General features: G+C 51.2%; 62 protein-coding genes, 1 pseudogene and 1 riboswitch (1 of these 64 running past the window's edge). Of the genes and pseudogenes, 14 read left to right on the top strand and 49 right to left on the bottom strand.

Annotation, left to right across the window (positions count from 1 at the left end):
• The first annotated feature begins 81 nt into the window (after positions 1-81).
• Positions 82-711, top strand: coding sequence for a uridine kinase (udk, locus tag I8U17_RS04855; protein WP_033100112.1), 630 nt, complete (start codon positions 82-84; stop codon positions 709-711).
• Between the two features lie 301 nt (positions 712-1,012).
• Positions 1,013-1,771, top strand: a complete 759-nt coding sequence (locus I8U17_RS04850) for a DUF3050 domain-containing protein (RefSeq protein WP_160173817.1) — start codon at positions 1,013-1,015, stop codon at positions 1,769-1,771.
• Positions 1,772-1,807: 36 nt separating this feature from the next.
• On the opposite strand, the gene I8U17_RS04845 is transcribed toward I8U17_RS04850, so the two are convergent.
• From I8U17_RS04845 to I8U17_RS04790, 12 genes are all read right to left on the bottom strand, one after another.
• A complete protein-coding gene (locus tag I8U17_RS04845; RefSeq protein ID WP_198055873.1) occupies positions 1,808-2,233 on the bottom strand; it encodes a hypothetical protein in 426 nt (141 codons plus the stop codon).
• A 368-nt stretch (positions 2,234-2,601) separates the two neighbouring features.
• Positions 2,602-2,985: a glycine cleavage system protein GcvH gene (gene gcvH / locus I8U17_RS04840; RefSeq protein WP_033100110.1), complete on the bottom strand. Its 384-nt coding sequence runs from the start codon at positions 2,983-2,985 to the stop codon at positions 2,602-2,604.
• A gap of 14 nt (positions 2,986-2,999) precedes the next feature.
• Entirely contained in the window at positions 3,000-3,440 is a 441-nt protein-coding gene (locus I8U17_RS04835; protein WP_033100176.1) for a TlpA family protein disulfide reductase, read from the bottom strand.
• Between the two features lie 79 nt (positions 3,441-3,519).
• Entirely contained in the window at positions 3,520-4,059 is a 540-nt protein-coding gene (locus I8U17_RS04830; RefSeq protein WP_033100109.1) for a peroxiredoxin, read from the bottom strand.
• A 191-nt stretch (positions 4,060-4,250) separates the two neighbouring features.
• Positions 4,251-5,366, bottom strand: a complete 1,116-nt coding sequence (locus tag I8U17_RS04825) for a thiamine pyrophosphate-binding protein (protein WP_198059103.1) — start codon at positions 5,364-5,366, stop codon at positions 4,251-4,253.
• Positions 5,288-5,851 carry a thiamine pyrophosphate-binding protein gene (locus tag I8U17_RS04820; protein WP_198059102.1) on the bottom strand — a complete coding sequence of 188 codons (564 nt, stop codon included), beginning with the start codon at positions 5,849-5,851 and terminating at the stop codon, positions 5,288-5,290. Before I8U17_RS04820 ends, I8U17_RS04825 begins: the two co-directional genes overlap by 79 nt.
• Before the next feature lie 268 nt (positions 5,852-6,119).
• Positions 6,120-6,563, bottom strand: a complete 444-nt coding sequence (locus tag I8U17_RS04815) for a ferritin family protein (RefSeq protein ID WP_235281618.1) — start codon at positions 6,561-6,563, stop codon at positions 6,120-6,122.
• Between the two features lie 116 nt (positions 6,564-6,679).
• Positions 6,680-7,036: an arsenate reductase family protein gene (locus tag I8U17_RS04810; protein WP_198059101.1), complete on the bottom strand. Its 357-nt coding sequence runs from the start codon at positions 7,034-7,036 to the stop codon at positions 6,680-6,682.
• Between the two features lie 40 nt (positions 7,037-7,076).
• Positions 7,077-7,670: a cob(I)yrinic acid a,c-diamide adenosyltransferase gene (locus I8U17_RS04805; protein WP_033100107.1), complete on the bottom strand. Its 594-nt coding sequence runs from the start codon at positions 7,668-7,670 to the stop codon at positions 7,077-7,079.
• Positions 7,667-8,455, bottom strand: coding sequence for a heme ABC transporter ATP-binding protein (locus tag I8U17_RS04800; RefSeq protein ID WP_052154027.1), 789 nt, complete (start codon positions 8,453-8,455; stop codon positions 7,667-7,669). Before I8U17_RS04800 ends, I8U17_RS04805 begins: the two co-directional genes overlap by 4 nt.
• A gap of 15 nt (positions 8,456-8,470) precedes the next feature.
• Positions 8,471-9,505, bottom strand: a complete 1,035-nt coding sequence (locus I8U17_RS04795; RefSeq protein ID WP_033100106.1) for a FecCD family ABC transporter permease — start codon at positions 9,503-9,505, stop codon at positions 8,471-8,473.
• Complete coding sequence (locus tag I8U17_RS04790; protein ID WP_198055870.1) at positions 9,502-10,443, bottom strand: ABC transporter substrate-binding protein; 942 nt, start codon at positions 10,441-10,443, stop codon at positions 9,502-9,504. The genes I8U17_RS04795 and I8U17_RS04790 overlap by 4 nt, the downstream gene beginning before the upstream one ends.
• 148 nt (positions 10,444-10,591) lie before the next feature.
• Positions 10,592-10,781: riboswitch (cobalamin riboswitch) on the bottom strand.
• A gap of 74 nt (positions 10,782-10,855) precedes the next feature.
• Between I8U17_RS04790 and I8U17_RS04785 the strand changes: the two genes are divergently transcribed.
• Both I8U17_RS04785 and I8U17_RS04780 read left to right on the top strand, forming a co-directional pair.
• On the top strand, positions 10,856-11,695 hold the full coding sequence (locus I8U17_RS04785; protein ID WP_033100103.1) for an alpha/beta hydrolase family protein: 840 nt from the start codon (positions 10,856-10,858) through the stop codon (positions 11,693-11,695).
• Between the two features lie 992 nt (positions 11,696-12,687).
• On the top strand, positions 12,688-13,020 hold the full coding sequence (locus I8U17_RS04780; RefSeq protein ID WP_033100101.1) for a metal-sensitive transcriptional regulator: 333 nt from the start codon (positions 12,688-12,690) through the stop codon (positions 13,018-13,020).
• Between the two features lie 165 nt (positions 13,021-13,185).
• On the opposite strand, the gene I8U17_RS04775 is transcribed toward I8U17_RS04780, so the two are convergent.
• The gene (locus I8U17_RS04775) at positions 13,186-14,067 is read right to left on the bottom strand and encodes an SDH family Clp fold serine proteinase (protein ID WP_033100100.1); all 882 of its coding nucleotides are present in this window, start codon (positions 14,065-14,067) and stop codon (positions 13,186-13,188) included.
• A gap of 22 nt (positions 14,068-14,089) precedes the next feature.
• A complete protein-coding gene (locus tag I8U17_RS04770; protein WP_160173816.1) occupies positions 14,090-14,257 on the bottom strand; it encodes a hypothetical protein in 168 nt (55 codons plus the stop codon).
• Between the two features lie 256 nt (positions 14,258-14,513).
• Here I8U17_RS04770 and I8U17_RS04765 point away from each other — a divergent pair, with 256 nt between their 5' ends.
• Positions 14,514-15,308: a DUF2797 domain-containing protein gene (locus I8U17_RS04765; RefSeq protein ID WP_198059100.1), complete on the top strand. Its 795-nt coding sequence runs from the start codon at positions 14,514-14,516 to the stop codon at positions 15,306-15,308.
• A gap of 40 nt (positions 15,309-15,348) precedes the next feature.
• Here the strand turns inward: I8U17_RS04765 and I8U17_RS04760 are convergent, their stop codons facing one another.
• From I8U17_RS04760 to I8U17_RS04750, 3 genes are all read right to left on the bottom strand, one after another.
• Complete coding sequence (locus tag I8U17_RS04760; protein ID WP_198055869.1) at positions 15,349-15,918, bottom strand: glycerol-3-phosphate acyltransferase; 570 nt, start codon at positions 15,916-15,918, stop codon at positions 15,349-15,351.
• Between the two features lie 17 nt (positions 15,919-15,935).
• A complete protein-coding gene (locus tag I8U17_RS04755) occupies positions 15,936-16,982 on the bottom strand; it encodes a YkvI family membrane protein (RefSeq protein WP_033100097.1) in 1,047 nt (348 codons plus the stop codon).
• A 100-nt stretch (positions 16,983-17,082) separates the two neighbouring features.
• A complete protein-coding gene (locus tag I8U17_RS04750) occupies positions 17,083-19,776 on the bottom strand; it encodes a transglycosylase domain-containing protein (RefSeq protein ID WP_198059099.1) in 2,694 nt (897 codons plus the stop codon).
• Positions 19,777-19,927: 151 nt separating this feature from the next.
• On the opposite strand from I8U17_RS04750, the gene I8U17_RS04745 reads away from it, so the two are divergent.
• Positions 19,928-20,107, top strand: a complete 180-nt coding sequence (locus I8U17_RS04745; RefSeq protein ID WP_198055867.1) for a hypothetical protein — start codon at positions 19,928-19,930, stop codon at positions 20,105-20,107.
• 84 nt (positions 20,108-20,191) lie between these two features.
• On the opposite strand, the gene I8U17_RS04740 is transcribed toward I8U17_RS04745, so the two are convergent.
• From I8U17_RS04740 to I8U17_RS04695, 10 genes and pseudogenes are all read right to left on the bottom strand, one after another.
• Complete coding sequence (locus tag I8U17_RS04740) at positions 20,192-20,968, bottom strand: SDR family oxidoreductase (protein WP_198059098.1); 777 nt, start codon at positions 20,966-20,968, stop codon at positions 20,192-20,194.
• 235 nt (positions 20,969-21,203) lie between these two features.
• Positions 21,204-22,853 (bottom strand): esterase/lipase family protein, encoded by a 1,650-nt coding sequence (locus tag I8U17_RS04735; RefSeq protein WP_198059097.1) that lies wholly within the window; start codon positions 22,851-22,853, stop codon positions 21,204-21,206.
• Between the two features lie 285 nt (positions 22,854-23,138).
• Positions 23,139-23,591 (bottom strand): NUDIX domain-containing protein, encoded by a 453-nt coding sequence (locus I8U17_RS04730; RefSeq protein WP_033100093.1) that lies wholly within the window; start codon positions 23,589-23,591, stop codon positions 23,139-23,141.
• 1 nt (position 23,592) lies between these two features.
• Positions 23,593-24,531: an RluA family pseudouridine synthase gene (locus I8U17_RS04725; RefSeq protein WP_198059096.1), complete on the bottom strand. Its 939-nt coding sequence runs from the start codon at positions 24,529-24,531 to the stop codon at positions 23,593-23,595.
• A gap of 235 nt (positions 24,532-24,766) precedes the next feature.
• A complete protein-coding gene (locus tag I8U17_RS04720; RefSeq protein WP_033100172.1) occupies positions 24,767-26,452 on the bottom strand; it encodes a transglutaminase domain-containing protein in 1,686 nt (561 codons plus the stop codon).
• A gap of 218 nt (positions 26,453-26,670) precedes the next feature.
• Entirely contained in the window at positions 26,671-28,707 is a 2,037-nt protein-coding gene (ligA, locus tag I8U17_RS04715; protein WP_198055864.1) for an NAD-dependent DNA ligase LigA, read from the bottom strand.
• An 18-nt stretch (positions 28,708-28,725) separates the two neighbouring features.
• Positions 28,726-30,915: a DNA helicase PcrA gene (pcrA, locus tag I8U17_RS04710; RefSeq protein ID WP_198055863.1), complete on the bottom strand. Its 2,190-nt coding sequence runs from the start codon at positions 30,913-30,915 to the stop codon at positions 28,726-28,728.
• 109 nt (positions 30,916-31,024) lie between these two features.
• Positions 31,025-31,711 (bottom strand): annotated as a pseudogene (gene pcrB, locus I8U17_RS04705) (heptaprenylglyceryl phosphate synthase); the annotation flags it as partial.
• 95 nt (positions 31,712-31,806) lie between these two features.
• Entirely contained in the window at positions 31,807-32,127 is a 321-nt protein-coding gene (locus I8U17_RS04700; RefSeq protein ID WP_033100169.1) for a YerC/YecD family TrpR-related protein, read from the bottom strand.
• Between the two features lie 82 nt (positions 32,128-32,209).
• Positions 32,210-33,187, bottom strand: a complete 978-nt coding sequence (locus I8U17_RS04695; protein ID WP_198059095.1) for a DUF3048 domain-containing protein — start codon at positions 33,185-33,187, stop codon at positions 32,210-32,212.
• 147 nt (positions 33,188-33,334) lie between these two features.
• Here I8U17_RS04695 and I8U17_RS04690 point away from each other — a divergent pair, with 147 nt between their 5' ends.
• The 3 genes from I8U17_RS04690 to I8U17_RS04680 all read left to right on the top strand — a co-directional run bounded on the left by I8U17_RS04690 (position 33,335) and on the right by I8U17_RS04680 (position 34,483).
• Positions 33,335-33,607: a hypothetical protein gene (locus I8U17_RS04690; RefSeq protein ID WP_152568490.1), complete on the top strand. Its 273-nt coding sequence runs from the start codon at positions 33,335-33,337 to the stop codon at positions 33,605-33,607.
• A 158-nt stretch (positions 33,608-33,765) separates the two neighbouring features.
• Positions 33,766-34,242 (top strand): DUF2975 domain-containing protein, encoded by a 477-nt coding sequence (locus I8U17_RS04685; protein WP_198055860.1) that lies wholly within the window; start codon positions 33,766-33,768, stop codon positions 34,240-34,242.
• A gap of 13 nt (positions 34,243-34,255) precedes the next feature.
• Positions 34,256-34,483: a helix-turn-helix domain-containing protein gene (locus tag I8U17_RS04680; protein WP_033100088.1), complete on the top strand. Its 228-nt coding sequence runs from the start codon at positions 34,256-34,258 to the stop codon at positions 34,481-34,483.
• A 917-nt stretch (positions 34,484-35,400) separates the two neighbouring features.
• Here the strand turns inward: I8U17_RS04680 and I8U17_RS04675 are convergent.
• The 4 genes from I8U17_RS04675 to I8U17_RS04660 form a co-directional block, all read right to left on the bottom strand.
• Positions 35,401-35,865, bottom strand: coding sequence for a hypothetical protein (locus I8U17_RS04675; protein ID WP_033100086.1), 465 nt, complete (start codon positions 35,863-35,865; stop codon positions 35,401-35,403).
• 145 nt (positions 35,866-36,010) lie between these two features.
• Positions 36,011-36,310, bottom strand: a complete 300-nt coding sequence (locus I8U17_RS04670) for an imm11 family protein (protein ID WP_198059094.1) — start codon at positions 36,308-36,310, stop codon at positions 36,011-36,013.
• A gap of 17 nt (positions 36,311-36,327) precedes the next feature.
• Positions 36,328-36,567 carry a hypothetical protein gene (locus I8U17_RS04665; protein WP_033100084.1) on the bottom strand — a complete coding sequence of 80 codons (240 nt, stop codon included), beginning with the start codon at positions 36,565-36,567 and terminating at the stop codon, positions 36,328-36,330.
• Positions 36,568-36,630: 63 nt separating this feature from the next.
• Complete coding sequence (locus I8U17_RS04660; protein WP_198059093.1) at positions 36,631-37,062, bottom strand: hypothetical protein; 432 nt, start codon at positions 37,060-37,062, stop codon at positions 36,631-36,633.
• A 153-nt stretch (positions 37,063-37,215) separates the two neighbouring features.
• On the opposite strand from I8U17_RS04660, the gene I8U17_RS04655 reads away from it, so the two are divergent.
• Positions 37,216-37,653, top strand: a complete 438-nt coding sequence (locus tag I8U17_RS04655; protein ID WP_033100082.1) for a peptidylprolyl isomerase — start codon at positions 37,216-37,218, stop codon at positions 37,651-37,653.
• A 126-nt stretch (positions 37,654-37,779) separates the two neighbouring features.
• Here I8U17_RS04655 and I8U17_RS04650 read toward each other — a convergent pair whose 3' ends face one another.
• From I8U17_RS04650 to I8U17_RS04615, 8 genes are all read right to left on the bottom strand, one after another.
• Entirely contained in the window at positions 37,780-38,376 is a 597-nt protein-coding gene (locus tag I8U17_RS04650; protein WP_052154022.1) for an N-acetylmuramoyl-L-alanine amidase family protein, read from the bottom strand.
• 154 nt (positions 38,377-38,530) lie between these two features.
• Positions 38,531-39,181, bottom strand: coding sequence for a nitroreductase family protein (locus tag I8U17_RS04645; RefSeq protein WP_052154021.1), 651 nt, complete (start codon positions 39,179-39,181; stop codon positions 38,531-38,533).
• 167 nt (positions 39,182-39,348) lie between these two features.
• Positions 39,349-40,725, bottom strand: a complete 1,377-nt coding sequence (gene rlmD / locus I8U17_RS04640) for a 23S rRNA (uracil(1939)-C(5))-methyltransferase RlmD (RefSeq protein ID WP_232330910.1) — start codon at positions 40,723-40,725, stop codon at positions 39,349-39,351.
• A gap of 132 nt (positions 40,726-40,857) precedes the next feature.
• The gene (locus I8U17_RS04635; protein WP_033100080.1) at positions 40,858-41,742 is read right to left on the bottom strand and encodes a YegS/Rv2252/BmrU family lipid kinase; all 885 of its coding nucleotides are present in this window, start codon (positions 41,740-41,742) and stop codon (positions 40,858-40,860) included.
• Positions 41,743-42,043: 301 nt separating this feature from the next.
• On the bottom strand, positions 42,044-43,342 hold the full coding sequence (locus I8U17_RS04630) for an NCS2 family permease (RefSeq protein ID WP_198059092.1): 1,299 nt from the start codon (positions 43,340-43,342) through the stop codon (positions 42,044-42,046).
• A gap of 246 nt (positions 43,343-43,588) precedes the next feature.
• Entirely contained in the window at positions 43,589-45,007 is a 1,419-nt protein-coding gene (gndA, locus tag I8U17_RS04625; protein WP_198059091.1) for an NADP-dependent phosphogluconate dehydrogenase, read from the bottom strand.
• A gap of 209 nt (positions 45,008-45,216) precedes the next feature.
• Complete coding sequence (locus I8U17_RS04620; RefSeq protein ID WP_033100077.1) at positions 45,217-45,900, bottom strand: YidC/Oxa1 family membrane protein insertase; 684 nt, start codon at positions 45,898-45,900, stop codon at positions 45,217-45,219.
• A gap of 20 nt (positions 45,901-45,920) precedes the next feature.
• Positions 45,921-46,166, bottom strand: coding sequence for a hypothetical protein (locus tag I8U17_RS04615; RefSeq protein ID WP_033100076.1), 246 nt, complete (start codon positions 46,164-46,166; stop codon positions 45,921-45,923).
• Positions 46,167-46,310: 144 nt separating this feature from the next.
• Between I8U17_RS04615 and I8U17_RS04610 the strand changes: the two genes are divergently transcribed.
• Complete coding sequence (locus I8U17_RS04610) at positions 46,311-46,562, top strand: YkuS family protein (protein ID WP_033100075.1); 252 nt, start codon at positions 46,311-46,313, stop codon at positions 46,560-46,562.
• A gap of 84 nt (positions 46,563-46,646) precedes the next feature.
• Here the strand turns inward: I8U17_RS04610 and I8U17_RS04605 are convergent, their stop codons facing one another.
• The 6 genes from I8U17_RS04605 to gatC all read right to left on the bottom strand — a co-directional run bounded on the left by I8U17_RS04605 (position 46,647) and on the right by gatC (position 51,462).
• Positions 46,647-46,850: a hypothetical protein gene (locus I8U17_RS04605; RefSeq protein ID WP_033100074.1), complete on the bottom strand. Its 204-nt coding sequence runs from the start codon at positions 46,848-46,850 to the stop codon at positions 46,647-46,649.
• Positions 46,851-46,950: 100 nt separating this feature from the next.
• Positions 46,951-47,730, bottom strand: coding sequence for a sirohydrochlorin chelatase (locus I8U17_RS04600; protein WP_198059090.1), 780 nt, complete (start codon positions 47,728-47,730; stop codon positions 46,951-46,953).
• A gap of 47 nt (positions 47,731-47,777) precedes the next feature.
• Positions 47,778-48,080: a hypothetical protein gene (locus I8U17_RS04595; RefSeq protein WP_033100072.1), complete on the bottom strand. Its 303-nt coding sequence runs from the start codon at positions 48,078-48,080 to the stop codon at positions 47,778-47,780.
• Between the two features lie 186 nt (positions 48,081-48,266).
• Complete coding sequence (gene gatB, locus I8U17_RS04590) at positions 48,267-49,697, bottom strand: Asp-tRNA(Asn)/Glu-tRNA(Gln) amidotransferase subunit GatB (protein ID WP_198055852.1); 1,431 nt, start codon at positions 49,695-49,697, stop codon at positions 48,267-48,269.
• On the bottom strand, positions 49,694-51,160 hold the full coding sequence (gatA, locus tag I8U17_RS04585) for an Asp-tRNA(Asn)/Glu-tRNA(Gln) amidotransferase subunit GatA (RefSeq protein WP_198059089.1): 1,467 nt from the start codon (positions 51,158-51,160) through the stop codon (positions 49,694-49,696). Before gatA ends, gatB begins: the two co-directional genes overlap by 4 nt.
• A gap of 11 nt (positions 51,161-51,171) precedes the next feature.
• Positions 51,172-51,462, bottom strand: a complete 291-nt coding sequence (gene gatC / locus I8U17_RS04580; protein ID WP_033100069.1) for an Asp-tRNA(Asn)/Glu-tRNA(Gln) amidotransferase subunit GatC — start codon at positions 51,460-51,462, stop codon at positions 51,172-51,174.
• Between the two features lie 237 nt (positions 51,463-51,699).
• Here gatC and I8U17_RS04575 point away from each other — a divergent pair, with 237 nt between their 5' ends.
• From I8U17_RS04575 to I8U17_RS04565, 3 genes are all read left to right on the top strand, one after another.
• Positions 51,700-53,781, top strand: a complete 2,082-nt coding sequence (locus tag I8U17_RS04575; protein WP_033100068.1) for a carbon starvation CstA family protein — start codon at positions 51,700-51,702, stop codon at positions 53,779-53,781.
• Positions 53,778-53,999: a YbdD/YjiX family protein gene (locus I8U17_RS04570; protein WP_232330909.1), complete on the top strand. Its 222-nt coding sequence runs from the start codon at positions 53,778-53,780 to the stop codon at positions 53,997-53,999. Before I8U17_RS04575 ends, I8U17_RS04570 begins: the two co-directional genes overlap by 4 nt.
• A gap of 70 nt (positions 54,000-54,069) precedes the next feature.
• Positions 54,070-54,426 carry a DUF2512 family protein gene (locus tag I8U17_RS04565; RefSeq protein WP_033100067.1) on the top strand — a complete coding sequence of 119 codons (357 nt, stop codon included), beginning with the start codon at positions 54,070-54,072 and terminating at the stop codon, positions 54,424-54,426.
• 42 nt (positions 54,427-54,468) lie between these two features.
• On the opposite strand, the gene I8U17_RS04560 is transcribed toward I8U17_RS04565, so the two are convergent.
• The 4 genes from I8U17_RS04560 to pruA form a co-directional block, all read right to left on the bottom strand.
• The gene (locus I8U17_RS04560) at positions 54,469-54,711 is read right to left on the bottom strand and encodes a twin-arginine translocase TatA/TatE family subunit (RefSeq protein WP_033100066.1); all 243 of its coding nucleotides are present in this window, start codon (positions 54,709-54,711) and stop codon (positions 54,469-54,471) included.
• An 83-nt stretch (positions 54,712-54,794) separates the two neighbouring features.
• A complete protein-coding gene (gene uptA, locus I8U17_RS04555; protein ID WP_033100065.1) occupies positions 54,795-55,412 on the bottom strand; it encodes an undecaprenyl phosphate transporter UptA in 618 nt (205 codons plus the stop codon).
• Positions 55,413-55,701: 289 nt separating this feature from the next.
• On the bottom strand, positions 55,702-56,040 hold the full coding sequence (locus tag I8U17_RS04550; RefSeq protein ID WP_033100064.1) for a hypothetical protein: 339 nt from the start codon (positions 56,038-56,040) through the stop codon (positions 55,702-55,704).
• A 172-nt stretch (positions 56,041-56,212) separates the two neighbouring features.
• A protein-coding gene (gene pruA, locus I8U17_RS04545; RefSeq protein ID WP_198059118.1) for an L-glutamate gamma-semialdehyde dehydrogenase crosses the window boundary here: on the bottom strand, positions 56,213-57,127 show its 3' portion. Its footprint extends 633 nt past the window's final position; 915 of the gene's 1,548 nt are visible here — the last part of the coding sequence; its start codon lies beyond the right edge, outside the window — the gene reads right to left on this strand; it ends in the stop codon at positions 56,213-56,215.

The raw sequence follows: 57,127 nt of genomic DNA, 5'->3' as shown, positions 1-57,127 counted from the left end.
AACTTGCAATAAAACTATAATATTGATATGATCTCAACAGTAAAATATAGGGTTTTATTGCTATAGGAAGGGAAGCGACTTATGACAAGACCCGTAGTAATTGGAGTGGCCGGAGGAACCGGTTCGGGAAAAACGACCGTAGCCAAAAAACTGGTTCAGCAGTTTGCTGAATCGGTGGTTTACCTGGAGCAGGATTCCTACTATAAAGATCAATCCCACCTCACCCTGGAAGAGAGAAAAAAAACGAATTACGACCATCCGCTCGCCTTTGACAATGATCTTTTGTACTCCCACATCCAGCAGCTTTTAAATTACTGTCCCATTGAAAAACCGATTTACGATTACAAGCTCCACACCCGGGCCAAGGAAACCGTCGTTCTCAATCCCAGGGATGTCATCATTCTCGAAGGGATTCTCATCCTCGATGACGAACGTTTGCGCAGCCTGATGGATATTAAGGTGTTCGTGGACACCGATGCTGATGTGCGGATTTTGCGGCGGATCGAGCGGGATATCCAGGAGCGTGGGCGAACATTTGAATCGGTGATGGAACAATACTTAAATGTTGTGCGCCCGATGCACCTGCAATTTGTCGAACCGAGCAAGCGCTACGCCGATCTCATCATCCCTGAGGGCGGTCACAACCAAGTGGCGATCAATCTGTTAATCAATCAGATCCGGACCTTTCTCCGAATTGCCGATACGATCTGAAAGCCTTCCAATCCCGACTTGGAGGGCTTTTTCTGTAAAGTGCGTCACAAGCCGGGGCATCATGCCCGCCTTTCCTTCCTCATTTCAAGATTTCATCCCGGGTTATGCCGAAAAGACCTGATTGCTTAGCGGCGCAAATTGTAACAATGTCAGGAATACGTTAAAATATCCTTTGATTTCACTGATATCATCACCTGTTGATCAATCCAATGCGAACATAAACGGAGAATCCCGTTGACCGCGAGCGAGTCGGGGGATGGGATTCGGAGCTGATCAATCGCAAAACCGGGAGGAGAAACCGTTGAAAACGTTAGAAACCCAATCACTTCAAGCCGCCCGCAAGGAAATTTTGACTCACGCTTTGCTGTCGCATCTCCATACAGAGGGAAATGTGCGAATCTTTATGAAGCACCATATTTTTGTGGTATGGGTTTATATGTCTTTGCTTAAAAAATTGCAACAGTCATTCACTTGTGTCTCCCTGCCCTGGCTGCCGCGGACAAATGCTTCATTTGCCCGCTTTCTCAATGAATTGGCCGTCTGGGAAGAAACCGACAAAGACGGAAAGGGCAACTATGCCAGCCATTTTGAAATTTATTTTCAAGCCATGGAGGAAATGAAAGCAGACACGAATCCGATTGAGACATACCTGCAAATGTTGCAGGCTGGCTACCATCCGGTCGAGTCGCTGTTTCAGAGCGAAATCCCGCCTTCTGCTGCTGATTTCACCAAGCAGTGTCTTGAACTTGCCGGCAATGGTCAGTTGCATGAAGTCGCCTCTGCCTTCTGCTACGGATACGAATATTTGGTGCCGGAACTGTATGCCCGTCTGGCCAAAAGCTTTTCCAAAATCTCCGTTTCAGAGCGGCTCATCTACTTTCTCAATCGCCATACCCAGATTAGCTCCAACAAACGGGCCCCGATCGCGGAGAATTTGCTGCTCACCCTGTGCGGGGAAGATCCGGTCAAGATCGGGCAGGCCGAAAAAGTGGCGCACGCCACACTGGCGGCCTGGCGCGGAGTGTTGGATGGAATCCTGGCCGAAATCAAGCGCCAATGAAAAAGAACCCGGGGCCAATCCGGGTTCCATTTTTGTCTATCTGCTTTCCTCTTTTTGCTCTTCCAGTTTTTTCAATTGCGTTGTAAGCACTTTCAAACGTTTTTTCAGTTCTTCTCCCCACTCTTTATCATTCAAAATCTTGGAAACTCGGAGCAGATCGAGCGAATGATCAATTTGTTCACGCAAAATCGGTTCAAAATCGGCATCTTCTTGAAAACTGATTCCGTACTCTTTCCATTCCTCGATCATTTCGGGGGTAATCGTTTCACGGAGGGTTACCTCTCTGACGCGATCTTCCTTCGCATAATCTACCACCAGCTCAAACTCTTCCTTTACGGCAGGATGAACTTGCACATCATGGCATACCGGGCAATAGAGCAATGGCACCTGATGCACCATGACGGACTGCTGCCGGTAAGACCCGATAAAACCAATCGTTGAAGCTCCACAGCAGTAACTCATGGGCGTTCCCTCCTGTTCCCACTCATGATCGGGATCATCCATTCTCCAGATCCGATCAAGAATCGATGGATGTGTATATATTTTACCACAAATCAGTAAGTTCAAAACAACCTATACCAAAGAAAATAGACTGCCATTTCCTTCCCGTGAGCCGACAAACTCACGATTGCCTCTTCCGTGCAAACCAGCAACCATATGAAACGATGTAATCTCCTTCAAAAATTCTTCTCTCATCCTTGCAATCTGCCAAACCGAGTGCGATGGTGGCAATCCGTCCACAGAAAAACAAAAACGCCCCTTCTGAAGGACCGGCAGCCGGCCAAAGCCTGGCAACAGTTCCCACAGGGGCGAAAAGTCTGTCAGCCAACTTATTCGCTGACCACTTTTTCGTAACCTTCAGCGTCAAGAAGGTTTTCGAGTTCGGAAGAATCCGCCATTTCCACAACAATCATCCAGCCGTCTTCGTAAGGAGAATCGTTTACGTTTTCCGGAGACCCTTCCAAAGCAGCATTTACCTCCAACACTTTTCCGCTGACCGGCGCATACAATTCCGAGACGGTCTTAACCGATTCAACACTGCCAAAGGGCTCCCCGGCTTTCAGCTCGGCACCTGCTTCCGGCAATTCGACAAAGACGATGTCTCCCAATTCCGATTGCGCAAAGTCGGTAATCCCGATCCGCACTTTGTTTCCTTCCAGGCGCTGTACCCACTCATGTTCTTCTGAATAACGCAGCTCTTTTGGCAAATTCATGTCGGACCCTCCGCTTACTCAAGTTCTCCCAATACGCGTTCCAACGGACGTTTCAACATCGACAGGGCTTTTTCGCCCGCAGAGCGGTGTCTGAGCAATCCGTTGGCATCAAACAGATAAAAAGCAGGAACAAATTCGTTTTCAAAAGCATCCACGACGCTGTGGCTGTTGTCGATCCCTTGCGGATGCTTCAGTTCGTATTTTACTATGGTTTCTTTGACTGCGTCCACATCTGTATCTTTTTCCGAACGCGGCATGTGAATCCCGACAAACTTGATTTGCGGATACTCTTCACGCATCTTGTTCACTTCCGGCAAGCTCTTCTTGCACATGTGGCAGCTGATGGACCAGAAGTGAACGATCACCGGTTGTCCTTTCAGATCTTCATTGGTCACTTCGCCGTTGACCCATTCCGTAATCCCTTTGATTTCGGGCATTTCCGTACGCAAACGCAACGCCATTCTCTTCAGCCTCCCCTTTTATGGAAATAGAGGACCTAACGCACTAGTTAGGCCCTCGGAATCGATGTGAAGATTAAAGGGTTTTATCCCCCGGTTTCCAGTTGGCAGGGCACAGTCCACCCATTTGCAATGCTTGCAATACGCGCAGGGTTTCATCAACGCTGCGTCCGATATCGTTGTCATGCACGACTTGATAACGAACAATGCCTTCCGGGTCGATGATGAACAACCCGCGCAACGCAACTCCTTCCTCTTCGATCAAAACGCCGTAGTCGCGGCTTACTTTATGGGTGGTGTCCGCAGCCAACGGATAATTGATTTTACCGAGACCATTGGCATCGCGCGGAGTGTTGATCCAAGCGCGGTGAGAATATTTGCTGTCGGTGCTTACACCGAGAATTTCCGCATCAAGATCGGCAAACTCTTCGTAGCGATCGGAAAGCGCAGTGATTTCCGTCGGGCATACGAAAGTGAAGTCAAGCGGATAGAAGAACAGAACGAGCCATTTTCCTTTATAGTCGGAGAGGCGCACCTTTTCGTCAAGCGTTTCAAGATTTTTGGTGCTCTCCAATTCAAAATCGGGAGCTGGCAATCCTACAAGACGATGTGCCACGAGAATAACCTCCTCAGATTAAGTATACTTTTGATCCAAACTTACCTTTCCCAATTTGGATTAGCATTAAACAGCGGGTAAGGCCTGTTTGGTACAAATTAAAAATAACACGCCCCCAGATTAAAGTCAATACTAATTTATATTAATTATAAATTGAGATCTTTTGTCATTTACTACGCCAAAGTCTTTCCCTAAATCCGCGTATGAGGAAGCATCCCATCTGCGCAGATCACTTCGGCCAGTGCCGGTTGGTCAATCGCGATCATTTCTTTTAGCAGCGGCAAGTCTTGCTCCTTCTGAATGCGATATCCGCTAAACCCGAACGCTTCGGCCAGACGCACGAAATCCGGATTGTCCAAATCAGCTCCAAGCGTGTGCAAACCGGCGCTTTTCATGCGGTTTTTCTCCATCGCGTAACATCCGTTATTCAGCAAAACCAGCTTGATCGGGAGACGGCGGGCAGCTGCCGTGGCCAACTCAGCCATCGTCACCGGAAAACCCCCGTCACCGACGATGGCAATCACCTGACGCCCGGGATGATTGAGAGCAGCGGCAATTGCTGCCGGCAGGGCAAATCCGAGCGTCCTCCACTTCCCGGAGATCAGAATTTCCTGTTGCTTTAAGGGAAAGGTTCGTTCAAACCAAAGAGTATGGTCTCCGACATCAAGGACAATGACTGCCCGCGGATCAACAAGCGTGCCCAAAGCAGACATCAGCCTGGCAGGGGTAAGCATGCCGGCCGAAGGCGAGGTTTCCTCCTCGATCCGTTTCTGCCAGCTCTGTTTGCGCTTTTGAATCAGTTCCATCCACTCCGCCTGATCCTTCTGCGGCATCTCCTGCAAACAAACCTCCACCACATACGACACATCGCCAACCACCGAGGTGACACAGGGACGCGTTCGCCCGATATTCTCCGGGATCCGGTCCACCTGGATCACCGGAATCTTTTGCGGCACAAACGCTTGCGGCCACCAGGTTGCTCCCAGGATCACACATAAATCCGCCATCTGCAGGAGATCCGTTGCCGACTGGCTGCCCGCCTGTCCCAATCCGCCGGCAAACAGAGGGTGATCATTTGGTATGAGCGACTTCGCCGGCATCGTCGCAATGATCGCCGCCTGAACCGTTTCTGCGAGGCGAATCACCTTTTCTTCTGCTCCGGCAATCCCCCGCCCCACCAAAAATACAGGCCGCGTCGACTGCCCCAGCCGGGAGAGCAATTCTGCCATCACCTCAGGTTGCGGCTGGAGCGGCGGCATAAGCGGCGGATTCGGGTAAAAGATTTCATCCGTCGCTTCCCGCCACATCTCTTGGGAATCGACAAATGGGCAACACCGCCCCGGTTTACCGCCGCTTTGAAGGCCAGATTCAACTGTGTGGAAAATCCTTTCCCGTCAGCGACCAGTGCGGAAAAGAGGGCGATGGGCTCGATTAACCGCTGCTGGTCGATTTCCTGTTTACTGCCCGTTCCCAACTTGCTTCGCTCCACCTGACCGGTGATGGCCAGTACCGGAACACCGTCAGCCGCGGCATCCGCCAATCCATTCAAAAGCGAAACGATCCCCGGACCGCTTGTCGCCAGAACAACGCCAGGCCTTCCTGTCAATTTCGCTTCTGCCGAGGCCATCAGCGCAGCTCCCATTTCCGTACGACATGCGATATAGTTCACCCCGGACTGTTTCGCCAGTTCGCCAAGCAAATCAAGATTGGCATCCCCGATCACACCGTAAATTCGCTGACATCCCCAAATATCCAGCTGTTTGAGCAAATGCCCGGCGACATGAATCCCCATTTCACACCTCCCTTTCTATTGTGCCTATTTCCGTTTTATCTTACACAACCGATCACGAAAAACATCTGCTTCGCTTGATCATGCTCCGGAATTTTCAACGCTGCCATCGCATTAAACAGGCAACGGGATCACTTTCACTCCTAAAAAATACAAAGCCCCACTATAACAGGAGGCTTCGTTTTTCCGGTATGAGTCTTGGACTCTTGTCGCCTTGACGGAATTTAATACCGTACCGTATTTAATCAATCAACACACCGGTTTCTATAAATTATCCGCAACATTGCAATGTGTAATAATATAAAAACCAGACCGCGTGATTCTGTTCGTCTGCTGCGGCGCGCTGAAACGCTCTTTTTATATTCCGGTTTCTTGTCCGGTCAGCCAGATCCAGGTAAAAGTCAACCGTTTTCTGTTCATCCTTGATTGCAAACTTTAATCCTTCTTTAAAGTTATCGGGGCATTTTTCCGTGATCTTCGGTTCCGGTTGTTTACCCGTAAGCTGAAAATAAATATTGGAAAAGGCACGATAATGTTTGATTTCATCTTCTCTTATTTCTGAAATACGCTCTTTTTCCTCTTGAGTATCCGCCAATTCTGCCAGTTGGGCATAGCAGGCAATCGCACTGTATTCTCCGTTGATCGCGTGGGCGATATCCTGAACCAGATGCGTATCCAGTGCTTGCGATATTTGCAGATAGGGAATATTATACACAATTCGTTCCTCCTCGCAGTAAGTAACGACAATGCTATGGAAAGTGTATGTACGCCACTTGTACCTCGTGCACAAAAAAACCCCGACCGAATGACGGTCGAGGATGTCACCTCTTTCTAACCCCACGTTTCTTTATACAGGTCTTCTTTAAACCCAACCGTCACCTTGTTGCCGTCTGTCACGATCGGGCGCTTGATGAGCATGCCGTCGGAAGCGAGCAAATCCAGCATTTCTTCCTCACTCATCTCTTTCAGCTTTTGCGACAATCCGAGGGCGCGATATTTTTGCCCGCTGGTGTTGAAAAACTTTTTGATCGGCAAACCGCTCTTTTTGATCAGTTTTTCCAGTTCCTCACGCGAAGGCGGCTCCTCGGCGATATTTTTATCGGTAAACGAAATGCCGTGTTCCTCCAGGTATTTCTTGGCCTTCCGGCATGTTCCGCACTTCGGGTATTGGTACATGATCAGGGACATCGGTCATTCCTCCTGTTCCTGTTGACAAAGGCCTCAGCCTCTACTGTTTATCCTTTTCATTTTTCCCCGCATCCGCCTGCCTAAACACTTGACTGCCCCGCTTGTATTCCACATCGGAAACGTTGGCTCTGGCATTGACGGCACGGGCCGCTGTGAAGAAAAAGTCGGACAAACGATTGAGGTAACGGCGTACCTCATCATTGGTCTCCTGCTGCGCACAGAGTGTGACCACGCGCCGCTCGGCCCTGCGCGCGACCACCCTGCAGACGTGAAGCGCAGATGCTCCCGGGGAACCACCGGGCAAAATGAAGCGCTGAAGCGGCTTGCATTCAGCATCGTATTTGTCGATCCACTCTTCCAAACGGGTCACCATTTCCGCAGAAACCTTGTACTGGCGGCTTTTGCCCGCTTGCGCCAAGTCTGCACCGGCATCAAACAGTTCGTGCTGGATTTCCGTCAGATCCTGAATCAGATCCTCATCCCGTTTTGCGTCCAGGCGGATCACCGCTTCGCCGACGAAAGCATTTAACTCATCCACCGTCCCGTATGCTTCAACCCTGACATCATCCTTACTGACACGCCCTCCGATCAGGCCGGTTTTCCCTTCATCACCGGTTCGGGTGTAGATTTTCATTTTTTCTCCTCCTTTGCGGGTTGCAAAAAAACTTGCGGAACGTGAAGCGTCGGATGCGTCATAAGCAGTGGCGTCACCCCATATGCCTCTTCGATCCTCTCCCGGGTGATAACCGCTTTTGGAACACCGCTGGTCACCATCCGGCCTTCTTTCAGCAAAACCAGCCGGTCGCAATATTGCGCTGCCAAGTTGAGGTCATGCAGCACAATCAGGATGGTGAGGCCGCATTCAGACTGCCACTTTTTCAGTAAATCTAAAATCGCCAGCTGATGCCGGATGTCCAAAAAAGTCGTGGGTTCATCCAAAACCAATAATTCCGGTTCCTGGGCCATCGTTCGCGCAATCGCCACCCGCTGCCGTTCCCCGCCGCTCAGCTCGGCCAGTTGCCGTTGTTTCATCGGCCAGAGCCCGGTTTGCCGCAGCACGGAATCACACACATCGAAATCACGCCCGGAGGCCCATGACCACCTGCTTTGGTACGGATAACGGCCCATTTTCACAACTTCTTCGACTGTAAATTCGATCTCTCCCAGCGGTTCCTGGGCCAGGACGGCGACAATCCGCGCTCTTTCCTTGGGCGAATACGTGTCGATCCGCTCTCCCTTCAGCCTCACCTCGCCGCTGTCCGCTTTCCATTCGCCCGTAAGACAACGGATGAGCGTGCTTTTGCCGCTGCCGTTTGCCCCCAGAACGCCAACCATTTCCCCTTTCTCCACACACAGATCGATCTCCTGTAACAGCCAGCGGCCGCCGGCTTTTTTCCCCAACCGGGCTGCCTGAAGCATGGTGCCCCCTCCTTTCTATTCCCCTTTTTTCCGCTGATGCCGCTTGAGGATCAATGCGAAAAAAGGCACCCCGACAAAAGAGGTGATCACTCCGATCGGCAACTCGGCGGGAGCGATCAGCGTCCGCGCCAGACAATCCGCCAGCAGAAGCAAGATCGCCCCGGCCAATGCAGACAGGGGAAGCAGAGAGCGATGGTCGGCGCCGGTCAACATGCGCATGATGTGAGGGATCACCAATCCGACAAAGCCGATCATGCCGGAGACGGCCACGGCCGCGCTGGTCATCATCGATGCGATGAGAAGCAGGCAAACTCTCGTTTTTGCCACATTGACCCCGAGATGGGCCGCCGCGCGTTCCCCCAGTGCCATCAGATTGAGATCGGCGCTCATCAGCCAGCAGGCAGGAAAACCGATGAGTAAAAAGGGAAATACCGCACCCACCTGGTTCCAGTCCCCCAGCGAAAACCCGCCCATCAGCCAGAATTGAATCCGCTGCATCTCTTCCGGTTTAAATGACAGGGCAAAGGTGAGCAGCGCGGCAAAAAAACTCTGGACAACGACTCCGGACAAGATGAGGGAGATCACGTTGAGTCCTGAACGCCCGCGGGCAAGCATCAGCACCAGCGCCAGTGCGAGGCAGGCCCCGGCAAAGGCAAAGGCGGGCAGCGACCAGCCTCCCAGCAATGCCGCACCCCAACTGGTCACAATCGCCAAAACTGCCCCGACCGATGCCCCGGAGGAAACCCCCAGAATATAGGGATCAGCCAGGGGATTTTGCAATATCCCCTGATAAACCACGCCGGCGATGGCCAAAATCGCCCCGACCAAAGCCACCAACAACACCCGCGGCAGCCTTAATTGCCAAATGATCACGGCATCGGTGGCGTTAATTCCGCTTCCGTTGCCCACGCCCCATTTTTCCCCGATCACTTTCCAGACGGTCATCATGTCAATATGTGTGCTGCCGAGCGAGACCGACAGTGAGAAAGTGAAAAGGAGGCAGAGGAAAAGTCCCCCGCCCCAGATCAGCTTCTTTGGCCGGCCCTTCACTTTGACTTCCCGCCAAAAAGTTCAGGATAGAGAAGCGATGCGATCTGTTTCACGCCCTGAAATATGCGCGGCCCCGGGCGATTGGTCAAATCAGGGTCAAGCGCGTGGACGCGGTGGTTTTTCACGGCACTGATCGAAGACCAGCCCGGACGGGACAAAATCTCTTTTTCCCCGCCGTGAAAAGTGATGATTACGTCGGGATTCCATTTGACTACCTGTTCGGGAGAAACCTTGGGCCAGCCCTTTAATCCGCCGGCCACGTTTTGCCCTCCGGCAGCGGTGACCAGCTCATTCATGAAGGTATCCCCGCCCGTGGTGAACAGATTGGGATCCAGTTCGATCCATACCTTCATCCGTTTGTCCTTGGGAACCCCGGCAATCTTGTCGGCAATCTCTTTCCGCTCTTTTTCCATTCCGTCAATCAGTTGTTTGGCTTCCGGGAGATGATTGGTCGCTTCAGCTGTGACGTTGATCGAGCGATAAACGTCCTGAATGCTGTTCGCCCCCAGCACCAACACGGGAATGCCCAGCTTTCTCAACCGTTCGATCGTCTGCTTGTCATTCGCCGTATTGGCCAGCACCAAATCAGGCTTGAGCGCGACCACCTGCTCCACATTGATCGTGAAGTCTCCCACTTTTGGCAATTTTTTCACCTGGGCCGGATAATCGTCATTGGCCGTCACCCCGACCACTTCTTTGTCCAAATGAAGGGCAAAGGCGATTTCCGTATTGCTCGGAATAAGCGAAACGATCCGCTTCGGCTCTTTTTTGATCGTCGTCACTTCTCCGGCCATATCCTTCACTTGCACCGGATAGCTGGTCCCCGACGCTTTCGGCGCTGTTTGCCCGGCAGGATTATTTGCGCCCGCACATCCGGCCAACGTAAACAAGAGCACAAACGATAAACATAAGACCATGACACGATTAAGTTTACGCAATCTGATCAACCCCCTCCTGTTCGGCTCGATTCATGAAAAAACCTGTGCCGGCCTTAAAGGGCACAGGAAGGAGAATGGCATGCGAAAACAGGGGGGTTCGGATACAACCCCTTTGCGCATACGTCTCTCCTTTACCTCGAAGGAGAACGCAGATGGATTGAAAAAGGCAGGTCTCCTGGCTTATGGTTCATCGTCGGGCCGCGCCTTCCCATCCGTCCGGACAGTGGCATCAACGGCAGCCGTCCTCCCCAATCACAGTGGCGGGACCGCGCCGGATTCTCACCGGCTTCCCTCTTCGCTTTCCCGTAAAAAGAAAGACCTTTTTCTCCATGCACTTCGTTCGTTATCATTATAGAAGAAGAGGATGAGGGTTGGCAATTTTCAAACCAGATGAAAAAAGGAGGATTCTTCAATGCCGGCACATCCATTTACAATTGAATTGAACAAGGAAAACCGGGTGATCCGCGGGGATCTGTTTCTTCCTTCCGCCGGGGGCAAACATCCGGTTGTCATCATTTGCCACGGTTTCAAAGGATTCAAGGACTGGTCTTTTTTTCCGGTGATCGGCAAGCGCCTCGCCGGCAAAGGGATCGCAGCGATCACGTTTAATTTTTCCATGAACGGCATCGGTGAAGATTTGCAGAGCTTTACACAGCTGGACAAATTCGCTCACCTGACCTTTACCCGGGAGCAGGAAGACTTGTCCGTTTTGCTCAGCCATCTGAAACAAGGCCGTCTGCCCGGGGCAGAGCAACTGGATGTGGAGCGCATCGGCCTTCTGGGCCACAGCCGCGGCGGGGGAAACAGCCTCATCTTTGCCCTTGATCATCCCGGGGAAATCCGTGCCGTAGCCATTTTCAACAGCATCCACCGCCCCGACTTTTTCGCTGCGGAAGTGATGGAGGAAATCCGGCAAAAGGGAATCGGCTATGTCACCAATGCGCGGACGAAACAACAGCTTCCGATCGACCGTGAAGTGTTGGACGACATTGAAGCCAACCGGGAACGCTTCCAGTTCATGGACCGACTGCCTGAACTGAAGCAGCCCCTGCTGATCATCCAGGGCGACGAAGATCTCCCCGGCTTTTTGCAAGGAGCCGAACAAATGGCCAAACGCGCTCCCCATGCGTCGATGCATATCATCCGCGGGGCTGATCACACGTTTCGTTCGGTGCATCCTTTTGCCGGAATCTCCCCGCAGCTGGAAGAGGCGCTGAACCTGACAACAGACTTTTTCCTGGCGGAGTTTTAGAGAATCTCTGAAAAAATATCGGCATTGTTTCTCTGGTATTTTTGATTCTGTTGGTTTTCATTTCACATCCAACATATTTATAAAAAAACGCCATTCTTTCTGAAGGTATTTGAAGGAATGGCGTTTTTCAAGGGAACAAAATTTATGTGGTTTGATTGGGATCAAATGATTGCAAAAGACCGAGTTACAGCCTGTTTATTTACCTGGATGCCCCCACAATGCGGCGATATCTTTATCGGTTGATAAATCTGCTCTCACCCAGGCATCATGAGGCCGGTCATTCTCTACAAGATAACGATAGGTTCCGCTGGAAAGATTGGAAAATGTAAAATAATGATTATCACCATCTTTATATACTCGTGTGCTAGACAAGGTTACCCAACTGCGCCACTCAATTTTTGTAAGTATACACCCACTGTTTCATTTTTATTGCCATCATTATTTGCAATCACGCGAGCATAGATTTTATCCCCGCTAGAATAGCACAGATTACTGGTTCCAATATGGCCATTCGGGGGGGGGCGTAAATAATCATTGTGCAGCCCAATCCGAACAAGCTGCTTCTACCTGACTTACATTCACAAAAGGCAAACTGAGAATGGAGATGAAAAAAAGAAGAGATAAAACGATCGGTTTTATCTTTTTCAAAGATCCACCCTCCTGATATAATTTAATAATTACATTATGTAATAAATTCACTATTATTCAATATAATAATATTAAACAAAAAATTATGCTTATTGATTTGAAAATCTCTCATATCATGTACCTTCTCTTTTACCAAATAAACTTTGATTCATTAAAATATGAAGGAGCGAATTTTATTCCTAAAAAACCTTATAGTTGCCATGTATTTTATAACCCACAATCGCAACTGTCGTACTGGAAATAATCTTTATGAATGTCCATCATAAAAAGAAATTATCATACTGCCTTGATTCGAGATATAATAAAAAAATAGCATAGGAACGTCTAAGAGAAATCAGTCAGAAATGGGTGAAATGATGGTTGAACCTCCATATGAGGAAAAATGCTGCCCTGCCGAAGGGCGTAAAAGCCACCACCCGCCGAAAATAAAAAACAACCTTATCTCCCGGCTCAACCGGGTGGAAGGGCAGATTCGCGGCGTAAAAAAAATGATTGAAAATGATACCTACTGCGACGATGTGCTCAATCAGATCGCAGCGATTCAATCCGCATTGAACAGTGTGGGGAAAATTCTTCTCGAAGGGCATCTGCGCAGCTGCGTGGTGGAACGGTTGCAGGAAGGCGACATTGAAGTGATCGACGAATTGCTCATTACGGTGAAAAAACTGATGAAATGAACGGCAGTCGCCGGATCCCCGAATCATGGCAAAACCGGGAGGTACACGGTGCTTCCCTGATTCTTCCCACACCCCTGCCGGCCGATCAGAGAGGCACCGCTATCCGGCCTGCGAATTCGGTAAAATAAAAAAATCCGGGTGATTTACCCGAATTTTTATCCAAACTTAAATCATGACGGAGGAGACATTGCTTTCAAATATTTTTACGCCTGCTTTCTCCCGCATCATGACCAGGTATTGGGTATATAGCCGCCAAAGCGCCTGCCAAACCGGGTCCGTAAACGGTTTGTAGACAACGTTTAACCCGATTGCTTGCGCCTCCTGATAGTTAATTACCGAACCGTGATTGGGGTATTTGTCAATGTTGATCAATGTCTCGGCAATCTGTTTGGCCTTGAGCGGATGATTCTTGTACATCGACCGCCGGAGCCACTTCACCGCCAAACGTTTGGAATGTTCAATCGATTTGTGGCAGAAATCGATCAAAGCTGCGTCAACTCCCTGCAAAAACGGCAGATAAGCCGAGTTGAGGGGTTGTCCATTGGCATGTTCTCTCTTGATGATTTCCAATCCATTCAGAAACGCTTGGGCCGGCCGGTACTGATAACCGAAAACCGTGGGAATGGAAATTTGCGGATCGATCGGCCCCAGTTCCGACGTATTGCTCATCATGATTTCATCGGCCGCCAAACTGATCAATGTCGCTGCACTTTTGGCCGCCTGGGGAACTACAACGCGCAAATGCTTCGTCTTGGAGAGCAATGTATGCACAAGGGTTTCGGCAGCATTCGGATCACCGCCCGGACTTTCGATCACCAGATCGACATCGCTGTTCTCATCAAGGGAAGAAACAATTTCATAAAACGGAGCGATATCTTCTCTGGTGATCGCGCTGTCAGGATGTGACAAATTGGCTAAATAAACCAGGATTCTTCGCCCCGTCGCCTGTTCAATCTCCTTGATAAATTCCTGCCTTTCATAGCGGTCGCGGTGAACGGCATGATAAAGCGGTGTCTGCTTTGGCAAAGAAAGCTGTTGGTAATCCATGGAATCCCCTTTTCTCTTTGGATTAGACCCGGTACGGGCGACCGTACAACTTTTCTTTGGATGGCTTGATTCCCATCGTTTCCATATCTCTTTTCAGCTTTTGTACCGACTTCGTGAAATTTTCGTATTCGCTTTCTTTTTTCCATTTGACAAGCGCGTCTTCTTTCGCGGCCAATAAAGCATCGAACATGGCATACACCCCTCCTCCAGCCAGCATACCTTAAGTATACTATATGCGAAACATTTCAGAAAGATGCAGGTAATTCTCACCGGCAAAAAATCCTTTTTTGACACTTCCTCGCCGCTGTTCCTCCCGATCTCCCCCGATTTTCCACATCTTGAATTCTATTGATCGATTTGCCCGATCTTTGCTAGACTGAAACTAATCGATTCTGCCAGAGCGAATCTCGATCGTTGAAATATACTTATGCAAAGGAGCTTTTTCCGTGAAAAAAATCGGTATCCTACGTCCGCTTGTTCATCAGGGGGCGGCCCCCGTCGAATACGCCCTGCAACTGGATGACCAGGAAATCGGGCTGAACGCGCGGTTGGGACAAGAAGTACAAATCACGTTCCTCGGTGAGCGAAACTGCATCTTTTGCGGCCGCAAAACGAAAAAGTTTTACGGCAACAACAGCTCCTGTTTTAACTGTTTTCGCAAACTGCCGGACAATGACATTTGCATCGTCAGGCCGGAACGCTGCCATTTTCATGAAGGAACCTGCCGTGACCCCGAATTTGGCCGGCATCACTGCATGCAGCCCCATATCGTCTACCTGGCTCTGTCCAGCGATGTCAAAGTGGGCATCACGCGAAAAACCAACCGGCTGAAACGCTGGGTCGATCAGGGAGCGGTCGCGGCCCTGCCGTTGATGGAAGTGCCCACCCGAAAAGATGCCGGCGAAATCGAAGTTTTCCTCTCCCAATACATCACCGACAAGACCAACTGGCGCAAAATGTTGAAAAACGAAACAGCCGACATCGATTTGCTGCAAACCCGGGCTGATTTAATCGAAAAATTGCCGGACGCATACCACCGCTATCTGATCGAGGAGCCGCAAGTGCTTCAGTTCGATTACCCGCACATCGGCACCCCGACGAAGATCACCTCGTTTAATCTGGAAAAACAGGAGACAATCAGCGGAAAACTGATCGGCGTCAAAGCGCAGTACCTCATCCTGGACAACGGCGTGTTTGGTGTGCGCAAACATGCGGGGTTCAAGGTGGCGCTGGAATTTTGAGAAGCAGGGAAAAAACCTGCTTTTTTTGTGCGCATCCATTTTATTTCAGCCGAAACGGGTTTCTAAAGCGGTAGGGTGGTTCAAAGCGCTTGATCCGTTTCCATTTCGGCCGAATCCGGTACAAGATCAGCCCCCCGACCACGATAATCACCATCCACACATAGATTTGGGTGGCCAGCACAACGGCAAAGATAATCATCGCCGTCGTGGTCAGCAACGTGGAAACAAACAGCACCCGTGTCGTAAGCAGACTGAAAAGGTAGATCAAGATGCCGATGAGAATCAGCAGAGGGCTTAAAATCAGCAGCGCCCCGGCAGCCACGCCGATCCCGGTGCCCCCCCGGAAGCCGAGAAACACCGAATACAAACTGCCGACCACTACAGCCACAGCAGCCAGGTAGGCTCCCATCCAGCCGGCGACCGAAAAGCCGATCAGCGTCGCCGCCATCCCCTTTACCAGATCAATGACGATCAGGACAAATGCCTCCCGCCGGTTCAATACGGAAAAGGAAGGAGGACGAAGGCGATAGGCCGGCTTCGTGACCACCCACCAATCAAACGGGAGGGCGCCGATGAAATAGGCGATGATGATCGATATGAGTAAGGCCATCCCTCTCTTCCTCCTTTCTACAGATTGGGCAACCGGCGAAAGATCAACAGCACCAACAGCATCAATCCGCAATAGCCGAACAGCGGGTATAAGTAACGAACCAATGCGGGAAAGCCAAACAGGGAAAACAGATAGCCCAATACAAAAATCAGGGCAACGATCGGACGATCGGAAAGCGGAATCATCTGTCGAAGATTGGCCGTCAAGCCGTACACATTGCCGACGAGGGTGGTGAAAATCTCCGCCCAAATCGTCACCAAAAATAAATATTTCATTCCCGCCCCCAAAGTGCTGATCACATAGGCCATCGGGATTTCCAAATGAGCCACTTCACTCCAATGCACTTGCATCGCAAAATTGAAGGCAAGCAGCATCACACCAAGTCCAAGGCCGCCGATCCAGGCGCCCAGGCGGATGGTGCTTTCATCCTCGATTTCGGCACCGAGCGGAACCAGCACGGCCTGCATCATGACCAAATTAAAAGCGACATACACAATGGCGGCCAGAAACCAGTGATGGTGCAGCGGCTCTTCCGGGAAAGTAATCAGAAGTGATCCCGGATGGCTGCCCCATGCGTAAATCGCGACGAGAACGGTGAACAAAAACATGAACGGAACGACCAGAGTGTTAATCGATAAAATGCCATCCATCCCGCGCAAAATCACAATAAAGGAGAATAAAGCCGTTAAAATGACGCCCAGATGGAAGGAAAAACCCAACTGCTCCTGAAACAGTGCCCCTGTCCCCGACATCATCGCCGTGGTGACGCCAAACAGCATCAGCCCCACCAATAAGGTCATCAAGCGCCCCCAGCGCTCACCAAACAGATACGTATTGAATTCTTCATAAGAAAACGCCCTCAACCGGGCGCCCATCAACATCATGCGCGATCCCAACCAGGCGAACAGGCCCGTTGCCAGCAGCACTCCCCAGATGCTCTCCTCGCCAAAGGAGGTAAAAAATTGCAATATCTCCTGCCCGGATGCAAATCCGGCCCCGATCACCGTTCCGATATAGGTAAACCCGACGCGGCTGGCACGCTGCCATCTGCCAAATGCATGCAAGGCAATCCACGTCCCTTCTCTATTCTGGTTAGGACTAGTTTATGAAAACGGGCATAAGAAAAGACCAGCGAAAGTTCGCTGGTCTTTTCCAGGGCTGCGACTACCACCAGCCGCCGCCACCTTTTGGCGGTTTGTCGTTTCCTCCGGTTGAGCCGCCATCCTGGCCGCCACCATCTTGGGTACCACCGCCATTCTGGCCGCCATCAGACGGAGGAGGATTGAAAATGCCGCCGGGATTATTCCCGTTTTGGCCACCATTCTGGCCATTCTGGTCGTTCCCGTTTTGGCCATTCTGGCCGTTTTGGTCGTTCGTGTTTCCGTTTGGATCCGGGTTTTCCGGCTTTTTTGGTGATAGGGTCACCGTCACCGAATTACTTTCTTTTTGCGCTGCACCGGGATCGGTTGCCTGCGTGTCAATCGCTACCACTTTATACGTGTAGGATTTGGACTGAGCAGCACCGCCACCGATGATTTTATCCCAGAATCCGCCGTCTCCGCCATCTCCTCCGGAAGCTGCCGGCGGTTTGGCATCGGTATCTTTATAGCTGGTCGAACCCGGACCAAGCTCCGCAATCATTTGCCCGTCGCGGAACACCTGATATTTCACCCGGTTGGGCTGAGCCTGCCATTGCAGCAGAACGCCATCCTCTTGGGATACGGCAGTCAGATGCGGAGCATGCAGCTCAAACGGCGGCTGTGGATCAGGAACCCCAAAATTGCTGAAGTGTTTCGGCGGTTTATCGTCGGTCAACTTCTTCATCACGTAGGAGAAGATTTTTGCCGGCGCCGTTCCCCCGGTCATCTTGACGTAGTCGTCACCGGAGTAACCCGGGTAGAATACGTCAACCGCACAGACAAGATCAGGCGTATAGCCGACAAACCAGCCGGATTTCTCTCCGTTAATCGTTCCCGTCTTACCGGCCACATCCCAACCGTTATGCAATCCGGCAAATGTGGAACCCGTACCCTCACTCACTACTTTTTTCAGCATCCTCGTCATATAGTAAGCTGTTTTCTTCGAGAATACATTGGTAGGAGTGTCTTCAATCGGATGTTTTCGTTTCCTGACGTCGCCATCCGCATCCACCACTTTCACGATGGCATGCGGGGTATAATAATAACCACCGTTGGGGAAGACGGAATAGGCTCCGGCCATTTGCACCGTATTTACCCCATTGGTCAAACCGCCAAGACCCAAGGCAGCATACGCCTGGTCATTTGGTACAAGATTGAGGCCCAGTTTTTGGGCATATTCGAAGGCCACAGGCAATGTCACGACATCGTGCAACAGGTTAAGCGTCGACAGGTTGTACGATTCCTCCACCATTTTTTCCATCCGGATATCACCGAAGCTGCCCGGTTCATAGTTTTGCGGATGCCAAGTACCGGCCCAGTCGACGGGTTTGTCGTGAACAATCGAATACTCATTGTAATCATGTTTCTCAATCGCCGGTGAATAGACCGTGAGCGGCTTGATCGATGAACCCGGCTGATGCAGTTCCAAAGCCCGGATATGAGCGGTATGGACAAAGTTCCGTCCGCCGCCGATGGCACGAATCCCGCCTGTTTTGGGGTCAATCACGGTAATTCCCGCATCGGCATCCACTTTGCCTCCGCCCGCTGTCAGCTTTGTGCCGGAAGCGTTGGTAAAGAGGCTGTCTTTCTTCAGAGCTTCCTGCACCGCACCTTGCGCCTTGGGATCAAGCGCCGTATAAATCTGGTAGCTTCCCGTTGCCAAATCATCCGGATCGATGCCATATTCCTCTTTCAGCTCTTTTTGAATCAGATCCTTGTACGCGTCAAAATCGCTCTTCTTGGCGTATTTCTCCGCACAGTTTTCACAAGGGTTCAAAGGCGTTTGCGCCAGTTTATCCGCTTCTGCCTGCGAAATCAGCGGAGGCATCACATCATCAACCGGCATGACCTGCGTCAAAATGACGTTTCGGCGTTCCAGTGCTTTTTCTTTGTGCCGGATCGGGTTATACAACGACGGCCCTTTCGGCATCCCGGCCAGCATGGCCGCATCCTGCACCGGAAGCTCTTGCTTTTTCAAATCGTAGCCAAAATAGGATTTGGCCGCCATCTGCACCCCGGCGATGTTGCCGCCGAAGCTGATGTAGTTGAGATACGCTTCGAGAATCTGCTTTTTCGGATCTTTTCCCTCTTCTTTCAGTTTTCGCTCCAGGTTGAGCGCACAACCGATCTCTTTAATTTTACGGGTATACGTTTTGGCAGAGTTCTCCAACACGATGTTTTTGCAGACCTGCTGGGTGATCGTACTGGCCCCTTCCGCTTTACCCATGGAGATGACATCCTTGACAACCGCCCGGGCCAGCCCCTGGAAGTCCACCCCGTGGTGTTGGTAGAAACGGCGGTCCTCGGTCTTCACAAATGTGTTGACCATCAGTTTATTATGCTTGAGCAGTTCATCCATACTGATCCATTCGCGGTTGTCATACCCGAAGGAGTCGACCGGCTCTTGCTTATTATTGTAAGCATAGATTTTCGACGCGGCCGCGATATTGTTCTTGTTCACTTTGTTCAATTCGTTCGGGTTGGCTGACATCATGATGGCGGAACATCCACCGACCATGAGCAGAAAAGATGTTAAAAGAACCAATAAGAACCATTTCCATGTGAAAAAACGTCTCCATCCCGCTTTCTTCCCGCGCTTCCCGGGGCCCCCGGTACCTCGTCCGCCGGAGCGGGAGCGGGGACCGACTCGTTCGCTGCGAGAACGCGGCGGCATGGGCGAATACCCACTCCTCATGCTCACCTTGCGAAAATCGTCCATTGCGTTAACCTCCTGAAACACGTGTTACCTGCACACTGCTTCATCTGTATCCCAGCATCGGGATCTGCCGAATCATCCACTTCCAGGACTGCGATCTTGCATTTTTGCCAGCCTCTCATCTGTGCTATAGTAATAGCAGAGGTGAGAAAACATGCATACACAGGCTGTCATTTTTGCGAGCCGCACAACCGGGGTGATCGGGATCGCCGCCTCCCTGTTCCTTTGGAAAACAGCCGGCATGACCGGTCTGATCCTGGGCTTGGCCGGCTCCGCTTTCTGGTTTTGGCTGGCTTTTTACATAAATAGAAAAGAAAAGAATTCTTCTAAATAGCACTTCATCATTATAGCTTAAATCATGTGAACAGGGTTTGTCGGTTTTTAAAATTATTACAGGAATATTACACAAAACTTATGCCTATTTTACATAAAATCGCGGATTTGTAAAACCCCCCGTCACCGGAATCACAGCACCGGTAATAAAATCGGAATCAGGATGGGCGAGAAAACGGACCACCCGTGCCACGTCTTCCCCCGTACCCGGACGCCCGATCGGTGTGCGGGGATCTTTTTTGCCCCGCGCTTCGGCAATCGTCGCTTCCTTGTAAGGATCGCGAATGTCGCCGGGATATACCATATTGGCGGTGATGCCGTTTTCCGCTTCTTCCAGGGCCACGGTGCGCGTCAGGGTGACCAGACCCGTCTTGGCCGCGGCATAAGGCCCAAATCCCGCCCATGCCGGAGCGATTTCCGCATCCGGATAACCCAGGGTGATCAGGCGCCCGCCTCCCTGCTTGCGCATATATGGAATAATTTCCCCGAACAAGTAAAAAGCCCCGGACAGATTTCCCTCTATCATTTCCCGCCACATCGCATCCGTAAACGCGGCAACAGGCGTATGATTGAAAATGAAAGGCCCGGCCATCAGCACGAGTACATCAACCCTGCCCCAATGGTTCAAAACCCGGCGGGCCATGTCCCGGATCTCCTCCAACCGGCTCAGATCGCCTTGGATGAGATACGCCTCTTCTCCTATTTGTTCGATCTCTGCTGCCAACTTTCGGGCCGCTTCCGCGCTCTTTCGATAATTGATCACAATTCGGTATCCGTCCCGGGCCAATCCTTTTGCCACCTGCACGCCCAAGCCCCTCGGGCCGCCTGCCACCCATGCGACGGGCCGATCCGGCTTCGCCATGTTCACGTCACCCTCTCATTCTTTCATCTCTTCCATAATCTATATGAAAAAAGTGGCAAAAAAATCTGCATCGGCCCGGAATTCCATTGGCCAATCCGGCTATCCGGCCATCAGTCATGACCGCCCTGAACAGAAAAACCGGATCACCCATGTGATGATCCGGTTCATCCCGTTTCTTATTTCCGATTGGTCTCGTCGCACCCCTTCCCTTTGTTTTGCGAACAGAGCGGATGATTTAGTTGCCGATATAGACCGAGCGGATGATGGTGCGGGCAAAAGGGGACCCCTGCTTCGTTTTCCCGCGCACCTCGATGGTAAAGTTGTAGACGCCCGGCTCTGCCCCCTTGAATGCTCCGGATAAAGCGGAACCCTGCGTTGGCTTCAGGGAAAATTGCAGTCCCTTCGTCTTCTTGTTCTTCATGTCGGCAGAAGTCAGCACTTTCACCTGAGCCTGAAGGGCAGCAAGGTCCCATTTTTCCGGATTCTTGAACCGGACAGACATCGGCAGGGCATTGCGGCTCCACCTGCGCGGGAGATCGACGGAAAAGGAAGCTGCTTCCCCGCCGGAAAACATCGTGGTCAAGAGATAGGCGTCATCATGGGAACTGGAGAGGCGAACCTGCCAGTTTCCGCTTTCCGGTTTTTCCACCCGAAATTCCTGAACTGTTGCCCCTTTGAAGAAATCCTGGTCGATTCCCGACGAGTAAACGGGATTTCCTTTTTTGTATACTTTTCCGCTGGGGGAAACCAGGGAAACGTTTACATCGGAACCTTTAGTCAGCACGGCAAAAACAGCTTGCGCCAGCCCCGTCTCAACCGGAACGGTTTGCACTTCCGTTTTCCCGGTGGTCAGCGGACCGCCATGAACATACGTCTGATCAGCCGCCGGATCAGTATCCTGTGTTGCCGGTTTTGCCGCCGTCGTCACGACTGATGAAGCGGCAGCGGTGCGCAGGACGGGATCGATTTGACTGAAGGAGGCTGATCCCGTCCGAATGGAATCATGGTCAGCATGGGAGGTAAACAGGTGTCGCCCGTAAGGAAGATCGGCGCTCCAATCGTTTACCATGCCATCATTGGCCCCGTATTGGGAGAGATAAAGGCCCCCGAACCAGAGCGCGGACATAAATGGTCCCCAATCATCGCCCGCAGCAGTAAAATAGGCGTTTTTGGAAACATTGGGATTGGAGTCGATCTGCTGCCGGTATTTCTCCATTTCACCCGTCTGGAGCGAATAGACCCCGGGACTGTGCTGCCTCAACAGATCGGCCAGCCACCCGGCCCACCAGCTGTATGCCAGATTGGCCAGATCCGAACCGTAGTGCGGTGAGGAAAGGGTGACCACCTTGTTGACGTAAGGATAAGCGCCGTACTCAACCAGAGCTGCCTGGGTATCCGGCCCGCCTTTGCTGTGGGCGACAATATTCACTTTCTGACCGAAATAGGCGGAGATTTGCGCCAGCATTTGCGCGAGCAGTTTGCCGTTGTCCTCCGGTCTGGCCGATCCGTTGCCCGCCGCATCATACAACTGGACAAAAGCCGTTCTGTAACCGTTTGCATAAGCGAGTTCATACATATCATTAACCCCGTGATACCTTGTATCGCTCCACCAGTCCTGCGCCTTGCCGTTCATCCCTTGCACAAACACGATCGGCGGCTTGCTCAAATCGGCATTGGGCGGAGTCGCTCCGACAAACCAGGTTCCCGGCGTGGTGGAATTGGATGGCGGCGACAATGACTCCGTACCGGCAGAACCGGAAACAGTGACATGTCCCATCACTTTCGGCGGGGGCACTTCCGCCTTTGCTCCCTGCACGATACTCATCGGCAATGCCAGCAACAGACAAAGGGTCAAAACCAGCGCCAAACGCCATCGCGCTTTCACGTCGCAGTCATCTCCTTTATCGGGGTATTGTTATCAATATATTAATAATATTCAGTATATAATTAATAAAAACCTGCTAAATAATAATAAAAATATGCTTCAAAAACCAGACTTTTCATTCCTTAGCTGCGATTCCCACTGCCGGATTCACTCTCTGACAGCGGAAATCGCTTCATCCACACGTCTTGGTTATCACATGAATGCACTGATCCAATAAAATGATTACTAAACGCTTTCCCGCAAGCGCTCCGGCCAAGATGAACCGTCGGACACAAGCGGAGCCTGCTACCGGACAAATCCATTGTGCCCCGCGGCCAAGGCATCCTCCAGCCACTTCGGATGCATCGGAATCATCTCTTGCGGCAGTTCATCGCAGGGAAAAAAACGGATCTCCATCGACTCCCTTGAATGGACGGACAGATCACCGCCTATGATTTCCGCTTCAAAGTAGATGGTGACAAAATGAACCGTTCGCCCGTCAGGGTAATGAAAAATTTGTGAATCCGGTTCGGAATAAACTCCGATCAGCCGCACAATCCGCACCCTGAGACCTGTTTCCTCCCAGATTTCGCGGATCGCTGCCTGCTCCACCGTTTCCCCTGGTTCGACATGGCCCGAAGGAAGCCCCCATCGTTGTACATCCGCCCGTTTTTGCAGTAAAATGCGTCGCTCGCGGTCAAAGATGATCACTGCGACTGCCGGGCGGATTTCATCGATGCGCTCTTTGTCAGGCTGCACGTTATCTCTCCCCCTCAGATGCCGGAAACCCGCCCGTTTTCAACCGCTCCCATAACTGTTGCATATCCTCCGGCAGCGGCGCTTCCCATTCCAGCCACTCGCGAAAGCGGGGATGAAACAGGCGCAGGTGGAACGCATGCAACGCCTGGCGGTCGATCAACGGCGGTTCTTCGGCGATTCCATACATCTCATCTCCGATGATGGGATGGCCGATTGACGAGAGATGGATGCGGATCTGGTGCGTGCGCCCGGTTTCCAGCCGCAAGCGCAGCAAAGTGGCCTCGGGCAAGCGCTCTGCCACCTCAAAGTGAGTAACCGCCGGCGTCCCTCCTTCTCCTTCCCCGGCGTACCGGTAAACTTTGCGCTCCACATCGATTTTGATGGGCCGGTCAATCGTTCCACACTCTTCTTTCACCGCACCGTGCACGATCGCCAGATAGCTGCGTTCATAGCGTTTCGCAGCCATCTGCTCGGCCAGAAAGGCATGGGCATACGCATGCTTTCCGACCACCATCAGCCCGGAAGTGTCGCGGTCGAGACGGGTAACCGGGCGGACTTTGTGTTTTTCCCCTTTTTTCTGCCAATAATGCATCAGCCCGTTGGCCAGAGTCTGGTCGGGATACCCGCGTGTCGGATGAACCACCACCCCCGGCGGTTTTTCGATGACGATGAGATCCTCGTCTTCATACCGGACAGTAAACGGCACCGGCTGCGGGGGAATATGATCCGTCTCCTCCTCGGGAAAACGGATTTCAATCCGGTCCCCTTCCTGCACGCGCGCAGTAAAATAAATCACTTCTCCATTGACGGTCACAAAACGGCCCAATCTGAGCCGGCTCATCATCCGTCTGGAAAAGCGAAACCGATTCTTCAGCACCTGATGCAGCATTTTGCCGCTCTCTTCTTCTGTCACCTCATGGTGAAACATCGTCGTATTCATCAAACACCTCAATTGCTTCCAATAAGTCATTCACTCAATCCGGCCATCAAGTAGTATACCATGTTTCATTTCCTTGCAAGAAAAACAATCATGACCGATCCCACCCGAAGCGGGATTTAAGCAAACCCGGAAAAAGAGTCGTGCCCCTGGCCGGCCGTTGGGAACACAGGGAGGAGATTACGACCCGATATGCGTTATACCCCACAGAAAAAAGCATGGAGACGTTTCCCCATGCTCAGTAAACCACACCGGTTCGTTTATGTGTTTTGGCAAAAAAGGTCGGGTCCGGATCAAAATACCGCATGTCCAGCTTCTTCACAAACTGGCCGCCCGGCGTGATATAACCCGAACCCCATGTCGGATCCATCGTCACCCAGCGCCCCCCGATTTTCGCTTCCACCCAGGCGTGGCGCTGACCTCCGGCCATTCCTTCCACAAAGCGGCTGGGAATGTCTTCGGCACGAAGCAGCGCAATCGTTAAAAAGACGTAATCCTGGCAAACGCCGGAATCGGTTCGCAGCGACTTTAACGCACTGTCATCCCAGGCAAATTCGTTTTTGCGAAACTTTTCCACATCATAGTTCATCGTTTTGGCCACATACAGATAAATATCCCTGGCTTTGGAGCGTTCCGATTGATCCCCCTCGGTAATATGCTGCGCCAGCCACTCGATCGTCGGATCATCGGACTGGATGCCCCTTGACGGCAGCAGATCGCGCAGATCTTCCTTCGCCGTGCTCTTCACATCAAACTCGGCCACCGTAAAGAAGCGGAAGTAATCCCGCTGCTTCTGCGTGATCTCCGGGACATACAGCGTCACTTTATATGTTCCGGGGCCGAAACGGAGCCAGACTTTCCCGTCAAAGCGATAGTCGTGAACCGGGATGAAGTATGTCGCCTTGTCCTCTCCTTTTTGCGTGCGCACGACCATATACCGGGTCTGTTTTGCATCCTCTGCCGACGGATCAATCGTGCCGGCAATGCGGAAGGACAAATCAGCGATGTCTCCGCTGACCTCAGGAGAGAGCAAATGGATGCCGCGCTTGCTGTAGAGCGAGGTAAACATGACCGGGCTTCGCTCCACATTTTTCGTGTGCTCGGCAAATAAAGTGGCTCCTTCAATAAACGTATCCGGTTTGTTTCGGGCCGGAACCATCACCTGAATCTCGTGAATCCCCTGCCCGTACAGCAAGGGAACCCGTTCGGCAAACCGGCCGCGGTCCGTACTGACTTCCTTGTGCCACACCTGATTCCCTTTTTTCAGCTGAATCAGCACACGCTGGATGCCGCTGCCCACACTTCCTTTTACCAGAACCTCATCGTCCGCCTGCACATAGCCTTGGGAAGGATTGGCAAGCGAAAGTCCTGCTTGTCTGGCCGTCACGCTGTAAACGATGTCGCGGCTGATCTCATCGCTCTGGTTATCTGCCGTAAAAGAGGTCATGAGATAGTAATAATTCTCTTTCTTCAGATCCGGCAGGCGCACGGAGACCTGGTAATCCCCTTTTCCTTGAAAAAAGCGGACCGTCTGCTTGAAACGCCCTTCCTTGATCGGCACATAGTAATCCATCGTGTCTGGAAGATTTCCCTTGGAATGCCCCTCGTATTGCAAATGAATCCAAACATAGGGAGAGGCCAATCTGCCGTAATCTTCCACCGTTCCCGAAATCGGCAAAGATCCGTTGGCAGAAACCCGATCGTATTTGGGTGCGTCCAGCCGTGCTTTCAATTGCTTGGCATATGGCTGCAAGACAATTGGTTGACTTATGTATGATTCTTCCAACTGTTTAATCCATTTTACAAAAGAAAAGCCCTCTTTCGGCTGGTGGGGCAACTGCGCGAATCCATCTCCGACGGACGACATTCCCAGGAGGAAGGCAGTAAGCAGCGCACAACCGGTAGCTAACCATTTCCAACTCATAAATCTCCGGCCTTTCACCCTCATTCTTTTTTTCTCATTATACCTGATCATCCCGCCATTTTGACTCCTACTATTTTTTGTCATCGATCATCCTTTTCCCTTTTTATTTTGGAAAAAATCGTGAGCCAATCGTCGGACGGGCTTTTTCAGGGCAGTGATTTCAAATAAAAAACCCCCCTGACTGCCTTTGCCAGGGGGATTATATCCGGGCATATTTCTCATACTTGCGACACAGGCTCCGGGAGAATGCTTAAAAACCGTTCTTCATCCCAGATTTCTATTCCGAGCTTTTGCGCTTTCTCCAGCTTGGAACCTGCTTTCTCGCCGGCGATGAGCAAGTCGGTCTTCTTGCTGACGCTTCCCGTCACATTGGCGCCGAGCGATTCGAGCCGGGCGGAAGCTTCATTGCGGGACATGCTTTCCAGTGTTCCCGTGATCACCACCGTTTTTCCGGCCAGGGGATGACCTTCCGCAGCAGGGAAAGCCGCATCATCCGCCCCCTTGTACTCCATATTGACGCCCGCTTCCTTGAGGCGCCGGATCGTCTCGCGAACTTCCGGTTTGGCCATGTAGGTGACAATGCTGTCCGCCATTTTGGGCCCGATCTCCTCCAACGCCGTCAGTTCTTCTTCCCCGGCCTCAAGCAGGCGCTCCATCCGTTTATAGTGGCGGGCGAGAATTTTCGCCCCCTTGGCGCCGACAAAGCGGATGCCGAGGCCGAAGATGAGCCGCTCCAGTGAATTTTCCTTGCTCGCTTCAATCGCCTGCAGCAGGTTGTTCACCGACTTTTCGCCCATCCGTTCCAGCTTCAGCAAATCTCCCTTTTGCAAGTAGTAGAGATCGGCGACCCCACGAACCAACCCGTGCTCAAACAGCTGAGTCACCACTTTTTCTCCCAATCCGTCGATATTCATCGCCCCGCGGGAGACGAAGTGGATAATCCCTTCACGGGTTTGGGCCGGGCATTCCGGATTGATGCAGCGCAGAGCGACCTCTCCTTCCAGCCTGACCAGCCGGCTCCCGCATTCCGGGCACTCGGTCGGCATGGAAAACGGTGTTTCCTCCCCCGTGCGCTTCTCTTTGAGCACACCGACCACTTCGGGGATAATATCCCCCGCTTTTTTCACAATCACATGGTCGCCGAGCATAATCCCTTTTTCCCGGATCATGTCTTCGTTATGCAAGGAGGCGCGCTTGACGATAGTTCCGGCCAGGGGGACCGGATCCAACACGGCAGTCGGAGTGACCACGCCGGTTCGGCCGACGTTCAGTTCGATCTCGCGCAAAACGGTCACCGCTTCTTCCGCCGGAAATTTGTAGGCAATTGCCCAGCGCGGGCTTTTCGCCGTATTGCCCATCTCTTCGCGCAGACGCAAATCATCCACTTTGATGACAATCCCGTCGATATCATACGACAGGTTGGGACGCCGCTCTTTCCACTCCTCGATAAAAGCGAGCACATCCTCGATCCGCCCGACCGTGCGGCGTGCCGGATTCACCTTGAACCCGAGCCGCGAAAGCCATTCCAGCGTTTCCGCATGGGTGGACAAATGTTCCTCATCCGCCTCACCTAGGGCATAAATGAACAAATCAAGCGTCCGTTCTGCCGCCAGTTTCGGGTCAAGCTGGCGCAGCGAACCGGCAGCGGCATTACGCGGGTTGGCGAACAACGGCTCCCCGCGTTCTTCCCTCCGGCTGTTGAGACGCTCAAACGCGGCCCGGGGCATAAACGCTTCCCCGCGAACCTCCAGGGTCACAGGTTCATTGAGACGCAGCGGCAGGGAACGAATCGTTTTCAAGTTTTGCGTAATATCTTCTCCGGTCGTCCCGTCGCCCCGCGTCGCCCCGCGTACGAACAAACCGTCCTCATAGCGGAGCGAAACGGCCAGACCGTCGATCTTCAATTCGCACACGTAGCGAACCGGACGCTCCCCCGCCGCTTTTCGCACCCGCTCGTCAAATTCGCGCAAATCTTCCTCATTAAACGCGTTTCCAAGGCTTAACATCGGCGAGCTGTGCACCACTTTTTCAAAATACGGCAACGGCTCGGCACCGACGCGCTGCGTGGGGGAATCAGGGGTGATCAGTTCGGGAAACTCCTTTTCGATCTCCGTCAGCTCACGCATGAGCCGGTCGTATTCCTCATCGGAAATCACCGGATCGTCCAGCACATAATAGCGGTAATTGTGCTCATGCAAAAGTTGGCGCAATTCCTGAGCCCGTTTTTTTGCATCGTCCAAATTCAAACCGTTCATCCTCCTTAAGGGAAGAAATCAAGCTTTGGTAATCGGGGCGTATTTGGCCAGCAATTTTTTGACGCCGATCGGAGCGGGGAATGCGATATTCAGCTCCAGATCCTCCCCTTCCCCCTGCACTTTTACCACTGTCCCGATTCCCCATTTTCCGTGTTTCGCCTTGTCTCCAACCATCCAGTCAAAGTCGGTGTTCGGCTCCCGGCGCACAGGGCTTCGCTTCTGCACGGATGCCAGCGGGGTCACGTTCTCATTTCCTCCGACGGCCCGCACCAGTTCCTTGGGAATCTCCTCCAGGAACCGGGACGGCAGATAGGAATTGGTCTGACCGTAAATCGTGCGCGTCCGTGCCCGCGTAAGATGAAGCTCCCGCTCGGCACGGGTGATGCCGACATATGCGAGGCGGCGCTCTTCCTCCATCTCCGTTTCATCATCCAGGGAACGAACGTGGGGAAAAATCCCCTCTTCCATCCCGATCAAAAAGACATAGGGAAACTCCAATCCCTTTGCGCTGTGCAGGGTCATCAGCGCAACCGCATCCCCGTCTTCCTTCTCCGCTTCTTCATCCAGCGCATCAATATCGGAAATCAGGGCAAGGTCGGTTAAAAAGGCGACAAGGGATTTATCCTCGTTTTTCTTCTCAAACTCCTGTGCCACCGAGAGAAATTCCTCGATGTTCTCCAACCGGCCCGCTGCTTCCAGCGTATTTTCCTTCTTCAACTCAGCCCGGTATCGGCTGCGCTCCAGCATCTCCTCCGTGATTTCCGAAGCGGACAGATAGTCAATCATCGCATGGAACTCGCGGATCATGCTGACAAATTCGCTGATCGGGTCGAGCGTCCGCTTCGTCAGGCCGATATGTTCCGGCTCGAGCAAGGCGCTGAACAACGAGAGCTGATGCTCCCTGGCGTATCGTTCAATCTTTTCCAGCGAGGCTGCTCCGATTCCCCGGCGCGGCACATTGATCACACGCATCAACGACAGGTCATCGTGCGGATTGACGATCAGCCGGAGGTAAGCCAGGATATCCTTGATCTCTTTCCGTTCGTAGAATTTCATTCCACCGACCACGGTGTAAGGAATATTGGATTTGAGCATCACTTCCTCCACCACGCGGGACTGCGCATTGGTCCGGTACAAAACGGCATAATCACGATAATGATTTCCTTGCCGGCGTCCTTTCAAAATGGTTTCCGCCACATAATACGCTTCTTCATGCTCCGTTCCCGCCTCAAACTGGCAGATCGGCTCCCCCCGGTCGTTTTCCGTCCACAAGTTTTTCGGTTTCCGCTCCGTGTTATGGGCGATCAAATGGTTGGCCGCCGCCAGAATGTTTTTCGTGGAGCGGTAATTCTGCTCCAACTTGATGACGGTCGCTTCCGGATAATCCCGTTCAAAGTTGAGGATATTGGAAATATCGGCGCCGCGAAAGCGGTAAATCGATTGGTCCGAATCCCCGACGACGCAGATATTTTTATGATGTCCTGCCAAAAGTCTGACCAGTACATACTGAGCATGGTTGGTATCCTGGTATTCATCGACATGAATGTACTGAAATTTGCGCTGATAATAGTCTTTCACTTCCGGATTGAGATCAAACAAACGAACGGTTTCCATCAGCAGGTCATCAAAATCGAGCGATTCATTGGTTCTCAGCTTCTGCTGATACTTCGCGTACACATCGGCCGCCACTTCTTCCAGCAATGTCCGAGCCTGCATCTTCATGCGCTCAGGTCCGAGCAGTACGTTTTTCGCCTGGCTGATCTTGTTGAGAAGCGAACGGGGTTCAAACTTTTTCGGATCGAGGTTTTCCTCCTTCAGCACCTGCTTGATCACCGTCAGCTGGTCTGAGGTATCGAGGATGGTAAAGTTGCGTGAATATCCGAGGCGGTCAATATCCCTCCGCAAAATGCGCACGCACATCGAGTGGAAGGTGGAAATCCAGATCTCCTCAGCCGCCGACCCCACCAGTGAAGTGATCCGTTCCTTCATTTCCCGGGCTGCTTTATTGGTAAATGTTATGGCGAGAATATTCCAGGGATGAATGCGTTTCTCCGCCAGCAGATACGCAACCCGATGCGTCAATACACGGGTCTTTCCGCTGCCCGCACCGGCGATGATCTGGACGGGACCTTCCGTCGTCTCCACCGCTTTTCTCTGCATCGGGTTCAACCCCGCCAGCAAGTTCTCCGTCGAGCGCTGATCCAGCATCTTTTCACCCTTTCACATCATTTTTCAAATCTTTTGGTTCGAGGGGCACGGCATCCGCCTTGTCCGTCGCCGGCCCCTGCTCCGGTTCGGTCAAACGCTTCTTCGTTTCCTGCACCCATTTCACTGTTCGCACCGCCATTTCCACATTGCGATATACCAGGTTGCCCACCACTACCGTATCAGCAAGCTCAGCCATTTTTTCAGCCTGTTCCCGGTTGCTGATCCCGCCGCCGTAAAACAACTGTGCCCGTTTCAACTGTTTGCGCGCCGCCAGCACCATCTGCGGATCGCCAAACCGTCCGCTGTATTCGATATACATAACCGGCCACTCAAACAGGTGTTCGATCAAACGGGCATACGCAGTGACATCAGCCTCTTGCAGCAGGGCATCCGCCTTTGTCAAACGGCTGACCTTGGCATCCGGATTAAGAATCACGTAGCCGAGCAGCAGGCATCTTTCCCACGGAATCAAATCGCCATACTGCCTGATCGCCTCAAAATGCATGCCGTGCGCCCATTTCATCTCTTCGGTGTTGAGTACGGTCGGAATCAAATATCCGTCAAATCCCGGAACGACGGAGGACAAATCGGATACTTCCTGCACGCACGGGACCGAATACCGGCGAATCCGTTCGAGCAGAGCGGATGTATTGGCAAAGGTGATGCCATCCGTCCCTCCCACGACAATGGCATCCGTCTCCGAAAGACAAATCATCTTCAGGGCCAGATCGGACAAAGCACGGTTCGGGTCCAGCTTAAACACATGCCGCCAGCCAGCTGCCATTTGCTTGATCATATTGTCACGTTCCCTCCGCCCAAAACTACAAATCCTATTATACAAAAAAAGAGCGCCAACCTCCTACTCGGTCAGCGACCTTTTTTGATTCTTTCTCACTCACCCGCCGGATCCGGCGTACCGGGCGTTCCATACAGCCGGTCCAGCGCCAGTTTGTAACCATCCGTTCCGTAATGAAGACACCGCTTAACCCGGGAAATCGTCGCCGTGCTGGCCCCGGTTTCCGTTTCAATCTGATTGTACGTATATCCTTCCTGAAGCATGCGGGCCACTTCCAAACGCTGGGCCAGCGACTTGATCTCGCCGACCGTGCAGAGATCATCAAAAAAACGATAGCAATCCTCTATCGTCTCCAGTTTCAGAATCGCATGAAAAAGTTGGTCGACTTCTTTCTTATTCAGCTTATTCAGTTGCATGCGTCCATCCTCCTCTTGGCGGAAGGAAAATCCTTTCATCCTTTAACGTATCACCTTCGACAAGTATATCAAAAAATCCCGTTTATCGAAAAGAGACTTTCCCGGTCTCCGGCAAAATATTGACCCATGTTTTCCCCGGGAGCAAGCCGACTTCTTTTCCGTCCTTGAAGGGAACAATCCAGCCGTCGCGGAATCTCCATTCGATCGGAATCCCTTTCCCTCGCTGGAACAGGTAACCTTTTCCCTTTCCCGTCACATCGACCTCCCGGTGGCCGGCCGCATCAAGCACCCGATGCCGGGCGAAGATCACCAACACGTTTTGCATCGACAGAGGCTGCCCCGTGTCACGGTCGGTTTGCTTCTCACCTTCAGTATACCGGATATAAGCGTTTGTGGCACGATCATATTGATAACCCGCGGCATAAAGCGGATGGTAAACGAGATGGATTTCGGAGGCCGCCTGCCCGTTTTCTGTGGCCGGAGCAGCTGCGAAATGGTAACCTCCCCGGATGGACGGCACTTCTCCCTTTTTTTCGGCGGCCTGTTCCAACTCCTCCAGCCGGGAGTACAGATTGTGCGGCGGCTTGCGAAATGATACCCGCGTAAAATAACGCGCATCCTGATGAATCCCGTCCAGATGCGGAATATCCCCTTCCCTGATCTGCTTCAGGGCACCGGTCGACCCTCCTGCATGGACGACCACCGCATGCGCCCCTTCAGCCAAATCGAGATAATAAGGGCGAACACTGCGCACCGGCCCTACCGTTCCGTTCAGATCATTGAAATAAAACGCGGCAAACCGCGTAATCTCCCCTTCCGCCAGAATCTCCACCACCACATCCGCCCGCTGGAGCCCCGACTGCGGCCGCGCCTGGCGATGGTTATTGATCATCACCATCAAAAGCGGACGCTTTCCCTCGCTGATCGGCGTACCGGTTAACGGGCTCAACGCTGCCGGCGGAGGCTGCTCTCCTTTCGGCTCGGACGGGGCGTGCGGTTTGGCGCAAGCAGTGAGCAACAACGCGATCACCATGATCCATGGCCAACGTTTTCTTTTCATACGAAGCCCTCCTTTTTCTGTTGCCTGCCCGGAAAAATCGCCATCCCTTACCATATACTCCGCCCACACGGGGAAAAGCCTGCATTTTTTTGCAAAAAATTTGATACAATTAGCAGAGACAGGAAGAAGTGACCGGAGGTGAAAAAAGTGGCTTACCATGTGGAAACCCGCGGCCTCGAAGAACATCAGCACCCGTTTTACGTGATCCGCTATGCCGTCGTGCAAGACGGAGAAGAACTTTTGGCCAGCGTGGCCCGCTACATTCAAACCCTGAACGGGTCCAAAGTGCAGTTTCTGGAACCGGACATGAAAAAACTGCAACGCCAGCCTGACGGAATGAAGATGATCGATGAAATTGAACGCGTGATCAAGGAAGAAGGCGCACGTTTGGCTGAGGAATTAAACAATAAGCAAGGATGACCATAAAACCCCGTCTTATTGGGGTTTTCATTTTTTCCTCTGGGTGAATGTATGATGCCATCCCCCTGCTTGTATTGAAATTCAATAAAAATATATTCCAAAACGATAAGATATGTTTTATAATCAAACCGACAATATGTAAGCGGGGGGCTTTCGATATGAAGGAAACACTTTTTTTAAAACTGACTCTTATTTTTATCGGAATCATGGTTCTTGCACTGTGCATTTTTTTGGTTCCCAAGATCGGGAATTTTGCTGCAGAATTGTATCCGGATCTCTCTTATTTGAAACCTCTCATTTTAATTGATATGTACGCGGCAGCGATCCCTTTTTACATTGCTCTGTATCAATCCTTTAACCTTTTAAGCTATATAGATAAGAAGCAAGCGTTCTCGGAATTGTCGGTAAAAGCTTTAAAGAATATAAAATTCTGTGCCATCACTATCAGTACCCTATACCTGCTGGGAATGCCACTCTACTATCTGATGTCAAAAAAAATTGACCCTCCAAGTTTTATGCCAATCGACTTGGTTATTATATTCGCCTCTATGGTGGTCGCTGTTTTTACTACTGTTCTTCAAAAACTTTTACAAGATGCTATTAATATAAAATCAGAAAATGATTTAACGATCTGAGGTGAATAACAACGTGGCAATAATAATCAATATTGATGTGATGCTGGCTAAAAGGAAAATGAGCGTCACGGAACTTTCAAAGAGGGTCGGGATAACGATGGCCAATCTTTCGATCTTGAAAAATGGAAAGGCAAAAGCGATTCGATTTTCAACTTTGGAGGCAATTTGTAAGGCTTTGGACTGTCAGCCCGGAGATATTTTAGAATACAAAAGCGACGAAGACACGAAAGAATCACATTGACATTTACTTGTTTCCGAAATACCGGCGACACGCCTTTTCCTGGTCGGCATCCCAGGCTTAAAGCCGGCAAGGTCTTTCAGAACGAATGCCAGACAGATACCCGATTTCACAGACAAAGGCTGTTGACCTTCTTTTGTCAACAGCCTCAGGGATCACCTTGCGCAACATTTGTAAGTCGTAATTTTGTTTACGAATAACTGCTTTTACTCATTGATGTTCCTTTATCTTCAGATGCCCTTTCCTCCTCAGCGATTCAGGGAAATTTGAAAAATAATAAAAATCAAACTCTCCTTGCTGATCTATGCTTTTTATTATACATAGGTAATAGTGACAGTTCTTGTTTTACCGCCGACCTCTCTTACTGTGATTACCTTATGATTGTTTGGAACAGATGTCTTGAAGACACCCAGAATCCGGTCATGCCGTCACACTTTCGGTCCTCTTCTCATCGGGACGGCTTTCATCAAGGAGACAGGAATTCCCTTCCTCGGGGGCCAATTACATTTCCGGTAAAGGCTTTGCTTTTATGATTTCTGATCGTCCAGTGACTTATTAAAACCCCTTTGTATTTGTTTACATCATGAAGCGTATCGTATCTTTTCTTTGATACCCGGATAATCCCTTTCGACGGTACATAACTCGTCACAGGTCCTATAAATTTCCCGTTATGAACACCGGTCGGTCCCTTAAAATAAACCCCTACACACGCTCCCCTTTGGAGTATCGCCATTCATACTCCTCCTCTTCTCATTTTCTCTATAAAATATTCTTTTTTAATTGAAATGGTATAAACATGTACCTTTACACCTTGTCGGACAAAACAAACTTTACCGACAAGCTGTACCCCTCAAGGGAGCCGTTTTCGGTGTTTGGATTCAGGGGTGTTTACGGAACCTGACGATTCCATATTCCTTACTTCAATATTCTCCTTTTATGACAAAAAAGGAGCCCCGAATGGTTCCGGCCAGTTTAGACTTCTGCCTGGCAAATTTAAACTTCCCTTCCAATTCCGCCGGTACTTCCATCCCCTCAGAAAGCTTAAAACCAACGGCCCGCTTCTTCGGTTCATCAATCGAATACATGACGTTGACCACAAGGCCGTTCTCATAAAAGACGTAAGCCATTTTGATATTTTCCACTTGAAAACGCGACGTTTCCAAAGGTTTGGCCTGCAACTCAATGCCACGTTCTTCTTTCAAAATCCGATTCACGTAATCAAGGGTTTCTTGGCTTTCGAAAGCCGGTACAACCGTAAATGCATGCTTGTATTTATTCATAAAGTAACGCGCTTCATTCGCCCGTAAACCGGCAAGCGCTTCTGCCACAGGTGAAGATTCCAAACCAACGGCAGATACATTTTTAAAATCAACGATATAGGCCATTTTCAACTCTCCCTTGTAAGTTCACGGCAAACACATAGGTGTTAACAAATTCCGCAGTGTGAGTAGTTTGGCTAAAAACGGCTGAAACATGTACCGCCTTTATATAAAGAAAAACCCCCCAAGCACGGGGGATTGATTGAAAAAATCAAGCTTCCGTATTTTCCAGATCCCAAACCTCGATAAAATGAAATCCAACCAATCCGCCAGACTCGACGGCTTCTTTAAACTCATCAGATACAAACACCTTCCACTGCACCCGGTCATCCAAATATATCCGGAAAATATGTTCACTTGCAATTTTTTCTTGAACAAATGCATGTTTTTGCAAACCAACCCGAAGTCCTGTTTCCAACTGTTTAATAACTGCACGATCGTAATCAATCGCATTAATTGCATTAATGACATGTATCCCATAAAATCTCTTTTCCACATGATGAAGTGGCAATACCTCTGCCCTGCCTTTTAAAAAATCACTAAAACACGGACTGCTTTTTCACTAAAAACAGGAATAGGACAATCCCAAAAATGAGGACAGTCACTATCCTCGCCTTCATCGATCGTACATACCTCCACAAAACCCCATTGATCTGCAAGAGGCGCGATTTGAATCAGCAGCTCATCCAATTTAGAATAGCGATCAAAATCTCGATACCCTAATGTTTCAAAACCATCCAATGAACTTTTCAATTGCCACAGTTTCATGATCATCCCGCCATCGCCATTTGCCGCAGGGTTTTAAATCCGCGTTTTCCCCGGGCCAGGCTCCTAATGAATCTTAATTAAAAAACTGTACACGGCCTGCCCATCAGTTCTTCCGTTACTGTCATTCCAAAAGACGAATAAATCATAAATGTAATCTCCATGCTCCCGAGGTAAACGAAAGGTATCTTCAGGTTTTAGTTTAGTTACTTTTCGATCTTTTCTACTTATCAGGTTAATGGTACTTGGTTGGGGAGATTGATCAAATACAATTGTTAATGGGTCGCCCGGTTTTGCCGTGGTTTGTTGTGTAACCTTTATTTTATTCAAATCAATGTCATTGCATGGTGTGTCCCAACAGATCGTTTGTTCTCTGTATTTTACAGGCTGATCATTGATTTTAATAACCGGAGACGGGGCTTTATTGCCTTCCAAATGATCGCTGCAGCCTGTGAGAAAAAGCCCAAAAATAACAAAAAACATCAGAACCTTGTTCATTTCATCCCTCCTCAGTCATTAAGGATTTTGAAATCTTGGACTAACATTGTTCTTATCTTTTTAAGCACCGGCATCATGCAGGGAACTGATTGAAACGCCCAGCGAGGTAAGCTAGAATGAGAAGGAACGAATCGAGAGAGGAGATATTGATCCGTGGCGATTAAAGGTACGATTGAACTGGAAAATGGAGAAAAAATTCATCTCGAATTTTTCCCGGAAGCCGCGCCGATTACGGTTAAAAATTTTCAAAAGCTGGCCAATTCCGGTTTTTATAACGGCCTGATCTTTCATCGCGTCATTCCCGGATTTGTGAGCCAGGGCGGATGCCCTCACGGGATTGGCACGGGCGATGCAGGCTACACCATTCCCTGCGAAACGAATGGTAACCCGCACAAACACGTGCCGGGCGCTCTGTCGATGGCACACCGCGGGAAAGATACCGGTTCATGCCAGTTTTTTATTGTCCATGAAGCGCAACCGCATCTCGACGGTGTTCATACCGTGTTCGGCCGGGTGACGGAAGGGATGGAACACGTGCTGAATATGAAGCAGGGCACTGTGATGAAGGAAGTTAAAGTCTGGGAAGAATAACCCGCCATCACACATGGGTCGGCTGTTGGGCCGGCCTTTTTGTGTTGAAATGGTTTATGGACAAACGCTCCGGGCGACCGTTCTCCGGTCATGCGCGGGAACGATCGCCGAGGATCAAATATCCTTTTATTCACAAAAAGAATTCACGTTTTCTCTGGGTTTGCATTTGTAAATCCTGGCAATTCCTTCAGCCATACATTGGGCATAGTGATCCAAAAATGCCGAATCGGCCAGGAGATGATTTTCTTTTGAGTGCGTGATAAACAGCGAGGCAATGGAAATGGCCGGCATTTTTGTCTTTCTCAACACCGGAAGCTGTCCGCCGAAAATCTCCGTATCATTCTTTTTGCCCAGATCGACAACCCCGTACCGGCGCAAAAAACAGGCGATCTGATTGTGAAGCCAGCACTGAATCCGCCGCGTTTCATAACCGGCGATCACACTGACATAAGAAGCAAATCCCGACAAGGAAGAATCAGGGGATGCATTGGTATGAATACTCAAAAATAAATCCGCATCCTGTTCATTGGCCCACCGGCTCCGCTCTTCCGCACTGACATTGATGTCGATGGAGCGGGTCATGGTTACTTTGATCCCCTCATAGGCAAGCAGTTTCCGCCGCAGACGATAAGCGATATCCAGACAGACGTTCTTTTCCAGCAGGGAAAAGCCGATCGCGCCAACATCCTCCCCTCCGTGTCCGGGATCAAGACAAACCAACATGACCAAAATCCCCCCTTTCACCGGTTTTCTCAAATGTGATTCACTACTCAGTTCCCGACTTTTCCCACCCCCAAACTCCAAAAAAACCTGAAAAAAAGAATCTTTTGCGGCGATAAAACGGCAAAAAGCCGCCCTCAGACGGGCAGCCTCTTGCTTAAAAGCTTTCGCGAATCACCAATTGATCAAGGGAAAAGCGGGTTGTCGGCCGTGCCGGTTCCGCTGCTTTACCGATCGAAATCAGCATGACCGGAAGGTAACGCGAAGGAATGTTCAACTCCTTGATCAACGCTTCGCGGTCAAATCCACCCATTGGGCAGGTGTCGTATCCTTTCGCTTTTGCCGCCAGCATCAACTGCATCGCGGAAAGGGAAGCGTTTAAGATCGCCGAATCCCGGGCCACTTGCGGATTATTTTCATAAGCGGCGTTCACCTGTCTGACCATCGTCTCATATACTTCCTTGGGAAGCTGCCCTTGTTTGTAGGCCGTTCCATATACGTCGTGAACAGAGCGATTCGCTTCCAGGTCACCCAGAATCACCACGGTGGCGGAAGAGTTCACCACCTGATCCTGATTGAAAGCGATCGGCAGGATGCGCTCTTTCACCTCCGGTTTCGTAATCACCAGATAACGCCAGTGTTGCAAATTCCAGGCTGAAGGCGCTTTAGCCGCCAGGGTCAAGATTTCATCCAGCTCCTCGGCCGGAATTTCCACCCCGGGCGTAAATTTGCGTACGCTTCCCCGTGCTTTAATCACTTCGATTGCATCATAAACCTTCGCTTCCACCTTGATAACCCCCTGCTTCATCACCTTCTCCCGCAGGTTGCTGCGGTTGCTTCTATTATACTTTAAAAAAGTAACTTAGTAGATAAATACAAGTTTTTTTCATGAAAGTGTATTGCTTCCCCGCGATCTTGTCTCCTGTATTCTGCCAAAGAAGCCGTTGCGGCATGTATGTTCATTCTGACGGTTTTTCAGTTCTCTTCCTTTTTCACAAAACAAGCGACACATTCCACATGGCCGGTATGGGGAAACATATCGACCGGCTGCACCTCGGTAACCTGATATCCTCTTTCCTTTAAGTATTTGGCGTCCCGTGCCAGTGTGGCCGAGTTGCAGGAGACATAGACAAGGCGCTCGGGGTCCATGCCGACTGCGGCATCCAATGTTGCGGGGCCGCATCCCTTGCGCGGGGGATCGACGACGATGACATCCGGGCGAATCCCTTCCCGCAGCCAGCGGGGCATTACCTCTTCCGCACGGCCCACCTCAAAATGGACATGGTTCATATGGTTCAGCCCGGCATTTTCTTTGGCATCCTGAATCGCTTGCGGCACGATTTCCACTCCGTAAACGCGGCGAGCCTTTTTGGCCAGATAGAGGGCAATCGTTCCGATGCCGCAATAAGCGTCAATGACTGTCTCCTCGCCGGAAAGTTGGGCATAACGAACAACTTGATCATATAAAACCTTAGTCTGTACAGGATTTACCTGGAAAAAAGAGTGCGGTGAAATGGCGAAGACCACATCGCCGATTTTGTCATGGATCACGTTTTCTCCCCACAAGACGCGCGACTTTTCTCCCAGCACCACATTGGTCCGCTTTGTGTTGATATTTTGCATGACCGATTTGAGCTGCGGAAGGGAGTCAACCAGTTCCCTCACCAACTCCTTTTTGTGTGGAAGGTGCTCGCCATTGGTGACGAGGACGACCATCATTTCCCCGGTGTGATACCCCGTCCGCACCATCACATGGCGCAACACACCACGATGCTTGACCTCATCATAAATGGGAATTTTCAGCTTCCGTGCGAGCTCTTTCACCTTGGCCACAGCCTGATCGTTGGCGGAGTGCTGAATCAGGCATGATTCCATGTCGACGATTTCATGGGAGCCGGAAGCATAAAACCCGGCGACAGCCCGCCCGTTGATCCAGCCAAAGGGAACTTGCGCTTTGTTTCGGTAACGCCAAGGCTCATCCATCCCCAGCACGGGATGAATGACAACATCCGTCATTCCCCCAATCCGCATAAAATGGTCCATCACCTGTTGCCGCTTTTGTTTTAACTGCGCCTCATAGGACAGATGCTGCAACTGGCAGCCGCCGCACTGTTCATAGATGGGGCAAAGCGGCCGAGTTCGGTCGGGATGGGCTGAGACGATCTCTTCCAAGACCGCCTTGGCATACGTTTTCTTCACCTGCGTAATTCTTGCGCGCACTGTTTCCCCCTGCACAGCCAACGGAACAAAGACGGTAAACCCTTCCACTTTCCCCACTCCCGCCCCGTCATGCGCATGCCCGGTGATCATAAGCTCAATCACTTGCCCTTTGGTAACAGGTAGCTTTTGCAAATCATCTCCAACTCCTTCATCATCTCTTGTCAAACAGAATTCCCGTGAGCTTAATCAATATCGGAAGGGGGGACACCTGCGCCCCGGCCGGCGCCTCACAGAAAAAGCGTTCACCAAATGAGATGAACGCCCTTAAGGACAAAAAATTTCCAAATGGTTCGGCACTGTCTCCACCCGTCCGTTGAACTCGCCGCCCCACTCTCCGTCCAGATTCAGCTTCAACGGTTCGGGTGTGTCAATCTCAAGCTCGTTTGTTTGAAAATAGACGATCCGGGAATCGCGAACGTGCTCCCCCTTAAATGCGAGGGCGGCCAATTGCAGCAAATCGGAGATGTTGGTTTTGGGCACGATCAGGACATCCAGCATGCCGTCGCTCAGATCGGCAGCGGGAGCAAGCCGCCCAAAGCCGCCGACCGAAACGCTGTTCGCCACGATAAACAAGAGAATCTCCTCTTCCCACTCTCCTTGCGGCGTTTTCAGCTTGATCGGAAACGGTTTGCTGATCGTGCCCAACTTTTCAATCGCTTTCGCATAATAGGCCAGCGGGCCGATCACCGTTTTCAGCCGGCTCGGTGCTTCATACGTCACCTCGGTGATCCGCCCGGCTGCTGCTACATTGATAAAATAGCGCCCGCCAAATTTGCCCACATCCACCATCATCGTTTTCCCGCTGGCCACCACATCACAAGCATCGCACAGATCGCGCGGAAGTTTCAAGGCCCGAGCCAAATCGTTGGTCGTTCCCCCCGGCAGAATGCCCAGCTTGGGCGGGTCGGGAACCCGGGCCAATCCGTTGACCACTTCGTGAATCGTTCCATCCCCGCCGGCGGCAATCACTATATCAAAACCGCGCTCAGCCGCCAATGCAGCTTCTTCCGCGGCACTCCACGGTTTACTCGTCGCATAACAAGAAGTTTCATATCCCGCTTTTTCCAACCTTTTCAATAAAAGGGGCAATTTTTTCTCCACCAGTTCGCGACCGGCGGTCGGATTGTAAATCAGGCGAGCACGCTTCATTTCTGCCCACCCCTTTTCTCGGCTTTAAAATCCTTCCAACAATCTGCCTTCCATCGACTTTTATCAACGTTCCCAGTGTTAAGTTTACTCATCGTCCCCGCTCACTTCAAAGTGATTCTGATCAAACCTGTGTCGATTTTTCTTCATTTTCCTTTATTATCTTTCCCAATAACGCGATAAACCGATCATAACCGACAGGCACAACCCGGGGATGGATCAGAAGGCAGGGAGGCAAACCTTTACGGAAAAAAGGCCTGGATCCGTTTGAAGCTGGGATCCAAGCCTTTTCCACAGGAAGAGATCAGTGAGGAAGGTAAACCAGTTGCAGGATAAACAGGACTGCAAAGATATACACCAGCGGATGAACCGTTTTCCACTTCCCTTTAAAAATTTTCATCAAAGGATAGGAGATGAAGCCAAGGGCAATTCCCGTTGCGATGCTCGATGTGAGCGGCATGCTCAAAATAACGAGAAAAGCGGGAAACGCTTCGTCGATTTCTTTCCAGTTGATCTGGCTCACATGGCTGACCATCAGCGAACCCACGATGATCAAAGCCGGGGAAGTAATGGCCGAAATGCCGGAAACTGCGCCGATCAACGGGCTGAAAAAGGACGAGATCGCAAACAGGATCGCGATGACCACTGCCGTCAAACCGGTTCGGCCGCCGGAAGCGACACCCGAAGCGGATTCAATATAGGCGGAGGTGGGGCTTGTACCAAACAGTGAACCGACCAGGGTAGCCAGCGAATCCGCCAGCAACGTACGCTCCCCGCGCGGCAGTTTGTCTCCCTCCATCAGATTGGCCTGCCTGGCCACCCCCAGAACCGTCCCGGTCGTATCGAACAACGTAACCAGCAAGAAGGAAAATACCACGGCATACAGCCCGAAATGAATGACATCCTGGAAGGCGTGTACCGGGCTGATGGCCAGATGATCGGGCAGATGCGGCATGGAGACAAATCCTTTTTTAAAAGAGAGCAAACCCATAAAATAAGCGCAAATTCCCGTCACGATCATCCCGATAAACAAAGCCCCGTTAATGTTCAGCGCCAGACAGATCAGCGTGACAGCCAAACCGATCAGAGTAAGGATGGCCGAGGGTGAATGCACATTTCCCAACTGAACCAAATTGGTCGGGTGTGCCTGAATCAGACCGGACATGCGCAAACCGATAAAAGCGATAAACAACCCGATTCCGGTGGTAATCGCACTTTTCAGATTGCCGGGTATCACCTCAATCAGTTTGGTGCGCACCGTTGTCAGGGATAAGAGGACAAACAAAAGGCCTGCCACAAACACGGCAGCAAACCCGGCCTGATAACCGAGCCCGGCGTGCGCCTTGACCACGGAATAGGCAAAGTAGGCATTGAGCCCCATGGCCGGCGCGATTGCGATCGGATAATTTGCAAATAAGCCCATGATCAACGTGCCCACAACCGTGGCAATGATCGTGGCCATAAAACTCATTTCAAAGGGGACACCGGCATCGGACAGAATAATCGGATTGACAACCATGATATAGGACATGGTCACAAAGGTCGTAATCCCGGCGACAATCTCTCTCCGAACAGTTGATCCATATTGTTGTATCTTAAACATCGGCGATTGTTCCTCCAAATACGAATATTAGCCATAGCCATGTTATATAATATTCGTTTATATTAAACGATGCAAGGTTTATTTTATAAAATGCACTTTCAATAAAAAACCATGCCAAAAACAAGTCGGCATGGTTGGAAAAGATGGAACACCAAAGTTGCATTCTTTCACAACAACATAAAAGGGCCGAAGCTGTTGCCCGCCTTGAACAACAGCTTCGGCCCGTCTTGTTCGGTAATCTTCATCTTAATCTTCTTGCAGCCAATTTGTGTGAAATACCCCTTCCCGGTCGATCCGGCGGTAAGTGTGGGCACCGAAATAATCGCGCTGAGCTTGCAGCAGGTTGGCCGGAAGCGAAGCCGAACGGTAGCTGTCGTAATAGCTCAGGCTGCTGGCAAACGCCGGAACGGGAATCCCGTTTAACACAGCGGTGGCCACGACATCGCGCCATGCATCTTGATAGGATTCGACAATCTCTTTGAAATACGGACTCAGCAGCAGGTTGGGAAGGGCCGGATCGCTTTCGTAGGCTTTGGTAATCTCTTGCAGGAAGCGGGCCCGGATGATGCATCCGCCGCGGAAGATTTTGGCGATGGCCCCCAGGTTCAGATTCCAGCCAAATTCATCCGATGCCGTCTTCATTTGTGCGAATCCCTGAGCATAGGAACAGATTTTGCTGGCATAGAGCGCTTTGCGAATCGACTCGATAAACGCAGCGCGATCCTCCACAACCGTACAGGGCAGGTTGGGTCCCTTCAGTTCCCGGCTCGCCCGAATTCTTTCTTCTTTCATCGCGGACAGGAAGCGGGCATAGACCGACTCCGTGATAATCGTCAGCGGCACACCGAGATCCAGCGAACTTTGGCTCGTCCACTTTCCGGTCCCTTTTTGCCCTGCCGTATCAAGGATCAGGTCGACCAAAGGTTTGCCTGTTTCTTTATCCACTTTGGCAAGAATATCGGCCGTGATTTGGATCAGATAGCTGTCCAACTCCCCTTGATTCCACTCTGCAAAAACCTCGGCCATCTCCTGCGCTTCCATTTTCAACAGATTTTTCATCAGGAAGTAGGCTTCGCTGATGAGCTGCATATCCCCGTACTCGATTCCATTATGTACCATTTTCACATAATGGCCGGCTCCATTCGGACCGATATAGGTGCAGCACGGTTCGCCGTTCACTTTGGCGGAAATGGCCGTCAAAATCGGTTCAACCTGTTCGTACGCTTCTTTTTGCCCCCCGGGCATGATCGCCGGGCCTTTCAGCGCCCCCTCTTCTCCGCCGGAAACGCCGGTGCCGACAAAATGAACTCCCAAACTGGCCAGATCGCGGTTGCGCCGAATTGTGTCCTCATAATAGGCATTTCCACCGTCGATAATGATATCGCCCGGTTCAACATATTTCTTCAGTTGCGTGATCATTTCATCCGTCGGTTTCCCCGCTTTGACCATGAGCATAATTTTTCGCGGTTTTTTCAGGGAATCAATAAATTCCTGCATTGTATAGGTTCCAACCAGTTTTTTCCCCGGATTTTCATGGATAAGTGCTTTGGTTCGCTCCGGCGAGCGGTTAAACAGAGACACCGTAAAACCTTTGCTTTCCATGTTGAGTGCCAGATTTCTTCCCATGACGGCCAGACCGATTACGCCAATATCGCTGTTTGCCATCGATTTTCCCTCCTCATTCACGCTGAATTTCTATACCTATTTTCCCATTCCTCATTCTCCTTACTCCTGTTATCCACTAAAATTTTCATCGTAATAAAAAACATGGAAAGGAGAATGTTGCCTCCACAATCAGAGACAAAAAGGAACCGATTTCGCTCTTTCAAGCCAAACGGTTCCCCTGTATGAATCAAGTTTCCATGCTCCTCAGCTTACCCTGTGGACACCTCTGTCTGCGCTTCAATCAGTTTTCGCGTATACCGGGAGAGAGCCTTTCGTTCCAGTACACCCCACAAGCTGGACGTTCCGTAATAAAGGGCGGTTGCGACCGGGGCTGACCAAAGAATAAAAAGAGCGATCCCGGCCATCAGGAAAAAGTTCATTTTCGCCTGACCATTCACATTTGGGGTATACTCCCTTGGAATGAGGGAGACCCGACTCGCCAAACCGGTCAGCAGTGCGATGATCAGCGGCAGCAAATGCCACGGGTCCCGTAAACCAATACTGTCCACCCATGGCACCAGCACGGAGGACGCCTGTGCTCCAAGATGAGAAAATACGGCAAAAACCGCCACGAGAATCGGTGACTGCAACAGGGCATTTAACAGCATGGAGAAAGGATTGAATTTATGTTTTTGCATCAGGTTTGCGATCTCCCCGCTCAGTTCTTCCTTCGAGCCGGTCCATGTTTTTTGCAATTCAGCCGCTTTCCGGGAAAAAACAAACTGACTGGCCATCAAGCGGGCGGTTCTGAGCGAAACGGGAATCAGGCAAACGCGTACGAGCAGAGTAAAGAAGATCAGCGCCAACCCCCAGTCGCCCAGCCACTGATACAGCTGGTCAAACGCGGGCTGAAGCAAATGCGCCAACTTTTGAATGATTGTCCAATTCGTCATCCGGATTCCTCCTCGTTTTTTTATGAAAACAAGGTGGAATCCATCCGTCCTTCCCCATCGGCATTTCCCATCTTCATGCGAGTGACGAGAAGCCAGCTTTCACGCGAAGGCAAACATTGCCGTTCACGGGGAAGTATTGCTTTGCTGGCGCAAGTCGGCTGAACCCGGGTGTGCGAAAAATGAAACTGAAACCGGACCGACCATAAAAAAGCACAAGCGGTCAGCAACAGCAGAACACATTCAAATGCGGAAAGGTCCCAGTCCAAATTTCGCCACCCCTTTCATCCTATCGTCGTTTATCATTATAACCCGGAATTTCGGGAAGGGCTACAATTCTTTCTCTTTCCCTGCATAAACCAGACGTTTTGAATCAAACTACATTCGTAGATTCTTACTTAGGAGGGTCGTTCATGAAACGCGTTGCCATTGAGTCAGGTCTTACCCCCATCCGCGAATACTTAAGCCGGGAAGGATTCCAAGTGGAAGATCTGAACAACAGCACGGCCAATCAAAATCAAGGCCAATACTCCGCGATTCTCATTTCCGGGAAGGACCGGAACATGATGGGCATGGAAGACATCGTCCACAATTGCCCGGTGATCAACTGCGACGGGCTTACACCCGAACAAGTATGCGATCGATTAAACCGGCTCCCCCAATGAGAATAAATGCCTGTTTTAAACGTTCGAGGCTGTTGACCGATCAGATCAGCAGCCTCGAACGTTTTTTCGCTTCCAATCTCCTGCTTAAAAACCGGGGGTCGGTACCGGCGTCACAGGGGTTGGCGACGGATCGGGATTATTGTTGCGGGCAGGAGGATCCGGCGGCAGTCCATAACGTTGTGATCTCAAAAAGCGCTTTAATTCCCAGTATGCTTCCCGGTTATGATAAAACGCCTGGCACAGCAGGTAGTAATCGGGATGCTCAGGACTGCAAACATACTTTTGCAAATCAATCCACCTCCTGTTCAATTCTTCACTATTGTATGTTCGTCTTATCCGCAATGAGCCTGGGCCAAAATGCCTTCGCCGTCCGGAAGCTGTCGAACACTTAAACAGAAGGGATTGTGGGATTTTCCGCAGCAGCCTTTTGCTCTTTGACAACGGATGCGATCCAGCGGGAAATCAGGGGATGCGGCAGATAGGTTTTGCCGGAATATTGCACATCAAGCCCCTGCAACCGACCGGGGACCACCTTTCTCGTAAAATAACCTTCGCTCAAGAACAGCGGGAGCACAATGACGCGGGAAAAGGTGCGACGCAATGCTTCCGCTTTTTCCCGGACGCTGTCGGGATGCAGGGTGGCGCATGCAGTCTTCCGGAAGCCCATTTTTTCCTGAAGTTGCCTGGCCAGGCTGTTCATACTGTTTTCCCATTTCTCCTTAAAGCCGGGAAGTTCACTTCCGTGCCCAACCAATAACAGCGCTTCCTGCTGCGGCTGTTCAGAAAGTTCACGGGCACGTTCGAGCAAGATTTCCGCAATCAAGGGATGATCGTCCATCGCGTCCGTCATCCGGACTTGCGCCTTGATCGGCAATCTCTCTCCCTCTGTTTCAATCTGCGGCTCGGACACCAGCCCCAAATAATATCCGATCTCTACGATATGCGTACTGCCGGAAGAAACAAACAGCGGAACAGCGATGATCTCGGTGACTCCCGCGGTTTCGAGCGCCCGGATCCCGTTCAATATCGTCCGTCCCTCCACCATTTCCAGAAAACCTGTCGCCACAGGCAGGTCCACTTCCACCCGGCTTACCGCTTCATCCACCAGTTGGACCCATTCCGGTTTACTCGATCCGTGAGCGATGACCAGAATCCCTCTTTTTCCCACGATATCACCTCATCCTGGCTAAACTGTGAGAAGATATTGCCCTGTTCTCAACCCGTAAGGCGCTGGGAGGACTTCCATACCAAGAAGGCAAAAATCAAACTGATCACCCCGCCGATCAGACTGTACGAATAGATGAACAGGTTGGCGAGTCCGTCTGCCGTCAAGAGGCAGATGGCCAGCCAATAGATCAGTCGCGAAAAGGGGTTCCCTCTCCATTCCTGATAGGTGATGAAAAAATATAAGGCGATCAAAAAATAGTGGATGGCCAAGACCGGCATATCCCCTGTATACAGTTGATAAATCCCCGATAAAAGAAAGAAAATGACGATTACGATATGAAAAATCTGCAATCATGAGCCTCCTTTTTCTGCAAACAAGCTTCAACTCGGGTTTTCGCGCCCGATGATCAGCCACGGGGAACCGCTCCCCTCCGTGTTTGCTTTCCTGTTATCCCTGGGTATGCCGGGAAAAGATCAATGTTTTTTTGCGAAAAGGAGCCCGCCTTCATCCGAGGCGAGCCCTCCGAAACAAGAATTTTATTTGATTTCTTCCAGAATGAGTTTGTTGACAAGCTGCGGATTCGCTTTGCCCCGCGTCTCCTTCATCACTTGGCCGACGAGAAAACCGAGCGCCCGGTCTTTCCCGTTTTTAAAGTCTTCGATCGACTGCGGGTTATTGGACAGCACTTTCACGACGATCTCCTTGATCTGGCCTTCGTCGCTGATTTGCGTGAGCCCTTTTTCCTTCACGATTTGTTCCGGATCTTTCCCGGTTTGCAGCATTTCCTTGAATACTTTTTTCGCGATTTTGCTGCTGATGGTTCCGTTCTGGATCAACTTGATCATCCCGGCCAGATGAACCGGCTTCATTTTGATTTCGCCGATTTCTTTTCCCTCAGCGTTAAGGTATCCGAGCAACTCGGTAATGATCCAGTTGGAAGCGGTTTTCGGATCCGCTTTTTCCATTACGGTCATGTCGAAATAATCGGCCACCGCTTTGGATCCGGTCAGGATGGCCGCATCATAATCCGACAGCCCGAACTCACGCATATAGCGCGCTTTGCGGGCATCCGGCAGTTCAGGAATCGAACGGCGGATCTCTTCTTTCCACGCTTCGTCGATGTGCAGGCGAACCAGGTCAGGTTCCGGGAAGTAGCGGTAGTCATGCGCTTCCTCTTTGCTTCTCATCGTTTTGGTGCGGTTTTCGTTTTCCAGCCAGCGCAGCGTTTGTTGTACCACCTGTTCACCGCGATCCAACAGTTCCGCCTGGCGCTTTTGTTCATATTCCAAAGCCCGTTCCACGTTGCGGAAGGAGTTGAGGTTTTTCATTTCCGTTTTGGTGCCGAACTCCGTTTGCCCCACCGGACGCAAACTGATATTGGCATCACAGCGCAGCGAACCTTCTTCCATTTTTACATCGGAGACGCCGGTATATTGGATGATCGTTTTCAATTTTTCCAGATAAGCCCGCGCTTCAGCCGGCGATCTCAGATCCGGTTCGGAGACGATTTCGATCAGCGGAACTCCGACGCGGTTAAAGTCGACCAGGGAGCCTTCTCCGTTTTCAATGTGGTTGAGCTTCCCGGCATCTTCTTCCAAGTGCAGACGGGTGATGCCGATGCGCTTTTTCTCCCCGTTCACTTCGATCTCAATCCAGCCATTTTTTCCGATTGGCTGGTCATATTGCGAGATTTGGTACGCTTTGGGCAAGTCCGGATAAAAATAGTTTTTCCGGTCGAACTTGCTGTATTCGGCAATCTCGCAATTTAAGGCCATCGCCGCTTTGATCGCGAAGTTGACCGCCTCGCGATTGAGCACGGGAAGAACTCCCGGATGCCCCAGGCAAACCGGGCAGGTATGGGTATTTGGCGGCGCACCGAATTCGGTGGAACAGTTGCAGAAGATTTTCGTCTTGGTGGAGAGCTCAACGTGAACCTCCAGTCCGATTACTGTTTCATATTTGCTCATGCCTCGATCCCTCCCAACGGCGGAACGGGTAAGCGTTCCGTTGCTTGCTCATAAGCGTGCGCCACACGCAGGATCGTCGACTCGTCAAACGTTTTGCCGATCACCTGCAATCCGACCGGAAGTCCGTCCGCCAGACCGCAGGGAACGCTGATCGCCGGCAATCCCGCCAGGTTGACCGGAATCGTCAAAATGTCGTTCATATACATGGTCAGCGGGTCATCCACCTTTTCCCCGATTTTGAAGGCGGTTGTCGGGGCGGTGGGGCCGACGATCACATCCACTTCTTCAAAGATGCGTTCAAAATCCTGACGGATCAAGGTGCGGACCTTTTGCGCTTTGAGATAGTAAGCATCATAATAACCGGAGCTGAGCGCATAAGTCCCGAGCATGATCCGGCGCTTCACTTCCGGGCCAAAACCCTGGCTCCGTGTTTCCAGGTACATGTCCAGCAGATTTTTGCCGGGTTTGCGTACTCCGTATCGCACTCCGTCATAGCGGGCCAGGTTGGAAGAAGCTTCCGCCGGAGCGAGCAAATAGTAGGTGGCGACAGCATACTCGGAATGCGGCAGCGATACCTCCTTGATGGTGGCTCCCATCTGTTCCAGCTTTTGAATTGCCTCTTCCACACGTGCGCGGACGCCGGCTGACACGCCTTCCCCCATCATTTCCTTTGGCACCCCGACGGAAAGACCCTTGATCTCCCCGGTCAACGCACTCAAATAATCAGGAACCTCCACATCGGCGGAAGTGGAATCTTTCACATCCAAGCCGGAAATCGCTTGCAGCACATAGGCGGCATCCTCGACATTTTTCGTCAGCGGGCCGATTTGATCAAGCGATGAGGCGAAAGCGACCAAACCATACCGGGAAACGCGTCCGTAAGTAGGCTTCAGCCCGACCACTCCGCAAAATGCCGCAGGCTGGCGAATCGAACCACCCGTATCCGAACCGAGTGCAAAATAGACTTCGCCTGCTGCGACAGCTGCGGCAGAACCCCCGCTCGAACCGCCGGGAACCCGTTCCAGATCCCATGGGTTACGCGTCAGCTTGAAAGCGGAATTCTCCGTCGAAGACCCCATTGCAAACTCATCCATGTTCAGCTTGCCCATGGCGATTGCGCCGGCCTCATTCAACTTGTCCACCACTGTCGCATTGTAAATCGGCACATAATTGGCGAGCAGTCTGCTCCCGCAGGTGGTCGTCACTCCTTCGGTACACAAGTTATCCTTTATGCCCGCCGGCAACGCGGCCAAAATCCCCCGCTGATCCTCTGCGGCCAATTGCTCGTCCAACTTGGCGGCGCGCTCCATGGCCCCTTCCTGATCGACGAGGAGAAAAGCGCCCACCTCTTTATCTTTCTGTTCAATCTGCCTGAGCGACTCTTCTGCCAGATCCCGCGCGGAAAGTTCCCGGCTGGCAAGCCGCTTATGTATTTCTTTGAGCGATTCTCTTAACAGCGACATCGTTCTCCCCCTTACTCTTCAAATACTGCCGGAACGCGGAACATGCCATCCTGCTGATCCGGTGCGTTGGCCAAGGCTTTCTCACGCGGAAGCGAGGGCACCACTTCGTCTTCACGCAAAACGTTTGCCATCGGAAGCACATGGCTCGTCGGTTCCACCTGCTCCGTCTCCAATTCATTCAATTTCTCGGCGAATTGCAAAATATTGTTAAGCTGAACTGTATATTGGTCCGCTTCCTGTTCGGTCAGTTTCAAGCGGGCCAAGGCAGCCACTTTTTGCACTTGTTCTTTTGAAATCGTCATCGTTTCACCTCCGAAATTCGCTCAATCGGTACATTGGAAACCTATTTCCAGTCTTCCCATTCAAATCTTTCAACAGTATAGCACAAAACGGGCTGATTCCTCATCATACCCTTGCGACAAAATGGCAAATGGGTAGAGTTAGAATATATTTTTGTGTCGAAATGTTGAAATCTTTTCAGTATAATAAGTATAATTCCATTATTTTTATCGAATTTATGAAATCAGGAGGGCTCGGACGTGAAAAATCGTTGGATTTCGATCCTCGTTTGGGCTGCGATCTCCGCCCTCGGCGCAGCAGGTTTCGCCATTTTGGCCCTGCACCGGGGCGAATCGGTCAACGCCATGTGGCTCATCGTCGCCGCCATTTGCACTTATGCAGTCGCTTATCGGTTTTATTCCCGTTTTATGGCCAGAAAAGTTTTTGAATTGGATGACAATCGAAAAACTCCGGCAGAAATTCATAATGACGGAAAAGATTTTGTGCCGACCAACAAATGGATCTTATTTGGACACCATTTTGCGGCGATCGCCGGGGCCGGACCGCTGGTAGGGCCGATTCTGGCTGCCCAGATGGGCTATCTCCCGGGAACCTTATGGATTATCGTCGGGGTTGTCCTCGGAGGAGCCGTACAGGATTTTATCATCTTGTTCGGGTCAATGCGCCGCAACGGCAAATCGCTTGGGGACATGGCCCGCGAAGAAATCGGTCCGGTCGGCGGATTTACTGCGATGTTTGCCATCCTGGGCATTATGATCATCCTGATTGCCGTCCTCGCATTGGTCGTCGTGAAAGCGCTCGCAAACAGCCCGTGGGGAATGTTTACCATCGCCATGACGCTCCCGATCGCTTTGTTCATGGGACTGTACATGCGGTATATCCGCCCCGGCAAGGTGCTGGAAGTATCCCTGATCGGCTTTGTTCTGCTCTTGCTCGCTTTATACGGCGGCCAGTATGTTTCCCAGCATCCTTCGCTCGCAGCCCTGTTCACGTTTGACGGAAAGACGATTGCCTGGATGATGATCATCTACGGCTTTATCGCTTCGGTTCTGCCCGTGTGGCTGCTGCTGGCTCCTCGCGATTACCTCAGCACGTTTCTCAAGGTTGGAACGATCGGGGCTTTGGCGCTCGGAATTCTGCTGGTGATGCCGGATTTGCAGATGCCTGCGTTTACCCGTTTTATCGACGGAACCGGTCCCGTTTTCGCCGGCAATCTGTTCCCGTTTGTGTTTATCACCATCGCCTGTGGTTCCATCTCCGGATTCCATGCGCTGGTCTCTTCGGGAACAACGCCGAAAATGATCATGCGCGAATCGCATGCGCCGATGATCGGCTACGGGGGCATGCTGACCGAATCGTTTGTCGCGATCATGGCTTTGATCGCCGCCTGTGTCTTGACGCCGGGAACCTACTTTGCGCTGAACAGTCCCGCTTCGGTGATCGGCACGGATCTGGCAACCGCCGCCCATACGATTTCCCAATTTGGCGACATCTTTAAAGTCACGCCGCAAGATCTTCAGCAGTTGGCGCAATCGATCGGGGAAAAAACCATCCTGTCCCGCACAGGAGGCGCTCCGACGCTGGCGATTGGAATGGCCACCATATTCTCGAGCATCATCGGCGGCAAAACAATGATGGCTTTTTGGTATCATTTTGCCATTCTCTTTGAAGCCGTCTTCATCCTGACCACCATCGACGCCGGAACGCGGGTGGGGCGTTTCATCCTGCAGGACTTGCTAGGCCGCTTTGCCCCCAAACTGGGCAAAACCGACTGGTACCCGGCCAACGTCCTGTCCAGCGCGCTCATCGTCGCCGCCTGGGGATATTTCCTCTATCAGGGTGTAGTCGACCCGCTTGGCGGGATTAACACGTTATGGCCGCTGTTTGGAATCGCCAACCAGATGCTGGCGGTCGTCGCCCTGGTCGTCGGCTCAACCATATTGATCAAAATGGGCAAAACGGCTTACTCCTGGATCACCATCGTCCCGCTTGCCTGGCTGACGGCAGTAACCATGACAGCCGGCTGGCAAAAGCTTTTCCATGAAAAAGCGTCGATCAGTTTTCTGAAAGCGGCCGATGTCTACCAAAAAGCAATTTCCTCCGGACAGGTGCTGAACCCGGCCAAGTCGGTCGAAGAAATGCAAAGAATCGTGCTGAATAATCAGATCGATGCCATTCTTACTGCGATCTTCATGATTTTGGTGGCCGTGATCGTCATTGATGCAATCCGCGTCTGGTACAAAATCCTGGTCAAGCGTGAAAAGCTTCCATTAAAAGAATCTCCCTATATCGGCCGTCAATCCGGGGTGATCGGGGGATGATGCGCATGAATGGCGATCAGGCCTGCCCCAAATGGAAACGGGCTTTCCGAAAAATCGCCTATGTGCTGAATGAAATCGCGGGAGTGCCCAACTATGAACGCTATCTGGAACATTTCCGGAAAGCTCATCCGGATGAAACCCCGCTGACCGAAGCGGAATTTCACCGGCGGGCCATCGACGAAAAATACGGGGGAGGCTCCATCCGCCGCTGTTGTTAACCTTTCTCCAACCTCTTCTTGCATAAAAAGAATCCCGGTCTGAGATGATGTAAGTAGAGGAGGAGAAAGAATGGCCGGATTGTTGCTTAAATTGATCATCTGTCCGCTCGTCGTAATCTTCGCAGACCGGGTCCTGAGCGAAGTGTACTTCTTTAACATTTATCAGGCCATCGTGACCGGCGTTTTGCTCGCTCTGACGGGGCACTTGATGGAAATCATCTTTCTCAGGCGCGGGCGTCTTTGGGAAAATAACGTCCTCGATTTCATTTTCGCTTCGCTGATCGTCTATTTTGTCGGCCAACTGCTCCCAGGCGCATATGTCAATGTGTTTGGCGCTCTGGTGACAGGATGGCTGCTAGCCGTGACGGAACATTTTCAGCACCGCTGGTTGCTTCGGACTGGCAGGACGCAAAAAGAGCTTGCTTAAAAGCGCAGCAAAAAACCAGGCCCTGAACCGCCTGGTTTTTTGTCATTTCAGATGTGCCCCGTTTTCCGACTGTTGCTTCGTCTCTCCCGCCTTTTCATGATCTTGTGCCAGTTTCACCGGTTCCGGCTTTTTCTCCTCATCCTCGCTCAAAATCCCGTTGGTGGCTTTTTTAAACTCACGTATGGATTTGCCGACAGCCCGTCCCAGTTCGGGAAGTTTTTTCGGGCCGAACAAGATAAGAGCGACGACGAAGATCAGAATCCATTCAATTCCGCTGATACTCACTCTCTTCCCTCCTTTAAGGGACAAGTCACAACATTTCTATTTTATTATATACCGGAAACGGTTACACCCAAAGGAGGGAAATCTTATCTTGGAGAAAAACCATTTCGGGAACGCTGCTTTTTGCGATACCACTGGAACAGGAAATAGAGCAGAAGCAGCACACCGGCGACAATGGCCGCATCATCGGTGTAGGGAGCGGCGATCTCCTCGATCTCTTTCCAACTACTGCCCAGCTGCATTCCCAGATATAAAAACAGTACCGACCACGGAACAATCGCCAGCGTGGTCAACAGAGTAAAGCGGGACAGCGGCATTTTGGAAATTCCGGCCGGAATGGAAATGGCATGGCGAACGACCGGAATAAAGCGCGCGCCAAAGATCACACCCGTGCCGTAACGGTCAAACCAGGACTCTGCCACATCCAAATGCTTTTTCTTGATCAGGAGATATTTGCCGTACTTCTCCAAAAAAGGGCGGCCGCCGTAATAACCGATCCAGTACAGAAAAACCTGGGCCAGAACCCCGCCGATCGTGCCGGCAATCAGGGCTCCGACAAAATTGATTTGCCCGGAAGCGATGAGAAAACCGCCATAGGCAAGAACGATTTCGCTCGGAATTACCTCAACCATCAGTCCAAGAGCGATGCCGAAATAACCCAGACTGGAAAGCCACTCCAGCACCGAATAGATAAATTGGTCCATTTTCGTATCCCCTTACCTGCCTTTTTCATTGCGATTTTCTGTGAAGTGTCATAATGGTCGGCGGGGCCCCTTCGCTCCCATCTTGGCAATGGTCGCTCAAAGGGGTTTCACTCCCCTCCGAATGTTGTTAATTTTCATCCCGGATTGTTTTAGACAGGGCATAAATGTTTTCTATCATCTTTGATCATAATGGAAGGCAATGTTTGCCGTCCAGCCAATTACCAGAGATGTCACAAACTATTCTATGCAACAAAAAACCCGGGCTTGCCCTTTTCGGGAAGTCCGGGTTTTATCCGGCGCTTTTATTGACCCCTTTTTTCAACGTCTTTTCGCGCTCTCCTGAAGTCAGCGAAAGAGCCTGCATGATCTGCTTCTGCCAATCTTCTTCTTTCAGCAGTTGCTCGTCAAACCGTTTCTGCGTTTGTTTGAGAGAGATGATCTCCTTTTGAATTCCCTCAACCGTTTCGCTGGTTTCACTCCATTGCCGGCTCAATTCTTCCACACGGGTTTCGACACGGAGCAAACCCTCACTCAGCTTGGCAAGATCCGCTTTCATCTGTTCAATGTTGGCGCTTTGTACGTCCAGCCGTTCCATAATCGCATGCAATAAGGACTTTACTTCATCCATTACATCAGCCTCATTCGTTTCCTTTTTATTCCATTATAAAGAAAAAACACAGGCTGTACAGTATTTGTTCTGAATTTTTAATCATCCGTTTTGGATGCAATCGGGAAAGTTCGGGGGCAGCGATTCATAAAAAACCGCACCCGGATTTGGATGCGGTTTTTCGGAGATTGGTTTAAAGTTGCTCAGAGACCACTTGCGCTTGTGTGAACAGCAAGAGGTAGTCGCGTCCGCCTGCTTTGGAGCCGGTTCCGGACATGTTGAAACCGCCGAAAGGATGAACGCCGACCAATGCGCCTGTGCATTTGCGGTTGAAATACAGATTGCCGACGAAAAACTCTTCGCGGGCTTTTTCCAAATGCAGACGGTTGCGGCTGATCACGGAACCCGTCAGGCCAAACTCGGTGTTGTTGGCAATTTCCAACGCATGGTCAAAGTCTTTTGCTTTGATGAAAGCGACTACGGGACCAAAGATCTCTTCCTGAGCGATGCGGGCATCTGGTGCCACATCAGCGAATACCGTCGGTTGAATGAAATAGCCGTTTCCTTCCGCTTTCCCGCCGCCGGTCATCAAGCGCCCTTCTTTTTTCCCGATTTCAATATACTCGAGAATTTTATTGTACGCTTTTTCATCCACAACCGGACCGAGGTCGATGCCCGGCGTTTGCGCTTCGCCGACTTTCAATTGGCTGGTTTTAGCCACCACTTTTTCCAACAGTTCGTCATAAATATCCTGATGTGCAATGACGCGTGAGCAGGCCGAGCATTTTTGCCCGGAGAACCCGAATGCCGATTTGACAATCGTCTCTGCCGCAAAGTCCAGATCACAATCGGAATCGACAACAATGCCGTCCTTGCCGCCCATCTCCGCGATGACGCGCTTGATCCATTTTTGTCCCGGCGCCCGTTTTGCAGCCAATTCATTAATGCGCAAGCCGACTTCTTTGGAGCCGGTGAAGGAAATGAACCGGGTGAGCGGATGGGTTACAAAGTATTCGCCCACTTCGCCGCCGGGACCCGGAACGTAGTTGACCACGCCATCCGGCACCCCGGCTTCGTGCAAGACTTCCATGAATTTCGCGGCGATCAC

It is taken from the genome of Thermoactinomyces sp. CICC 10521 (assembly GCF_016055135.1).
Taxonomy (GTDB): Bacteria; Bacillota; Bacilli; order Thermoactinomycetales; family Thermoactinomycetaceae; genus Thermoactinomyces_A; species Thermoactinomyces_A daqus.
This window is presented reverse-complemented; position numbering and strand designations above follow the sequence as displayed.

Bases quoted from the DNA above. Each gene is read 5' to 3' on its own strand.
- I8U17_RS04740 (WP_198059098.1), bottom strand. From the start codon at position 20,968: ATGGCGAAGCCGGATCGGCCCGTCGCATGGGTGGCAGGCGGCCCGAGG.
- I8U17_RS04845 (WP_198055873.1), bottom strand. From the start codon at position 2,233: ATGAGTTACTGCTGTGGAGCTTCAACGATTGGTTTTATCGGGTCTTAC.
- I8U17_RS04675 (WP_033100086.1), bottom strand. From the start codon at position 35,865: ATGGCCTATATCGTTGATTTTAAAAATGTATCTGCCGTTGGTTTGGAA.
- I8U17_RS04825 (WP_198059103.1), bottom strand. From the start codon at position 5,366: ATGTGGCGGGAAGCGACGGATGAAATCTTTTACCCGAATCCGCCGCTT.
- I8U17_RS04750 (WP_198059099.1), bottom strand. From the start codon at position 19,776: ATGGACGATTTTCGCAAGGTGAGCATGAGGAGTGGGTATTCGCCCATG.
- I8U17_RS04645 (WP_052154021.1), bottom strand. From the start codon at position 39,181: ATGAAGCAGGGGGTTATCAAGGTGGAAGCGAAGGTTTATGATGCAATC.
- gatC (WP_033100069.1), bottom strand. From the start codon at position 51,462: ATGACGATTTCAAAAGAACAAGTGCAAAAAGTGGCTGCCTTGGCCCGC.
- I8U17_RS04620 (WP_033100077.1), bottom strand. From the start codon at position 45,900: ATGACGAATTGGACAATCATTCAAAAGTTGGCGCATTTGCTTCAGCCC.
- I8U17_RS04800 (WP_052154027.1), bottom strand. From the start codon at position 8,455: ATGCTTCAGGCAGCCCGGTTGGGGAAAAAAGCCGGCGGCCGCTGGCTG.
- I8U17_RS04725 (WP_198059096.1), bottom strand. From the start codon at position 24,531: ATGAATACGACGATGTTTCACCATGAGGTGACAGAAGAAGAGAGCGGC.
- I8U17_RS04785 (WP_033100103.1), top strand. From the start codon at position 10,856: ATGCCGGCACATCCATTTACAATTGAATTGAACAAGGAAAACCGGGTG.
- I8U17_RS04650 (WP_052154022.1), bottom strand. From the start codon at position 38,376: ATGTTGGTTTGTCTTGATCCCGGACACGGAGGGGAGGATGTTGGCGCG.
- gcvH (WP_033100110.1), bottom strand. From the start codon at position 2,985: ATGAATTTGCCAAAAGAGCTGCGTTATTCAGAAGAACATGAGTGGGTA.
- I8U17_RS04665 (WP_033100084.1), bottom strand. From the start codon at position 36,567: ATGAAACTGTGGCAATTGAAAAGTTCATTGGATGGTTTTGAAACATTA.
- I8U17_RS04660 (WP_198059093.1), bottom strand. From the start codon at position 37,062: ATGAACAAGGTTCTGATGTTTTTTGTTATTTTTGGGCTTTTTCTCACA.
- I8U17_RS04610 (WP_033100075.1), top strand. From the start codon at position 46,311: ATGAAACGCGTTGCCATTGAGTCAGGTCTTACCCCCATCCGCGAATAC.
- I8U17_RS04820 (WP_198059102.1), bottom strand. From the start codon at position 5,851: ATGGGGATTCATGTCGCCGGGCATTTGCTCAAACAGCTGGATATTTGG.
- udk (WP_033100112.1), top strand. From the start codon at position 82: ATGACAAGACCCGTAGTAATTGGAGTGGCCGGAGGAACCGGTTCGGGA.
- uptA (WP_033100065.1), bottom strand. From the start codon at position 55,412: ATGGACCAATTTATCTATTCGGTGCTGGAGTGGCTTTCCAGTCTGGGT.
- I8U17_RS04780 (WP_033100101.1), top strand. From the start codon at position 12,688: ATGGGTGAAATGATGGTTGAACCTCCATATGAGGAAAAATGCTGCCCT.
- gatB (WP_198055852.1), bottom strand. From the start codon at position 49,697: ATGAGCAAATATGAAACAGTAATCGGACTGGAGGTTCACGTTGAGCTC.
- I8U17_RS04775 (WP_033100100.1), bottom strand. From the start codon at position 14,067: ATGGATTACCAACAGCTTTCTTTGCCAAAGCAGACACCGCTTTATCAT.
- I8U17_RS04700 (WP_033100169.1), bottom strand. From the start codon at position 32,127: ATGCAACTGAATAAGCTGAATAAGAAAGAAGTCGACCAACTTTTTCAT.
- I8U17_RS04695 (WP_198059095.1), bottom strand. From the start codon at position 33,187: ATGAAAAGAAAACGTTGGCCATGGATCATGGTGATCGCGTTGTTGCTC.
- I8U17_RS04635 (WP_033100080.1), bottom strand. From the start codon at position 41,742: ATGAAGCGTGCTCGCCTGATTTACAATCCGACCGCCGGTCGCGAACTG.
- I8U17_RS04810 (WP_198059101.1), bottom strand. From the start codon at position 7,036: ATGTCCCTGATCATGTACCAATACCCGAAGTGCGGAACATGCCGGAAG.
- gatA (WP_198059089.1), bottom strand. From the start codon at position 51,160: ATGTCGCTGTTAAGAGAATCGCTCAAAGAAATACATAAGCGGCTTGCC.
- pcrA (WP_198055863.1), bottom strand. From the start codon at position 30,915: ATGCTGGATCAGCGCTCGACGGAGAACTTGCTGGCGGGGTTGAACCCG.
- I8U17_RS04720 (WP_033100172.1), bottom strand. From the start codon at position 26,452: ATGAGTTGGAAATGGTTAGCTACCGGTTGTGCGCTGCTTACTGCCTTC.
- I8U17_RS04570 (WP_232330909.1), top strand. From the start codon at position 53,778: ATGATGCGCATGAATGGCGATCAGGCCTGCCCCAAATGGAAACGGGCT.
- I8U17_RS04565 (WP_033100067.1), top strand. From the start codon at position 54,070: ATGGCCGGATTGTTGCTTAAATTGATCATCTGTCCGCTCGTCGTAATC.
- I8U17_RS04745 (WP_198055867.1), top strand. From the start codon at position 19,928: ATGCATACACAGGCTGTCATTTTTGCGAGCCGCACAACCGGGGTGATC.
- I8U17_RS04760 (WP_198055869.1), bottom strand. From the start codon at position 15,918: ATGGCCTTACTCATATCGATCATCATCGCCTATTTCATCGGCGCCCTC.
- I8U17_RS04805 (WP_033100107.1), bottom strand. From the start codon at position 7,670: ATGAAAATCTACACCCGAACCGGTGATGAAGGGAAAACCGGCCTGATC.
- gndA (WP_198059091.1), bottom strand. From the start codon at position 45,007: ATGGCAAACAGCGATATTGGCGTAATCGGTCTGGCCGTCATGGGAAGA.
- I8U17_RS04770 (WP_160173816.1), bottom strand. From the start codon at position 14,257: ATGTTCGATGCTTTATTGGCCGCGAAAGAAGACGCGCTTGTCAAATGG.
- I8U17_RS04685 (WP_198055860.1), top strand. From the start codon at position 33,766: ATGAAGGAAACACTTTTTTTAAAACTGACTCTTATTTTTATCGGAATC.
- I8U17_RS04550 (WP_033100064.1), bottom strand. From the start codon at position 56,040: ATGGATGAAGTAAAGTCCTTATTGCATGCGATTATGGAACGGCTGGAC.
- I8U17_RS04630 (WP_198059092.1), bottom strand. From the start codon at position 43,342: ATGTTTAAGATACAACAATATGGATCAACTGTTCGGAGAGAGATTGTC.
- ligA (WP_198055864.1), bottom strand. From the start codon at position 28,707: ATGAACGGTTTGAATTTGGACGATGCAAAAAAACGGGCTCAGGAATTG.